Here is a 41,389-nt window from a genome sequence, read left to right on the forward strand (position 1 = left end):
GGCTAGGAGGAAGATTGCTAAAGAATGAGAGCATCTGATCCCGCTTCAACTGTCGCTTGAGGACCGTCTTGCCATGTTGATCAACGCCATGTAATTGGAAGAGATGTTTTGCCAGATCGATGCCGATAGTCGTAGCCTTCATGGTGGTCGCCTCTCTCATCAGTGGGAACTTACATTCGCCACTTTGGCACTCAGATGCCGTTTTGGGGAGGGGCGACCATCCCATTAACGCCCCATCGCGCGCAAGAAGCGGTGACGCCAGAGGAAGGCGGTATTTTTGCTGACCCCACAGCGCCGCGCTGCTTGGCGGACGGTCAGTCCTTCGATGAGGGCTTGCGCGTAGTCTTCCCAGCACTGTGCTTTACGCAATCTGGCTAAGGGCGTCTTGGTGAGGATGGAGCTTGTGCGCAGACACTGTTTGCAACGGTAGCGGCGTAGTCCCCGACTCCATCCCCAAGGTGCCAGCTGGGTGACATCGGCCTGACAATATGGGCAGCCACTGCATGCCGGTAACTGGGTATTGAGCGAGGTAATGGTGTGGGGGGCAGTGAGCTCTTGCTGAGCAACACGGCACTGGCGCAGGGTTAACTGGGGAAATAGTGACAACAGGTGTTGAAAGGCTGGGGTATCCATGATGGTAGACCTCAAGGTGATGGCCTACTTCAAGATTAGCCTTTCAACACGTAATTGGGACAGCGCCTTTTTTTGATATTCCCCACCTAACGGGGCCATCACTGATGGCCCCGTTAGGTTTCTCAGGCTACATGGATTTGCTCTTACACCAGCTCCCCCAGTGCGCCGATCAGGGCGTCGAGCCCCTGATCGACCTTCGAGCGCGGGCAGCCGACGTTGAGGCGGATATAGCCGTTGCCTTCCGGGCCGTAGGTATCGCCGCGCATGATGGCGACCCGGTATTTCTCCACCAGCAAGGTTTGCAACGCATCCATCCGTTCGGTGGTGTCTATGCCAAGGCCATTCAAGTCAATCCAGGCAAGATAGGTTCCCTCGGGCATCCGATAGTCGATGGCGGGGAAGGCGGCGTTGAGTCGCGCCGCCACCTGGGTGAGATTGCCATGCAGATAGGCTTTCAGGGCATCGAGCCAGGCAGCGCCGTTCCGATAGGCGCTGATATGGGCCAGCACCCCGAGAATCGGCGGTGATGAGAGGCCATGGGCCGCCTTGAGCCGCTGCAGATAGGCGGCTCTCGCCTTGGCGTTGGCGATAAAGGCGTAGGCGCCGCCAAGGGCGGGAATATTGAAGGATTTCGAGCCCGAGCTCACCAGCGCCCAGCTATCGTCCGATGCCACCTCGCTCCACGGCAGGTAGCGGGCAAAGCTCACATCCATATGGATGTCGTCCGAGATGACTTTCACTCCGTGGCGCTGGCAGATGGCGGCCATCCGGCCAAGTTCATCCCGCGTCCAGACCCGGCCGGTGGGGTTGTGGGGGCTACAGAGCAGCAAAATCCGGCAATCGGGGCGGGCCGCTTGCTGCTCGAAGCAGACCCAGTCGATCTGGTAGCTCCCCTCTGTTTTTTTGAGCGGACAGGGCAGCAGCACCCTGTCGTTGGCGGCCAGCATATTGCCGAAGGCGTCGTAGGCGGGGGTATGCACCAGCACCCCTTCGCCCGGCGCCGACCAGAGGCTCACCAGCTGGGCAATCACATAGATGACCGAGGGGCCGTAGACCAGCGTCTCGGGGTCGAGGCTTGCCCCGTAGCGGTGGGCAAACCAGTTGCTTACCGCTCCCTTGAAGTCGTCATGATTCCAGCGGCTGTAGCCAAAGACCCCGTGCTCAAGGCGGGTTGCCAGGGTCTGGCGAATGCAGGGGGCGGTCGCGAAATCCATATCGGAGATGGTAAAGGGGAGCAGATCGGCATGGCCAAAACGGTCGGCTACATAGTCCCACTGAGTGCAGTAGGTGCCGTGGCGGTCGACCACTCGGTCGAAGTCATAAATATCGTGCATGAAGTTTCTCCCTCCATAAACAGGAGACATATTGGGAGAGGCAAACAAGGGGGGCTTGCGCCTCCCGTTCGGATCTTATTGGCCGGTTCAGGCCCCCATCAGGCTCTGCAGCTGATTTTTCACCAGATGCACCTGCGGGCCGATCACCACCTGCAGGTTGTGCTCGTCGAGCTTGATCACCCCGATGGCGCCGTTCGCCTTCAGTACCTTGTCATCGACCCGGCTCATGTCCTGCACCGACATCCGCAGGCGGGTGATGCAGTTGTCCAGTGCCAGGATGTTATCAGCCCCGCCCAGGGCGTTGAGGATGATTTCACCGTTGTAACCGCTGTTGCCTACCTTCTTGCCCGCGGGCTGGGCAGCCTCGCTGGTCTCAATCTCGCGACCGGGGGTTTTCAGGTTAAAGCGCACGATGGCGAAGCGGAACACGCTGTAGTAGATGGCAAACCAGATGGCGGCCGCGACCGGCACCAGATACCACTTGGTGGCGGTGCCTTGCAGCACGCCGAACACCAGAAAATCGATCAGGTTGCCGTCGGTGTTGCCGATGGTGACGCCGAGCAGCCCCATGGTCATAAAGCCGAGCCCCGTCAGGATGGCGTGAATGACGTAGAGCACCGGCGCCACGAACAGGAACAGGAACTCCAGCGGCTCGGTGATACCGCCGATGACGCAGGCCACCACACCGGAGACCAGCAGCGCCTTGATCTTGCCGCGATTTTCCGGACGAGCGCAGTGATACATGGCGAGCGCCGCACCCGGCAGGCCGCCGAGGAAGGCAGGCATCTTGCCCTGAGAGAGGAACGAAGTGGCAGAGACCGAGAAGCCGCTGGTGTCGGCGCAGGAGAGTTCGGCGTAGAAGATATTGAGGGCGCCGCTCACCTCGTGACCGCATACCAACTGGGTGCCGCCCGCTTCGGTAAAGCGGATGAGCGCCACCAGAATATGGTGCAGACCGAGCGGCAGCAGCAGACGCTCACCGGTACCGAACAGGAAGGGGCCGAAGGGACCTGCGTGGGAGATCAGCGCCCCGATACCATTGATGCCAGCGGCAAACCAGGGCCAGGCGAACGGCACGACCAAGCCGACCACACCCAGTACCAGCACAGTGATGATCGGCACGAAGCGGGCACCGCCGAAGAAGGCGAGCGCATCGGGCATCTTGTAGGTGTAGAAACGGGCGTGGAGCTTCGCGACGATCACCCCGACGATGATGGCCCCCAGAATCCCGGTGTCGATGGAGCTGATGCCGAGGATCGATTTCACCCCGTAGGCCTTCTCCGCCGCTGCATCACCGATAACGTTGGCCACGGTCAGGTAGAAGTTGATGGAGAGGTTGAGCGCCGCATAGCCGACGAAACCGGCAAAGGCCGCAACCCCCTTCTCTTCTCGCGCCAGCCCCAGCGGAATGGCCACCGCAAACATCACCGGCAGGTAGATAAAGGCCACCAGCCCCACCTTGGTCATCCAGAGGAACAGCAGTTGCAGCACGGTATTGTCGAGGAAGGGCATGCTCTGCTTGACCGCATCGCTGGTGAGCGAGCTGCCGACACCGAGCAGAATGCCCGAGAAGGCCAGCAGGGCGACCGGCAACATAAAGGTCTTGCCGAGGCTCTGCAGGAACTCCCAGATGGTGGATTTGGCTTGAGGCTTGGCCATGAAACGGCTCCTTGTGAATAAACAGCAATGTCTGTGGCTGCCCTCCCCCGCTCGAGACAATCTCGAAGCAGAGGCACGGGTCAGCATCAGGTTTTGTTGGATGATAAATCGTTTTATCAACTTGCAAGTGCCGACAAGATCACAGAATGAGGGGGCTGACTGGCAGCAGGATCCAAATTTGTGAGCCGGATCGGCCCAATGGTGATGTAACGTTTCACTTGAGCATCTGAGCAGGTATGCTGGGGCCTCGCACTCAACCAGCCATCGCACCCCGTTCGCCCTATGCCATCCAAACCGCTCGTCTCGAAAAACGTCAAGATCACCGATGTCGCCCAGCTGGCAGGGGTCTCGGTCACTACCGTCTCCATGGTGCTCAACGGCAAGGGGCGCATCTCCCCGGCCACCGCCGAGCGGGTGCAGCAGGCGATCAAGCAGCTCGACTACGTGCCCAACAGCGCCGCCGCCAACCTGCGCAGCCAGCAATCCAATCTGGTGGGGCTGATCCTGCGCGACATCACCGACCCCTTCTATACCGAAGTGACCGCCGGAGTGAGCGAGGTACTGGAGCAGCAGGGCTACCTGCTGTTTCTGACCCAGTGCGGCCACAGCCCGGAGCGGTTGCAGCAGAGCATCCAGTCCCTGTCACGGCAGGGGGTGGCGGGCATCATCTTCAATCCGGTGCGCGGCGCGGCGGCCAAAACACTGGAGACCCTGCTCGATTCCGAACTGCCGGTGGTGTGCGCCGCCCGCTCCTACTATCGGGATGACGTGGACTTTATCGGCCCCGACAATACCCACGCCGCCAAACAGGCCACCACTTATCTGATCGAACAGGGTCACCGCCATATCGCCTACGTCGGCGGGCGGGCCGACTCCCTCACCCGCGCCGAGCGCATCGGCGGCTACTGCGCCAGCCTGCTGCAATATGGCCTCCCCTTCAAACCGGAGTGGGTACTGGAGTGCGAGCGCACTCAACGCAGCGCCGCCGACACCATCGCCCAGCTGCTGCACCAGCATCCCAAGGTGACCGCTATTCTCTGCCACTACCCCGAGGTGGCGCTCGGTGGCATTTACGGGGTGGAGGCAAGCGGGCGCACCGTGGGCAAGGACAACTACATCGGCCAGCAGGTGGCCCTACTCGGCTTTGACGATGTGGCAGAAGCGGAACTCACTACTCCCGCCCTCACCTTCGTCAGCTCACCGGCGCGGGAGATTGGCCGTCAGGCGGCAAGACGGCTGCTGACCCGGATGCAGCAACCCGAGCTCGCCCCCAACCGCCATATCATCACCCCCAACCTGCAAAAGCGTGCATCGGCCTGAGCTGGCAAGGCTGGCCCGTCTGCAGCAGCCCGAACTTGCCCCCATCCGCCATCACATCACCACTCACCAGCACACCGCAGAAGCGAGAATCGGCCTGAGTCGCTGCGGTTACGGTGCGCTGGCTGACGGCTGTCGAGGTCAAATAACAAAGAGGGCGGCGCAAAACGTGAGCCTGCTCACTGCGCTGGCAAGGAGAGATTGAGAGCCAAGTGGAGAGGGATATGATGGGCGTCCACTCTCTTCACGAGCCCCTTTGTGAGCAACCCGCACGACCAGAACCCGCCAACTGAAATCCATCGCTGTGACAAATGCAGGGAGCGCACCCGCCATATCGTGGTGTTGGTGCCACGGGATCACAGTCAGGATGTGATGCCCAAAGACCCGCGCAAAGCCTTCTGGCAAGCCTTTCGCTCCAGCAGCCTCACCAATGCGGTCTTCGGCCAGACCCTCGCCTATCAGGCCACCCATGTAAAACATCTTATCTGCGAGCGCTGCGGGGAGACGTTTCTGGAGTATTGAGTGGTTGTGCTTCCCAACAAGGGGTGAAGCTCTGCCTGCGGTCACTGTGCCAAGTGGACGGATAGCAGCCGCTTAATAAGTAATTAATTGATCTTTGGCAGGTTTTCGCTCAGCCGCAGTTTTACCCTGCCCCGCTCTCGACTAATCATGGGTGGTCGAAGGGGTATTTGGCGCCCTGGCCGAACAACTGCTTGATGCCGCCGATACCCTGCTCTTTCTCGATCTCGACTGGTCGGTATGCCGTGACTCACTGCTATCGCGCGGATCACAAAGCGCCAGACAACGGGATGCAGTGGCTGCGGAAAAGAACTTTCAACAACTGCTGGTGTGGGCATCGGAATATGGGCAGCGAGCCGGCAAAAGTTCCCGCCAATTTCATCGCGAACTGTTTGATCGATTCCCAAATGACAAGCACCGTTTCACGACTCGGGCTGCGGTAAATAGCTATCTCACTCAACTGACCGTTAACAGCTAACAAGAGACTTGATGGACCAATACAAACAGACGCCAAAACCTGACTATCTGTTTTTCCTGTTTTTCAGAAAATTTATATCCTATCTGGCTATTACCGCGCCCATCGGCCTGATCCCGGAATTTATCCGGCAGGATTTGCATCTGGATTTGCTCTCATGGCAGAAGGGCGGCCGCCTCACTCTGATCATGATCGGCGTCGCGGCGGCTATGGCGAGAATTGACTGGCTCGTGCATCGCTATCGAGCCAAGCGCAGCAGCCGGGGTAGTTGACCAGCCCACAAGCCGTGTAATGGCAAGAGCGGGGCAAAAAAAGGCGGCCCGCAGGCCGCCCGGCATTACTGACCTAACAGCTGGTAGATCGCATGATTGGCAAACTTGGGATCGTTGGCCACCACGCCTTCCACCCGTTTCAGAGTGGGGCCTGCCAGCTTCTCGACCTCGGAGTTTGGCGAGGAGTAGAAGTAGACCTTGGTCTTGGCGGGCAACGGTTTCAGATGCCAGTTGTTATCAACTTTCACCTCGAAACCGGCCGATTTTTTATCGCTCAGATCTTTAACATAGGCAGAGAGCACTTCCCGTGTTTCCATCGGATCTTCGTGTACCAGTGCCTGACCATTGATGCCCGGGAAGCTGCCACCACCGCTGGCGCGGTAGTTGTTGGTGACCACGTAGAAGTTCTGCTTCGGGTCGATCGCTTTGCCATTGTAGGTGAGCTGGCTAATGCGCTGGCTGTCGCTGACCTTCTTGCCATCCTGGTTATAGCGAGCAGGCTGGGTGACATCCACCTCGTAGCTCACCCCTTTGATCGCATCGAGGTTGTAGGGACGGAAATCGTCGACCACCAGCCACTGCGCCTGATCGGTGTTCGGGTCAATCTGACGATACTGGACGGCACTCTTCTCCAGCCACTCTTTCACGGTGGCGCCATCGACTTTCACCACCTGCAAGGTATTGGGGAAGACATAGAGATCCGCGACGTTGCGCCCGGAGATGTCGCCCGCCTGCACCCAGGTGTAGTCGTTGGGACCGTTGCGCCCACCACGGAACGGCGCCGCCGCCGACAGCACGGGCAGGTCTTCCTTGAGGCCGCAATTCAGGCCGTTCTGCTTCAGGCAATCCGCTTTCACCTGTTCGACATGCCACTGCTGGGCATCGCTCACGATCTGGATGGAGGCATCATCCTGCGCGACCGAGAAGAAGCTATGAATAGGGGCGGTCAGCTTGCCGATAGGCAGGCTCAGCCACTCAATGGTCTCGTCGTGGACGGTCTGGATCAGATTCACGACCCCCTGATCCTCTTCACCGCTTGGCAGCGCTTTGACCTTGCGCAGTTCAGAGTGACTATCCGCCACCTGCCAACGCCCATCCTGATAGGTCAACTTGAGATCGATGATGCCAAGATGGTTACCGGTCACGCCGGGCATAACGGCCGGAACGCCAGCAATCTTGCCCGTTTTGTTATCCACTTTTTCGATATCGGGATACTCGCCGGGGAAGGCTTTGTGGGCATGGCCCAGCAGCAGGGCATCCAACCCCTTCACCTGGGCAAGATAGATGGCGGCGTTCTCCATCAGAGGCTCTTGCGGGGTGCCGGTGATACCGGAGTGCGCCGCAATGATCACCAGATCGGCACCCTTGGCACGCATCTCGGGGATGTAGTGCTCGGCAGTCTCGACCATGTCAGCCACGACGACCTTGCCTTCAAGGTTGTGCTTGTCCCACTGGAGGATCTGGGGCGGGTTCATCCCCAGCACACCCACCTTGATGGTCTGCGTCTTGCCGTTGGCATCTTTTACCTGACGATCCAGCAGCACATAGGGCTTGAAGTGTTGCGGCATGGCATCCCAGTCAACCTTGCCGTCACTGCCTCGCTTGAGGGTGTTGCCGTCGAAGACGTTGGCATTCACGACCTGATAGCGGGCCCCGGAGAGGGTTTTCGCCAGGAACTCGAGGCCGTAGTTGAATTCATGGTTGCCGAGGTTGCCCACGTCATATTTCAGTTCGTTGAGCACCTTGATGGCGGGGTGACCTGCCGACTTGGTCAGATAATCGGGATCGCCCTTGTATTGGGCAAAGACATAGTCAGCCAGGGGAGTGCCCTGGATCAGGTCACCGTTGTCGATCAGCAGGTTGTTGCCGTTCTCGTCACGGGCTTGCTTGATCAGCAAGGCCGTGCGGGCAAGACCCAGCGAGTCATCTCGCTTGTTCTGGTAGTAGTCGAAGCTCAGCAGGTTGGAGTGAACGTCGGAGGTCTCCATCAACCGCAGATTGACATCGCCCGGGGTACTGTCGTCACTGCTTTGGCATCCGGAGAGGGCAAGCAGTACCGCCACCGCGCTCAGTTTGAGAGTGAAGTGCATTGTTATTTTTCTCGCTTATTGTTAGTGCCAGTCGGGGCATGCTACCTGCTACGGTAGGGTTTATCTGTGATCTACGTGGGTTTATAACTACAATAACCACATTAATATTCGAAATTTAAGGCATGAACAGTATTTTAAACTGACGTGTGAAGCGTTTATCTTGCCCCCCCTATAAATAGCTGTTCCGAATAGTAGAGCACTGGAGGAAGGGAACTCAGTCCAGCTTATGCGAACTCATTCGTCGCCAAACAAAACAGGCCTCAAGGACTGGATTGATGCCTCTCTTCCCGCCCTGCCACGACCACAACGGCGCCCCATATAAAAATGATCAATACGAACGGACTCAAAAACCTGACTATCTGTTTTTCATCAAACTTATGTCCTCGCTGGCAATTACCGCCCCCATCGGCCTGCTCCCGGAATTTATCCGGCAGGATTTTCATATGGATTTGCTCTCATGGCAGAAGGGTGGCCGCCTCACTCTGATCGTGATCGGCGTCGCAGCGGCAATGGCGGGAATTGACTGGCTCGTGTATCGCTATCGAACCAAACGACAGCAGCCAAAGGACTCGGTTGCGCAGAGCAGGTAAGGGAAGAGCGGGCTGCCACAGGCATGGCAGCCCCACGCCATCAGGAGAGCATGCTTCTTAGCATCCAGGCGGTTTTTTCATGAATATCGATGCGCTGGGTCAGCACATCGGCGGTAGGCTGGTCATTGACGGCATCGACCAGATCGAACAGTTTTCTGGCGGTTCTCGCCGTGGCTTCTTGCGCCAACACCAGATGTTTGAGCATTTCACTGGCACAGGGCACCCCTTCGACCTCCTCAATGGAGGAGAGACGGACAAACTCCTTGTATGTGCCGGGAGCGGGGAAGCCCAATGCGCGGATCCGCTCGGCGATAACATCCAGCGCATTCCACTGCTCGGTGTATTGATCCATAAACATATTGTGCAGGCTGTTGAACTGCGGGCCGGTTACGTTCCAGTGAAAATTGTGGGTCATCAAATAAAGGGTGTAACTATCGGCAAGCAGTGCCGATAATCCATCTGCAATTTTCTTGCGATCGGCGGCTGAAATACCGATATCCATTTCTGGTAAAACCATACTCTCTTTTTTCATCACGCTAACTCCTGTCATTGGCTTTCGGCTTGATAAATTTGGCCGATGCTTTTGCAACAATCATCCCGCCGACCGACGCTACGGCATTCAAGCGATAGATACCGTGACGCTGGTCGACTATTCTGGCCGACAGCGCTACTTTGCTGCCGATATCGATGGGAGCAATAAAACGAACGGTCAGCTCCGCGGTTAATCCTCTTATTCCCCGTTGCAGCAACGCATGTGTCATCACCGCATCGAGCAGGGTGCTGGTCATGCCGCCATGCAAAATATCGCTATAACCCTGATGGCACTCGTTGGCAATAAACAGCCCTTCCGTCGCCCCTTCCTCCCCCTGGTAAAAGCGAATTCCCAGTGAATCCGGGTTATGAGTGCCACACACCATGCAACGGGCGTGGGACATCATGGTCTGTTGATAGCTCTCTGATTGATATTCATCCACTTGATCTATTCACTCGCTATTTGGCCACTCGCATGTTGAGAACAGAGCGCTAGGAGAGCAGCTCTTCGATGGCGGCGTGTGCCTGGGTGCCATAGATGATGGAGGGGCCGCCTCCCATCAATACCGCGACATCCACGGTGGCAATCCGTTCCGCTCGCGAAGCACCGGCCTTCACGGCCCCGGCAACATGGGCGGCAATGCAGCCATCGCAGCGGGAAGCGATACCAATACCGAGGGCGATCATTTCCCGATACTTCAGCGCCAGCGCCTCGTCCTCTTTCATAACGGCTTTGTGCAGCGCAATAAATGCATTCATGGTATCCGGGCTGCTCTTGCGATAAGCAGAACCAAGCTGGTGTTGTTCTTTATTGATCTCTCGATAATTTTTCATCACGTTATTTCTCCGGTGTGAAAATCTCACCTTTGTAGAATGACTGCACTGTCATGCTGATTAACCAGATGATCAATACAATCAGGGCGCACACCACTATTTTGGCCAGATAATATGGAATGAAATTCCCGGTTGCATCGGCAAACATGGCCGAGGCTGCGGAAAATGCCGCCAATGGAAATGAGTATGCCCACGAAGAGAGAAAGAATTTCAGTTTCAAAAAACTGAGAGTGTTGTACATAAGCAAGATAAATACAAACAGCGCAAAATAATAAATGATATGGGCAAACAGATCGCTGGAACTGGCTATTTCGCTATACGAGATAAATCCGATGGAGGGTGGTGCCAACAGAATAAACATGGTGGGCATCAGTTTCTCGGGCAGGTTCTCATGAAAGAACAGCCGATAGAGCACTATGGTCAGCAGAGAGAACCAGAAAATAAGGCCAATGCTGAAGAAGAACAGGCTGATCTCGTGAAAGCCAAGCGGCATGCCACCAAGGGGCACCACGATATTGCCGACAATCGGAATAAACCATGCCGGATTGGTGTGGGTGATAGTGAAATGGTCGCGATGGATCCAGTTGCTCATGATGTAGAGGGTGAAGATCAGCTGCAAACTGGCTCCCACCGACCAGAGGGCCAGCGCCGCATCATGCCAGCTGGCCCAGTAGGCGGATTGCAGCAGCAGGCTGATTGAGATGGTCGGGAAGAAATTGATCCTGACCGGGTGTTTCAGCTCATGCCGGAACTCGTCATTGTGTCTGAGGATTTTCCAGCCATACATCACCAGAAACGTCGCCAGTAGCAGAGATGACAAGACCCCGAACAGGAACCCTGCCGACTGCAGTAACAGCAGATCCGGAAACGCCTTACGGCAGGCAATCGCCGCCCCCGTCAGCCCCATGATGATTGAAAACAGTGTGACAGGCATATGTGCAATCTTGGTTATGGAGGGGATTCGCTTACCCTCTTGATTCAGGTTTTCCATCAACTTTCCCCTCCAGTTCGGCCTAGTGGTTGTGCTTACTCTTCACAACATTTTTTGTGGTTGCGCTGACGGTTACCCTGACAGCCCTGCTGTTGTCCGGAGGCAGACTTGCAGCAACCCCCTTTGCCAAGGCGGCCATGGGGGGCGCATTGATGGCTTCCCTTGCCGTGATGGCCAGCACCCTCGGCGCAGCGCGATGCGCTGCCCTGTTCAGCGGATGTCAGCTCGGTCAGATTGCCCGACTCATTGCTCAGCATGTCGGCCATGGCCAGACGCCCCAGACTGGACTGATAGACGGCAAGCCCGCTGCCGAGCAACTTGCCAAGCATCTTGCTACCGATATGTTTCAGCACGATGCGGCTAGCCCCGTGAGCGCTGAACAGCTCCACCAGCGCGCTTTTGCACTCGTTGCCAGCCACCGGGTTGGCGATCTCTGTCAGGGTGCTCCCCTGTTCGTCTACGAATACAAAGCGTTCTGCCTTGGCAAAATGTCCTGCGATATGGTCGTCATTCATCGGAATGGCTGTGATGATGGTCATTTGACCTCCTGCTATCACTGTTGATATTCCGGCCCTGCCCCTTGGCGCTCTGCGCTCGCCCCCTTGTTCAGGGTCTTCCCGCAGGCTTGCCGGTTGGCATGGCCATGTTCCCAGCCTCTTGCAGCAACCAGATGAAGAGCCGTACGCATCAACTTTTCCTGGTTTAGTCACGCATCATTCGGCTCGATAAGCGTCTGATCATGATGCCGCCGTAATTGGCATATGCCATGTATACGCCCAGTTTATGGCATATGCAATAAACTATTTTTTCCAACGAAGAGGTTTCGGGACTCATGCTCTCCCGCCAGAACATCATTCCAGGGCGCGCCAACCCGCTATCAGCGGGGACAAAAGGCAGGGGAAAAATAGCGCATAAAAATCCTAATCCGCCCGGCGAAACTGCGACTTTTTGTGATAAGAGTCACATCTCGCGGCACCGTTAAACCACATATAAATCCAGACCCCGCAGGTGATTAATTTATTGATATGACGCATAACAAACCTTGTCGCACGCTTGATACCAATTCACTTAATTGTTTTTAAAGAAAAAATTAGCAATGACCTGAAAATGGCGAGTCCTGCCTGAAAACGGGATCTTCATCACATCGCGTTTTACTGCGCACAAAAATCCAGTGATTAGCACATTTGTCCGATAGGGAGGGGGCGAGTGAGCCGCGATAATGATCAGGTCATTTTTATCCAGTACGTCGATACGTACTCACGCATAGCTTCCGTCACCGGAAGCGGGGAGAGCGCCATGATCACCACCTTGATCAATGAACATCTGATCAACCTCGATTTGAAAGCGACGCGTAAGGAAGAGGTCTTCACCGAGATGGCCCGCCTGCTGGCGTCGCAAGGCAAGGTCAGCGACGAGCAGGCCTTTATCAAGGATCTGTGGGCCCGCGAAGAGCTGGGCAACACCGGCTTTGAGGAGGGCGTCGCCCTGCCCCACGCCAAGAGTGCGGCGGTGTGCAACCCGGCGGTCGCCATCGGCATCAGCCGCAACGGCATCGAGTACGGCGCCGAAGATGGCAAGCCGTCCCACATTTTCTTTATGATCGCCTCCCCCGATGGCGGCGCCAATCACCATATCGAGGTGCTGGCCGAGCTCTCCGGCAAGCTGATCGAAGAGGGCTTTATCGCCAAACTGCTGGCGGCCAAAACCCCGGCCGACGCGCTGGCGCTGCTGCTGGCCAAGAAAGAGGAGCAGAGCGCGGCCCCGACCACCAGCAAGGGTTTCATCATAGGTGTCACCGGTTGCCCGGCCGGTATCGCCCACACCTATCTGGCGGCCGAGTCGCTGGAGCGCGCCGCCCGCGAGCTGGGTTATGAGGTGAAGGTGGAGACCAATGGCTCCATCGGCGTCAAGAACAGCCCGACCGCGGACGAGATTGCCCGCGCCACCGCCATCGTGGTCGCCTGTGACAAGCAGGTGGACATGGCCCGCTTCGCTGGCAAGCCGCTGATCAAGACCGGCGTGAAGGCCCCCATCAAGGATGGCAAGGGTCTGATTGAGCAGGCGCTGAAAGCTCCGGCCTATGTGGCTGGCAAAGAAGATAAAAAAGGTGAAGAGAAGAGCGCGGGCGGCAGTTCCGATCTCTATCGCTACCTGATGAACGGCGTATCGCACATGATCCCGTTCGTGGTGACCGGCGGTCTGTTGATTGCGCTGGCACTGGCCATCGGCGGCAACCCGACCCCGAGCGGCATGCAGATCCCGGAAGGGAGCATGTGGAACCAGATCCTCAACGTGGGCGTGGCCGCCTTCACCCTGATGATCCCCATTCTGGCGGGCTATATCGCCTACGCCATCGGTGATCGTCCGGCGCTGGCACCGGGCTTTATCGGCGGCTGGATCGCCAACAACGGCAGCTTCTACGGCGCTGACGCCGGAACCGGCTTTATCGGTGCCATCATTGCGGGCCTCTTGGTCGGCTATCTGGTGCGCTGGATTGCGACCCGTCAGTACCACAAGATGGTGCAACCGCTGGTGCCGATCCTGATCGCCCCCATTGTCGGTTCCCTGTTTATCGCGGCGGTATTCATCTTCATCATCGGCGCCCCGATTGCCGACATGATGACAGGCCTCAACGCCATGCTGCTCTCCATGAGCGGTGGCAGTCTGGTGCTGCTGGGTATCGTGCTGGGGGGTATGGCTGGCTTTGATATGGGTGGTCCGGTCAACAAGGTGGCATTCCTGTTCTCGGTGGGCATGATCGCCTCCGGTCAGACCCAGTTTATGGGTGCCATGGCCTGCGCCATCCCTGCCGCGCCGCTCGGCATGTCGCTAGCTACCGTACTCGGTCGCAAGCTGGGTATCTTCGATGCCTCTGAAATCGAAGCGGGCAAAGCCGCCGGTGCCATGGGTCTGGTGGGTATCTCCGAAGGGGCGATTCCATTCGCCGCTCGTGATCCGCTGGCCGTTATCCCGGCCAACATTCTGGGCAGCATGACCGCTGCGGTAATGGCCTTCCTGTTCGGCATCACCAACAGCGTCGCCCACGGTGGCCCCATCGTGGCCCTGCTGGGCGCGGTCAACAAGCCGCTGCTGGCGCTGCTCTGCATGGTCTGCGGCGCCATAGTCACCGGCGTGGTGGCGGTTGCCCTGAAAAAACTGCGGGTTAAAAAGAGTGACGAGGTGACCCTGGCCAAAGCGGCCTGAGTGCCCACCTCCTGCTGAAACCTGCAATCAACCTGCAATCAACCTGCAATCAAAGAGGGGCCCAGTGGCCCCTCTTTTTCTTTTCCTGCAATCACTTGGCCATGCACAACAACCATTTTCTACAAATTAAGCGCTGTTTAGTGACGGAGCCCCCGCCGTCATCTTCATAGAATCCTCGTCATACATAAGACCGGAGGTTCAATGCAGATCCACGCCCTACAAACACTCGTCAATCAACAGATCAATCAGCTCGGCCATGCCGAGCAGGCAGGCCGCCTGGCTAACCAGGGCGCAGCCAGCGCTGGGGTCGGCGCCTCGTCACAGGAGCGTGCCTTTGCCCACGCCGTCTTCGAGCAGGTTCGCAACATCTCCCTCAATCAGCAGGAGGTCGCCGGGCTGCTGCCGCATATCGCCAGCTTCACCCTGCATCAGGACAAGGGGGGCAACGCCATTCTCGCCGGATTGCGATCCGACCAACTCTCCCTCGCCGATGCCAAGCTGCTGCTTGATGCCGCCGCTCGTCAGCTGCCACCCGCGTTGCCGGAGCGTCCGGCCAAACCGGCGCCGGCCCTCCCGCCCCGCCAGCAGAACAACACAGTTGATCTCTGCCACCACTTCGCCGGGCAGGATGTGCAGGTATTGGCCAGCAAACCGACCCCCGGCAGCAATAGCGCAGCCATTTGGCCCAGTGCCAGCAAGCCGGGACAGTTCGGCGTCTTTATTCCGGGCGAAGGGATGAAACACGCCCCGACTCTGGCCGATGCCAAGCGCCAGCTGGATGCCTACAGTGCTGGCCAACTGACCAGACAGCTGGAAGCCCGCTGGGGCGGCGCCGTCAGTGTGCTGGCAGAAAAGCCGGCTGCCGATTTTGACCGTCCGGCCATCTGGCCAAGCGCCAGCAAACCGGGCAGTTACGGTATCCATATTCCCGGCAAGAGCGCCATGCGGGCCGAAGATCTGGCCAAGGCCGACAGCCTATTTGCCAAAAATGGTATTGCCGCTCGCCTGAGCGATGGCCAGCACATCAAGGTCAATGGCACCAATCTGCCTGAAGCCACGCGAGTTTCGCTTGAGCGGCAACATCAGATTGCCATCACCCCCATCATCATCAATGGCAAGGAGATCGCCTATCTGTTCAGCGGCCAGCAGCAGCTGAACCGGAACGTGCTCTTCTCCTCCCACGGCAGTGGCATCAATGAGGGCACCTTTACCAAGCCGGAGGGGATCGAATTTGATTTCGCCTCGACCCGCAACAATGTGCTGGTCTCCAACACCATGGCTTTCGCCGAGAAGCTCAAGGATGGGTTGGTCGGCTTTCACGACGAGAGCCAGATCTACGGCACCCTGAGCCGGGAGGCGACCAACTACCGGCTCGATGGCGGCATTCGCACCCAACCGGAGCAGGCTGCCGAGCTGATCGGCCGGATGAACCGCAACGGGGCCGAACAGCCTTTTGATTTTGTGCTGCTCAACCGTGAGGCCAAGGGGGTTCACTTCGCAGATCTGCTGCAGGGGTTCCAAGACACGGTAGGGTGGCTGCCCGACCAGTTGGTATGCCACTTCTGCCGTCCGCAGGATGAGAACAAGGGCCGCTTCAACGTCAGCAACAACTATCTGGGATGATCCACACCATGAACCTCTATGTCACTCGTCTGGGCGAACTGGCCGCCCACCTTGGCATCGACACTATCGAACAGGACGAGACGGGCCATGCCTGCCTCACCCTGGACCGGCTCTGGGCCATTCATCTGGCCCCGCTAGGCACAGAGAGCATGGTCATGTTTCTGCGTGCCGGCGCCCTTGGCAGCGACGCGCATGCGCGCGAGCTGCTGCGCGGCAACCTCTTTAGCCCCGAGCCCTCGACCATCCGGGTGGCGCTGGGTCAGGACGATCATCTGCTCCTCTGGTGCCAGCTGCCGCTGGCAAACAGCGAGGCCGCGCAGATCCAGCTTGCCCTGCAGCAACTGGTCGCCCGGGCGGTCGCGTTGAGTTGTGAAGGGGAATCCTCCCCACACAGTGACAATCTCTCCACCTTGAGGGTCTAGACAATACGCAGGAGTGCACCGGGCACTCCTGTCCCCCTCTTTGGCCAGTCCGCCAATCCCTCGGGCTGGCCCTTTTTCTCTCTGCGCCACCTCTCGCGCCACCGCTTGCAAGATGCCCTTCCCCCCGCCAGCTGGCTGAAATGGCAGCAATCCGGCATCAGCGGTGTGATGTTTCTCACGCTTTGTCCGCGAAAGCGCAAAAACTAGGAAAATTTCCTAGCCCCACTAGGGATGGCTCTCAAGCCATTTATTTCACCCCTGATTAGAGTCACCTCACCTGATGTCGTGACCCGCACCACGACGGGCAATGTGCCCCGTCATCCCGTGCCGGGCCCGGGTTTATATGGATGGAGCGTCGAGCGCAGCAACGGCTGGCAGCCCCTGACGTTCCGTTCCCCCTTCCGTGGCGTGACCTCTTACAACCTATCTACAAATGAGGGGCGCGGCGGAAATACCGTCTATCTCGCAGAGGATGAACGAAGATGTTGAAATTTCTCCAACAGGTCCGGGTCCCCACCCTGGACCTGCCGGTTGAAGCCCGGCGCAAGCTCTGGTTCAAGCCGTTTATGCAATCTTATCTGGTTGTATTTATTGGCTATTTGACCATGTATCTGATCCGCAAGAACTTCAACATTGCGCAAAATGACATGATCCAGGAGTACGGTCTCTCCATGACCGAGCTCGGCATGATCGGCCTTGGCTTCTCCATCACCTACGGGGTGGGCAAGACCATCGTCTCCTACTACGCCGATGGCAAGAACACCAAGCAGTTCCTGCCGCTGATGCTGATCCTCTCCGCGCTCTGCATGCTGGGCTTCAGTGCCAGCATGGGCGGCACGGGTTTTAGCCTCTACTTCATGATCTTCTTCTACGCGGCCAGCGGTTTCTTCCAGAGCTGCGGTGGCTCGTGCAGCTACTCCACCATCACCAAGTGGACCCCTCGCAACAAGCGCGGCACCTATCTGGGTATGTGGAACCTCTCCCACAACGTGGGCGGTGCCGGTGCGGCCGGTGTGGCTCTGTTCGGTGCCAACTACCTGTTTGATGGCAACGTGCTCGGCATGTTTATCTTCCCGTCCATCATCGCGCTGGTCGTCGGCTTTATCGGCCTGCGTTTTGGTAGCGATTCACCGGAAGCCTATGGCTTGGGCAAGGTGGAAGAGCTGTTTGACGAAGTGGCCAGTGAAGAGGATATCGCCACCGAAGAGCAGAAGCTGACCAAGGGTCAGATCTTCGTGAAGTACGTGCTGCTGAACAAGGTGATCTGGCTGCTCTGCTTTGCCAACATCTTCCTCTACGTGGTGCGCATCGGTATCGACCAGTGGTCCACCGTCTACGCTCACCAGGTACTGGGCTTCTCCAAAGAGATCGCCATTCAGGGCTTCACCTTCTTCGAAGTGGGCGCACTGGTCGGCACCCTGATGTGGGGTTACCTCTCCGATCTGGCCAACGGCCGTCGTGGTCTGGTGGCTTGCGTGGCGCTGGCACTGATTATCGCGACCCTGGGTCTCTACCAGCATGCGACAACCCAGTTCATGTTCCTGGGCTCCCTGTTCACCCTGGGCTTCCTGGTGTTTGGTCCGCAACTGCTGATCGGCGTGGCCGCCGTGGGCTTCGTACCCAAGCAGGGCATCAGCGTGGCCGATGGCGTCAAGGGCACCTTTGCCTACCTGATTGGTGACAGCTTCGCCAAACTGGGTCTGGGCATGATCGCCGATGGCACTCCCATCTTCGGTCTGACCGGCTGGACCGGCACCTTCGCTGCGCTGGACATCGCCGCAGCCACCTGTCTGGTGCTGATGGCCTGTGTCGCAGTGGCCGAGGAGCGCAAGATCCGCCGCATCAAGCGCGAACTGAAGGCCACCGAGCTGGCTGCCCAGACCGCCTGATAGCCATAACAACAGACGCAGATTGTTCAGGGCCACCCACACGGGTGGCCCTTGTTGTTTTGGGAAACCAGACACCCGACTGGCCCGACATCTGCCTGCACTGCCGCTCAAGGGGCAGGCATATCCCCATCAAGATCCCACTTTTCATATGGACTTTTGGTAAAAGCCCCCCGCTGGCGCTATCTTGTGGCTCCCCCTTGTCAGCATCACAGAGAGCAGATGAAGATCGTCGCCGTCACCGCTTGCCCGACCGGTATTGCCCATACCTATATGGCTGCCGATGCCCTGCAAAAAGCCGCCACTGCGCTGGGGCTCAAGATCAAGGTCGAAACACAGGGCGCCATGGGCATGGAGAACATGCTGACCGCCCGCGATATTGCCAGCGCCGATCTGGTGCTGATTGCCTCCGATATCGAGATTGAGCAGAAAGAGCGCTTCCTCGGCTGCCCCATCCATCAGGTGACACTGGAAACCGTGCTGCTGGATGCCAACGCCGTACTCAAGGCCCTGCCGATCCCGGCCTGATGCTGACCCGCGAGATCACCTTCTACTGCCAGCAGGGGTTGAGCATCACCCAGGCCAAGCAGTTGAACCGGCTGGCGGGGATGTTCAAATCCACCATCCGCTGCGCCAACCTCACCCGGCGCCAGACCGTTGCCGCCAGCAACCAGCTCTCTCTGCTCACCCTCGCCACCCAGCCCGGCGATCTCTGCCAGTTGCAGATCGAAGGGTGCGATGCCGAACTGGCCCATATGGCCTTCACCTGCTGGTGCGGGGAGCTGGGTCAACCGCTGGTGCGCCCGCGCACCGCCGCACTGGCGGAGTTGCGACTGGCCAACGCCCTGCCCGACTACCATTTTGCCCTGCGCCAGCTGGCCCACAGCCCCGAGCCGCTGACCAAAGCCGAGGCCCTCGAGCATCTGGTCGATCTGCTACCCGCCGAGCTGGTCACCGACCGCACCACCCTGACCGCCGCGGTAGAGCGGCGCGAGCAGGTCTCGGCCACCATCATTCGCCCGGGCCTTGCCATGCCCCATGTATTGAGCGAAGGGATTAGCCAGCCTGCGCTGACCCTGCTTAGCTGCAAAGAGCCCATCGAGTGGGGCTCTCAAATCGGGCCGGTGCAGACCATTATTCTGCTGGCGGTGCCGGTCGGCAGCGGACGGGAGACCCTGCGCCCCCTCACCCGACTGGCGCAGGCGATGATCGACGATGTGGTCAGCCACGCCCTGCTGCAGGCGGGCTCGGGCCCCGCCCGTCAGGCTATCGTCATCGAGAGCCTGCTGAGCTAGACGAATTAGCTGTGGGCGCTACTTGTTGTGACGCCAGCCATTCATCCTGCCCTCAGCACCCTGTGGTACACTCGCTGCCATCGTCTGTCTGAAGTGTGTATCCGATGAAATCTCCCCGCTCCCGTCTCTCTGTCAGCCGTACGCCGCGCGATAAAGCCCCACGTACGGCAGCCAAACCAGCCGCGCCACGCCATGCCGCCCCTCGCAAACCGGAGCTGGCCCCCGAGGATCGCAAGCTGTTGCTGTTGAACAAGCCCTACATGGTGCTCTGCCAGTTCACCGATGAGGCGGGCCGGGAGACCCTCAAGGATTACATCAAGGAGCCCGGCATTTATGCCGCGGGGCGGCTCGATCGCGACAGCGAGGGACTGTTGCTGCTCACCAATGACGGCAAGCTGCAGGCGCGCCTCACCCAGCCGGGGGAGAAGACCCCCAAGACCTACTGGGTGCAGGTGGAAGGCATCCCCAGCGAAGAGAAACTGGCCGCCCTGCGCGCCGGCGTCGAGCTAAACGACGGCATGACCCTGCCCGCCGGAGCGCGCATCATGGATGAACCTGCGGTGTGGCCGCGAAATCCGCCCATTCGCGAGCGCAAGGAGATCCCCACCAGCTGGCTGGAGATCACCATCATCGAGGGGCGCAACCGGCAGGTACGGCGGATGACTGCCCATATCGGCCACCCCACCCTGCGCCTTATTCGCTACGCCATCGGCGACTGGACGTTAGATGATCTGGCGCCGGGGACAAGCCGCAGCCTGCCCGCCCCCGAGCTGGCGCCGCTCTCCATCAGCCGCCCGCGTCCATCGTCCTCCCGTGCGGGGGCTCATACCGCCAAACCGGCAGGGGATGCACCACGGCGGGCCAGCCAGCCGGGACGGGACGAGCGTCCCCGCAGCACTCACTCAACCGAGCGTTCAACCTCAAGTCCGACCGGCGGCAAACCCCGCAGCAGCGGGCGCGGTGGCAGTCGCAACACAATGCGCAGACCCGCCCGCGCGGGCAATCCCAATAGCAGCGACAAGGAGTCATGATGAGCAATCAGGCAGAGCAATCGACCACCAGCCATGCCCGCATGGAGGCGCGCCTGACAGTCGCCGCCCTGGTGCAGTGGCAGGGGCGCTTTCTGGTGGTGGAAGAGGAGATAAAAGGCCAGCGCCGTTTCAACCAGCCCGCCGGTCATGTGGAGCCGGGAGAAAACCTGCTGGAAGCGGCCTGCCGCGAACTGCAAGAAGAGACGGGGCTGACCGCCACGCCGACCGCCTGGCTTGGCACCTATCTGTTCAAACCGGCCGACAGCGAGGCCACCTATGTGCGCACCGCCATCATCTTCGACCTTGAAAAAGCGCCTGGTCAGCACCATCCAGAGGATCCTGACGGCGATGTGCTGGCTTGCCACTGGCTCACTCTGGAAGAAATTGCCGAGTGCAAACCGGCCCTGCGCAGCCCGCTGGTATGGCAGTGCATTCAGGACTATCTGGCGGGTACCCGCCTGCCGCTCTCGGCCCTCAAGGCCTTTATTTGAGGCCATTTGACACTATTTTTCGGCAACAAAGACCAACAACAGAAAAACGATTTCCTGCTATCAAGCTCCCGATGGGAACTGCGGCATGGATATGTGACCGGGGGCGCAAAACTCTGGTAGAATACGCCCCGTTTAAACGAACTGGTAACTTCGACTAATGACAGACAACAGCCAAATCAAGGTGATCGTCGGCATGTCCGGCGGCGTGGATTCTTCCGTCTCGGCCTACCTGCTCCAGCAGCAGGGCTATCAGGTCGAAGGCTTGTTCATGAAGAACTGGGAAGAAGACGACACGGACGAGTACTGCTCTGCCGCCCAGGATTTGGCTGATGCCAAGGCCGTCTGCGACAAGCTGGGGATGAAACTCCACACCATCAACTTCGCGGCCGAGTACTGGGACAATGTGTTCGAGCACTTCCTCGAAGAGTACAAGGCAGGCCGCACGCCGAACCCGGATATCCTGTGCAACAAGGAGATCAAGTTCAAGGCGTTCCTCGAATTTGCCGCCGAAGAGCTGGGTGCCACCTATATCGCCACCGGCCACTATGTGCGCCGTGACGACAGCACCGGCCGCCCACGCCTGCTGCGTGGTCTCGATACCAACAAGGATCAGAGCTACTTCCTCTATACCCTGAGCGAAAAGCAAGTGGGTCAGAGCCTGTTCCCGGTTGGCGATCTGGAAAAACCGGAAGTGCGCCGCATCGCCGAGCAGCTGGATCTCATCACCGCCAAGAAGAAAGACTCCACCGGTATCTGCTTTATCGGTGAGCGCAAGTTCAAGGACTTCCTGGCCAAGTTCCTGCCCGCCCAGCCCGGTAAAATCGAGACCGTGGATGGCAAGGTGATCGGCGAGCATCAGGGTCTGATGTATCACACCCTGGGCCAGCGCAAGGGGCTCGGTATCGGTGGTCGCAAAGATGCCACCGAAGAGGCCTGGTATGTGGTCGACAAAGAGGTCGAGCGCAACGTGCTGGTGGTGGCGCAGGGCGAACATCCCCGCCTCTACTCCGATGGCCTGATTGCCAGCCAGCTGCACTGGGTAGATCGCACCCCCATTCGCGAGCCGCGTCGCTGCACCGTCAAGACCCGCTACCGTCAGCAGGATATCCCCTGCCTGATCCAGCCCATCGACGACGAGACCATCCGGGTCATCTTCGACGAGAAACAGGCTGCGGTGACTCCGGGCCAGTCCGCCGTCTTCTACGACGGGGAAGTGTGTCTGGGCGGCGGCATCATCGAACAACGTTTCAGCCATCCGGTTTGAATCCTTAACAGAAGGCAGCAGACGTGAGCGATACATTCCAAGGCCGGATCATGACCTGCTGCGGGCATCTGCCAGTGAATGAACAGAACAGGGCCGTGAAGATATGAGCGACAAATTTCAAGGCCGGATCATGGCCTGCAGCGGGCATCTGCCAGTGAATGAACAAAACAGGGCCGTGAAGATATGAGCGACAAATTCCAAGACAGAACCATGGCCTTTGCCGGCATCTGCCAGGCCGCGTATCTGGTGCAGAAGGTGGCCCGAGACGGCAGCTGTGACGAGGCCGCCCTGCGCGAGAGCCTCTCCAGCATTCTGGTGACCAACCCGAGCCAGCCGCTCGAGGTGTTCAACAACACCCATCTGGCCATTCGCGACGGCTACCGTGCGCTGGTCGAGCAGCTGGGGGCCGATGGCAGCCAGAAGAATGCCGAGCTGACCCGCTACGTGGTTAGCCTGATTGCGCTGGAGCGCAAGCTGGCCAAGCGCAAGGACATTCTCAATATGCTGGGTGAGCGGATCAGCCAGATTGGCCGCCAGCAACAGCACTTCGATCTGCTCGACGAGCAGATCCTGGCCAACATGGCGAGCATCTACAGCGATCTTATCAGCCCCATCGGGCCGCGCATCCAGGTGGCGGGTACCCCGCTGTTCCTGCAGCAACCGCTGGTGCAGCACAAGGTGCGTGCCCTGCTGCTGGCGGGCATTCGTGCCTGCGTGCTGTGGCGTCAGCTCGGTGGCAGCCGGACCCAGATCATCTTCGCTCGCAAGAAGATGGTGGAGCTGGCCAAACGTTACTAATCATCGGCTCGCGCGCGGACAAGCCGAGGTCGACATCAGGGTGAACAGCCGCACAACCGCCTTGATGACGACTCAGCCCCACGCGCGAGTGGATACGGATCCCCCACACAAATCATCAGGAGTTCACCCCATGGAGCTGTCCGCGCTGACTGCTGTTTCCCCGATTGACGGTCGTTATGGCGACAAGGCCGATGCCCTGCGCCCTATCTTCTCCGAATTCGGCCTGCTGCGTTTTCGCGTCGAAGTCGAGGTGCGCTGGTTGCAAAAACTGGCCAGCCACGCCGGGATCCCGGAAGTCCCTGCCCTGAGCGCGGCCGCCAACGCCCTGCTCGACGGCATCGTCAGCAACTTCAACGAGAGTGACGCCGCCCGCATCAAACAGATCGAGCGCACCACCAACCATGATGTGAAAGCGGTGGAGTACTTCCTCAAAGAGAAAGTCGAAGTGAACCCGGAGCTGGCGGCTGTCAGCGAGTTCATCCACTTCGCCTGCACCTCGGAAGACATCAACAACAACTCCCACGGTCTGATGCTGAAAACCGCCCGCGAAGAGGTCATCAAGCCTTATTGCGAGAAGCTGATTTCCGAACTCAAGCGTCTGGCCCACGAATACCGTGACATGCCGCTGCTCTCCCGCACTCACGGTCAACCTGCCACCCCGAGCACCATGGGCAAGGAGATGGCCAACGTCGCCTACCGTCTGGAGCGCCAGTTCAAGCAGATCATGGCAGTGGAGATCCTCGGCAAGATCAACGGTGCGGTCGGCAACTACAACGCCCACATCAGCGCCTATCCGGATGTGGACTGGCACCAGTTCTCCGAGGAGTTTGTGACCTCCTTGGGCCTGACCTGGAACCCCTACACCACCCAGATCGAGCCGCACGACTACATCGCCGAGCTGTTCGATGCCATGGCCCGCTTCAACACCATCCTGATCGACTTCGACCGCGATGTGTGGGGTTACATCTCGCTGGGTCACTTCAAGCAGCGCACCATCGCGGGCGAGATCGGCTCCTCCACCATGCCGCACAAGGTCAACCCCATCGACTTCGAAAACTCCGAAGGCAATCTGGGTCTGGCTAACGCCGTGTTCCAGCATCTGGCGAGCAAGCTGCCTATCTCCCGCTGGCAGCGCGACCTGACCGACTCGACCGTGCTGCGCAACCTGGGTGTGGCGGTGGGTTATTCACTGATCGCCTATCAGGCGACCCTCAAGGGCATCTCCAAGCTGGAAGCCAACAGTGATGCCATGGCCGCTGACCTGAACGCCAACTGGGAAGTGCTGGCCGAGCCGATCCAGACCGTGATGCGCCGCTACGGTATCGAGAAGCCTTACGAGAAGCTCAAAGAGCTGACCCGTGGTCGCCGCGTCGATGCCGAAGGGATGCGCACCTTTATCGACACCCTGGAGTTGCCGGAAGCGGTGAAGGTAGAGCTGAAGAAGCTGACCCCGGCCAATTACATCGGTGACGCCCAGCGTCTGGTTGATCTGCTGAAATAAGCGGATAAATGACACGACCGGGGCCCTGTGCATGATCTGCAACAGGGCCCCGGTTATTTTATGTGGCACCCTATACAGGGTTTGCAAGAGGGCTTGCCCGAGCTTGGCAGCCGCCTCTGGCAAGACATCTCCTGACCTTTGTCGAACCCTTTGACGAGAAGACCTATGTACGAACTCAATCTGGATATCGCTCACTTCCTCGAGCACTACTGGCAGAAGCGCCCGCTCCTTATCAAGGGCGGCTTCACCGACTTTCAGGATCCCATCAGCCCGGACGAGCTAGCGGGTCTGGCCATGGAAGAGGTGGTCGAGTCCCGCCTCGTCACCCGTTTCGACGGCAAGTGGGCTGCGGCCCACGGCCCCTTCGAATCCTACGACCATCTGGGCGAAGAGAACTGGACCATTCTGGTACAGGCTTGCAACCACTGGGCGCCCGAGGTGAACGAGCTGGCCGTGCCGTTCCAGTTTATCCCCGGCTGGCGACTGGACGACGTGATGGTGAGCTTCTCCACCCCCCACGCGGGTGTCGGCCCCCACATCGACCACTACGATGTATTCATCACCCAGGGCCTGGGCAAGCGTCACTGGCGGGTTGGCGATGCGCTGCCGCTCAACGAGTTTGCCGCCCATGCCGCCCTGCTGCACTGCGAGCCGTTCGAGGCGATCATCGACGTCATCATGGAGCCGGGCGATATCCTCTACATTCCGCCCGGATTCCCCCACGAAGGCTACGCCATCGAGCCCTCCATGAACTTCTCGGTGGGCTTCCGCGCACCGGATGCCAAGGCACTTATCTCCTCCTTTGCCGATCACCTGATCGACAATGAGGTGCGTACCGAGCGTTACAGCGATCCGGACCTCAAGCCCCGTGCCCGTCACGGCGAGATCCAGCCCCACGAGCTGCACCGTCTGCGTGAGCTGATGCAGCAGGCGCTCGATGACGAGACCCTGTTCAAGGAGTGGTTCGGCACAATGATCTCCGAGGCCAAGCACGATCTGGATGTCAATCCGGTCGAGCCGGACTATAGCGCCGAAGAGGTTGCCGACCTGCTGACCCAGGGCGAACCCGCCATCAAGGTGCCGGGTCTGCGCAGCGTCTGGTTCAGCGGCGATAGCCAGCAGTGCTATATCGACGGCGAAGCCTGGACCCTGCAGAGTGAAGACGCGGCCGCCATTTCGCTGCTGTGTGACAAGGACATCATCACTCAGGCCGACATGGTGGAGCTGGCCGATCAGGCCGGTTTCCTGCAACTGCTGACCCGTCTGGTCAACCGCGGTTACTGGTTCTTCAACTGATCCTGCTGTAACTGAACGATAAAAAGGCGCCTTATGGCGCCTTTTTAATGGCTCCGCAGCTGCTCGATTAACAATCGATTCGCGAAGCTGAACCCACTCTTGATGAACCGGTAAGTGGTGCTTTCTTGAGCTAACATGGATGAGTATCATGCATCGGTTCCTGTTCAGAAGAGAAGCGCCACCATGCAGATCACCTCCCAGCCCATGCCACTGCCCGATTACGGCAAATACCCCTCCTATCCCGCTGTCACGCCCGAGCAGGTCAATCAGGCCCGTAACGAAGCGCTGGTCAAGAAGGATGAATTGCAGGCGCAAAGCGAGGAGAAGGCAACGGCTCGCAGGACCATGGCGGTCTCTTATACGGCCAACCAGCAGGATAAAGCCGTGGTGGAGCGCTACCTGGAAGCCAGTGGTCAGGAGACCGACAGCAAGTCGGGCCCGAGCACTGCTGAAGTGTATCAGGCGGCGAATCGCTACCAGCGCCAACAGAATCTGAGCGACTACATGCAATTCCAGCAGAGCCCGCTCGCCCAGCAGATGGGTGACATGGTGGGCGAAGATAATCGCAAGGGCACCCAGCTCGACATTATCGCCTGAGTGAACTGCTCGAATAAGCCCGGCAGGGACCGATATAAACTGAAAAAGCCCTCGATGAGGCAATGCTGTTCAGATAAGCACATTTTTGACTAATTATTCATAAATGCGACTTGAGTTGGGGGAGCAAGGCTGTTTCCAGTCGATGTTCCTTCAGCCTTTATCCAGCGTGGCTTGCAATAGAAAGAGGGAGGCATCATGCCTCCCTCATTTTTTAGCCCTGATACTACGTGGACTGGAACTCAAATTCTCTTAAGTGAACAGCATTGCTCGATGAGGGCTTTTTCGTTATGACTTGTCGCTGCGACTGTTCGCTATAGATGGGCCTCTTCTGCCTGCGCATCCGGCAACTCGTCGGGGAGTTCATCAAACAGCGGGTGATAGAGCACCTCACCCCGCACTCCCGCAAAACCGCTTTCCTGCAGCTCCATCGCCATAAAGCAGTCGGCAGGCACCTCATAGATGCAGTGCAGGCCAAACTCGCTGGCCGGGCGGAAACCGAAACGGCTGTAGTAGACCGGATCCCCGAGTACCACCACCCCTTTCCAGTCCATCTCGAGCGCCGTATCAAGCCCTTCACGGATGAGATCAGAGCCAATCCCCTGGCCTTGCCAGTCGGGATGAACCGCGACCGGCGCCAGACCGAGCCAGGGCCCTTCCATGCCGTTAATGGTGATCGGGCTTAGCATCAGGTGCCCCATGAACTCGTACTCTTCCTCTTCGACCATGGTTACCACGGCAGCGCCACATTCGCGCAGGCGGTTGACCAGTTCGGCCTCATCGGAACGACCGAAGGCGGCACTCAGCAGCTCATAAACCGGCAGCATGTCACCGGGGCGCTCGGTTCTCAACATCTGGTATTACTCCTCGTACAGCAGAGCAGGCATTATTCCACATAACGGCTGGTCACTCTGAGTACCTTTGTCCAAAAATGGGAGGGTGCACTCAGGAAAACGAGCTGCAAACTGCTGCTGCAAGGCTGACAGCGTAGCCGGGGTGACCCGGTTTATCACCTCGCAGTAGACCAGCCAGAGGGCGGGAACCTCCTTCGCCAACCGCGCGAAGGTCAATTCGGGCGCTTGATACCAGCAGCCATCCAGCTCGTCGACCAGCTCCGGCAGCTCCACCAGCAGCCGTAACTGCTGATAACGTATCTGCGGCGAGTCACCCTGTTCCTCCAGCGCCTGCGCCATCAATTGGTTGAACCAGTGGAGCCGTGATGCACGATCCTCGCGGCTGAGCAGTTCGGGCCCCTGGCGCTGCAGCGCAGCCAGTTGCAGCAGCCATGCCAGCCCCTGTTCATCCCTGTCTTTCAGCAACACACCACCAAGATGGGACATCTGCTCCGGTTCAGCCTGCTCCAGCAGATCAACAGGGTAACAGCGCAGCGCCAGCGCCCCCTCAAGATGCGGCGAACAGCAGGGCTCCTCCCCCGTTCCGGTCTCATCCACAAAGAGCGAGATGGCCAGCTTGCCGTTGGCTGCCTGCCGATTGCTCGTTGCGGGATCCCACAGGATCACCACGGCGATCCGCTCATCAGCAAGCCAGCGGGCAATTTCCTCGGACAAGGAATTGGGCAAGGAGGGAGCGCGATCCAGCCGCCAGTAGCTCACCTCGCACGGTTGACGACCGCTGAGCTGGCGCCGCCCGCGATAGTGCATCCCCAGTTTGGCCATCACCCGGCCGGAGGCTAAATTGTCCGGCATATGGCGAGCCGTCAGCGCTGGCAGTTGCAGTTGGTCAAAAGCGAACCACTTGACCAAGCGTGCCGCCCGGGTGGCCAGACCGCGATTCTGCCAGGGCACACCCACCCACCAGGCCAGCTCGCCATTCCAGTGCAGGGAGATCACCCCGACCAGCGCCGCACCTTGCTCCTCTGGCAAGGTGATGGCCCAGCTCCAGCCAAGCCCAAGCGCCGCCTTGCGCCAGCTGAGGGCCAGCCAGTCGCGGGCCCCCTCCGGCGGATAGGGATGAGGAATATTGAGGGTGTAGCGGGCCAGCGCCTCGTCGCTGCAGTAGCGTACTATCTCGCGGTCATCGGCCGCCTGCAGTGGTCGCAGCGCGACGCCTGATAGCGGATGATCCTCAACCAGGGTCGGCACCGTCACGCGGCGCGCCAGCAGACGATTGAGCATGGCGCCCAAATCGGCCTCGGGGGTGAGCTGCAGGTCAGCCCCCACCGGGCCAAGGGTCAGCAGCCCCTGCTCCCTGGCGAGGGTCAGCAGCGAGGTAGAGGCACTGATCAGGATCTGGCTGCTGGGATCAATATGAAAATCCGCCAGCAGATCGCCATCGAGCCAGGCGGCCAGCAGGGCACCCGGGCAGAGCACCCCGTCAGGGGGACAACTCGCCCAGGGAGCATCGCTTTGATCGAGGGAGGACGCCGCCTCTTTGCCCAGCAGCAGTTGCCAGCGATGGCCTCGCTGCTGCCAGTGCCGCAACAGCGCAGCCCACTGCGGTTGCCACAGAGTCGCCTCGATCAGCAGTTCCATCAGCTGGCCTGACAGGCCGCAGGCAGTGTCAGGTGGCGGGGATGGGCTTCGATACGGGCGATCCAGTCACGAATGGCCGGCCACCCCTGCAAGGAGAAGATCCCCTCCTCTGCCACGTGGGTGTAGGCATAAAGGGCGATATCGGCGATGGTCGGGGCATCGCCGCACAGGTAGGGACTCTGTTTCAGTTGCTGCTCCATTACTGCCAGCGCCTTCTCGCCACCGGCTTTCAGCCCATCGAGCCGCGCCTCCTGCGACTCGGGGCGGCCGAGATAGTGAACGATAAAGCGGGCCACCGCGATATAGGGCTCATGACTGTACTGCTCGAAAAACATCCATTTGAGCACCTCGGCCTGCTGGCGCGGATCGGTGGGCCACAAGGCGCTGCCTTGCGCCAGATAGAAGAGGATGGCATTGGATTCCGCCAACGCATCGCCCTGGTCCATCTCCAGCACCGGGATCTTGCCGTTGGGGTTCATGGCCAAAAACGCGGGGGTACGGGTATCCCCCGCCTGAATATCGACCTCTACCCACTCAAGGGGCAGATCCAGCCAGCGGGCCAGCAGCCACACCTTGTAGCAGTTGCCGGAACGCAGATCACCATACAGACGCATACACACTCCTTGTGAAAACGGATTTGAACAGCGCGATCAGGGGGCCAGACGCTCGATATGCCAGCCATCCCCTTCGCGGGTGTAGTAGAAACGGTCGTGCAGCCGGTGTTCGCCACCCTGCCAGAATTCCACCGTTTCGATCACCACCCGGAATCCCCCCCAGAAGCTCGGCAGCGGCACTTCGCCATTGGCAAACTTCTGCTTGAGCTCGAGGAACTTGGCCTCCAGCACGCCGCGGGCCGAGATGCGGGTCGACTGCTTGGAGACCCAGGCAGCGATCTGGCTATCCTTGGGACGGCTGTGGAAATACTTCATCACCTCGAAGGTGCTCATCTTCTCCACCCGGCCAGTCACATGAACCTGTCTGTCCAGCGTGTGCCAGGGGAAAAGCAGGCTGATACGGGGGTTGCCTTCCAGCTGCTGCGCTTTGCGGCTGCCCATGTTGGTGTAAAAGACCATCCCCTGGGCGTCGTAGTGCTTGAGCAACACGGTGCGCTGCCAGGGCTGACCCTCGGCATCCACGGTCGCCACCACCATGGCAGTGGGATCGGTCAGTTTGGCCTCACAAGCCTGCGCCAACCACTTCTCGAACAGCGCCAATGGCTCGGCCGGCAGATCGGCCCGGTGCAGCCCGCCACGGGAGTATTCACGGCGCAGATCAGCAACATCCATCATCTTGATTTTCCTTCAAATAAATAATGGTTCCACGACCATCAAGAGAGTGACGCAGGCATTGTGCTCCGCCCGTCTGCCAGTGACAAGCCATAACGCAGCGGGGAGGCTACTGCCTCCCCGCTGTTGATTCACGACATGGTCATCACTGGTTAGAAACTGTTGATTTCAGTGGGCAGTGCGTCACCATGAGCAGGTTATACTCGCTGGCATAACCGCTCAGCCTGGCATGTACCTCTTTCTGCTCGGGTCTGATCACATCACCCAACCCATCCAGATAACGCACGCCGCAGCGAGCCTTGGCCTCTGCCTGCTGCTCGGCTGCAATACCGGGGGCGAACTCTCCCCGCCCGGCTATCACTATCAGGCGATAATCCTGCCTGGCGAGGTTTGCACTCAGCTCCTGTTCCAGCGTGCTGGCATCGGCCTGACAGCCACCTAGCATCGCAAGCAGCAACAGGGGGACTCCCCTCATGTGCGCCTCCGTTGCCAGCCGAGCAGCGCCAGTGCCAGCGTCCACAATCCGAGCGACCCACCACCGCCACCTGAATTAGAGCCACCTTGCACCAAAGGCAGTTTGAGGGGGCTGATGGCAAAGAAGATGTTGTCGCTGCAAGCCACTTTCAGCCTGACGCTGCTGGTGAGATTGGCGGGCAGCGTCACCGTTACAGCGCCATTGTTGGGCTGACCGGCCGCCAGGGTTGTCCAGCTCGCACCCTCATCCTGGGTCACCGAGATGTCCACCTTGCTGCAACTGATGGGTGCCACCGTGGTGCCAGCCACATCCCATGCAATGGACTGACTGCCCCCCGGCGTGAGGGTGACCCCGGAAAGTGGGCTGGTGATGCGAAATGCCGCGCCGGTATTGATCACCTGCACTTTCATGTCATCGCTGGCAACGCCACCATGACCATCGCGCACCGTCAGTCTGAAATTGAGATCCCGATTGGTGGTCGGCCAAGCTTCACCTTTGGCTAAAGTACCGGAGAGCAACGATGGCAAGCTTGGCAGGATCCGCTCCGGCGATTTCGTTGGAGAAACAAAACGGAAGATCGGCCTGAAACCATCATCAACCATGGTTGCGACACTGCTCGATTCGTTGCCCAGATCGATCTGCTCCCAGTTGTAGAGCAAAGTATCGCCGTCCAGATCTGCACCCGACCCCTTCAGGGCAAATGGCGTATTGGCCGGGATCACATAATCGCTACCGGCGGCAGCCTGCGGGGCATTATTGCTCAACGGGAGTGTGGTTCCGCAAGTCGATACGGTCGCCATGTGCGCACGCATCTGCTTGATGGATTTGCTGTGAAAATAGGGATCGCTGTGCGGCTGGATATTCTCCTCACCGCAGATGCCGGCATAGGCCATGATGGAGCTGCCACTGCCCGGCTCCCAAGCTTGCTCCTCAGCACGGTTACCCGCACCACAATTGCCGGTCGTACCGTTGAAGGTATGTTCGGCACCAAACTGGTGGCCAATTTCATGGGCCACATAGTCAATAAAGAAAGCATCACCTACAGGTTCTTTTGAACCCGTCATACCAGATGACTTGGCGCCATAGGCGTAATAGGGTGGCATGGCATCAACACATAACACCCCCAACCCCGCCAAGCCTCCGCCACCGGTGTTGAGCACATGGCCGATATCAAATGCCCCCAAATCCCCATCAGCAAAGGCCTGCGCCTGTACATCGACGTTGTGATCCGCATCCGCATCGGTGTTATCAAAGGGATCACTGGCAGGATCGCTAAAAATCACACTGTCATTACCGCTGGCCAGCACGAACTCGGCCCCCACGTCGCGCTGATAGACTTCGTTCACCCGGTTGAGCAGGGTAGTGATGGCCGCCAGGGCCAGCACCTTGGAGCCACCGTGATATCGGGTGTACTCACCGGCTGCCGAGATAGCGATGGTGTAACGCTTGCGCGCATTACCATCAACCTGCACTTTGCGCACCAGTTTGCTGACACCCGGCCCGATTACCTTGTCAGCATCCTCTTCCAGACGACTATGGGCATCCTTCTGGTAATAGACGGCATACCCTTCGGCATTGCGCAGCGGATCAACAAACACCATCTGGCCCTGATGGCTGAACATGGCGTGGAAACCCTGCGGCCCCAGATCGAAGCGCCCGGTATCGACCGGATGTGCCGGGTTGTAACCCTTGAAGGTACGGATCTGCGGATACTTGACTGCAAGGTCTGCGGGCAGCACGTCGTAGGCTTCCAGCGCAAAGGTGACCTCCCCCCCATCGGGCAGCGGCAGGGTCAGCTCACTCGCCCCGGCTTGCAGTCCGGCAAAATAGTCGAGCGGCACCTTGGCAACCCGAAACTGATGGGCCCGCACCTCATAACCTTCGTCTGCTGTTGCTCTGGCGGCCACCGTGCCCCATTCGCTGGCCATCAGGCTGGTGGAGCCCAGCATGCTGGCCATCAGCAAGGCCACCGTAGAGTATTTCGTCACATGCATTGTTTTTAGTCCTTGTATTAATGCAATCGCCTGAATTGCGGCCTGTACTTTATTTTTATTCGGCCACATCAATACAAAGCTGAAGCAACCCTTTCCACCATTCCCGAGTGGGAGTGTTGCGCCAACCCCGTCTAACCCCTATCATTGCGCGGATTTGTCAATTTTAGAACTGCCCCTCTTCACAAAGGTGCGGTTCATCTTTATCTGGCCAAGGTTAATCTCATGCTCAAATCCCCACTGTTGCCCCGTTTCGGGGATCTGGTCGTTGCCATTGTTGACGATGTACTCGGTCAGGGTCTTACCCTCGACCGCGCTTATGCCCGTCACTTCTCCGGCATCGAACTCAAACCGCAAGAACAGGCAAGGATTGCCCTGGTCACCGGCGACCTGCTGCGTCGTCTCAGCCTCTATTGCTTCCTGACCGGCATTCAGGTCCGTCAGGCCGAGAAGAATGTCTGGCCGCTGCTGCACAGCTGGCACGCCTTCCACAAAATCGCCCAGCCCAACAACCCGACCCTGGATCGCTTCAATGAAGAGGCATTCCGTCGTCGCCTGACCGAGGCGAAGAAGAACCCGGTATTGATGGATGGTTGCCCGAGCTGGCTGGAGAAACTGGGCAACGAGCAGCTGGGTGAAGCCTGGCCTGCCGAACGTGCCGCCCTGGCCTGGATGCCCAAGCGCTACCTGCGGGTCAACACCCTCAAGTGCACCCGTGATGAGCTGCAAGCCATTCTGGCCAAAGAGCATGTCACCACCATTCCGGTTGAAGGGGTGGAGACTGCCCTGCAGGTCACCTCGGACGCAGCCCTGTTCCGCACCAAGGCCTTTGCCGATGGCTGCTTCGAACAGCAGGATGCCGGCTCCCAGCTGGTTGCTGCGGCGCTGGAAGTCACCCCGGGCATGCGCGTCATCGACGCCTGCGCTGGTGCCGGTGGCAAGACCCTGCACATCGCCGCCATGATGCAGGGCAAAGGCCGTCTGCTGGCAATGGATGTGGAAGAGTGGAAGCTGGAGAACCTCAAGCAGCGCGCCCGTCGCGCCGGCGCCCACAACGTGGAAACCCGGGTCATCACCAGCAGCAAGACCGTCAAGCGCCTCAAAGAGAGCGCAGACCGCGTACTGCTGGACGTGCCCTGCTCCGGTCTGGGCGTACTCAAGCGCAATCCGGATGCCAAGTGGCGTGATACCGCCGAGCGTCTGCCGGTGCTGGTCGCACTGCAAGAAGAGATCCTGCAGCGTTACAGCCAGATGGTGAAGGTGGGCGGTCTGCTGGTCTATGCAACCTGCTCCATCCTGCCGCAGGAGAACCGCCAGCAGGTGGACAAGTTCCTCGCGGCCAACGAGAACTTCCGTCTGCGTGACGATCACACCGTGAGCCCGTCCGAGACCGGCTTCGACGGCTTCTACATGGCTCGTATCGAACGGATCGCCTGATCTGCCCGATGACCAGATAGAAAAAGCGGCTGCCATTGGCAGCCGCTTTGTTTTGACTTGCTGACACACTCCCGATGGGGTTACAGCGCAGCAATCGCCTCAATCTCGATCTTCACATCCTTCGGCAAGCGGGCTACTTCCACACAGGATCGCGCCGGATACATGGCATCGTGCTCGGTGAAAAAGTCGTTGTAGACCTGATTCACCGCAGCAAAGTCGTTCAGATCCGAGACAAACACCGTGGTCTTGATGATGTTGCGCACCTGACCGCCCGCTGCCTCGACAATTGCCTGAACGTTTTGCAGCGAACGCAAGGTCTGCGCCTCGATGCTCTCCGGGATCTCGTCGCTCACCGGATCCAGCGGGATTTGGCCCGAGGTGTAGATCATGTTGCCGGTCACGCTGCTTAAGGTAACGCCCTGCACATAGGGGCCGATGGCACCCGGTGCCGCTTTGGTACTGATAACCTGTCGCATCTTTAGCTTTCTCCTTGATTTCATATAAGTGGTCAGCCCGGAGCAAACCCGCTCACTCCGGGCACATCAATCAGATCATGTTGGTGAAGGTTCTGGAGATGACATCCTGCTGCTGCTCGCGGGTCAGGGCGTTGAAGCGCACCGCATAACCGGAGACCCGGATGGTCAGACTGGGGTACTTGTCCGGATTCTCGATGGCATCCAGCAGCATCTCGCGGTTCATCACGTTGACGTTGAGGTGCTGACCTCCTTCCACATCCCGCTCGTGATGGAAGTAGCCATCCATCAGCCCCACCAGATTGTTCTCGCGATTGGCGGGCTCCTTGCCGAGCGCCCCCGGCACGATGGAGAAGGTGTAGGAGATCCCGTCCTTGGCATATTTGAACGGCAACTTGGCCACCGAGGCGAGCGAAGCGACCGCCCCTTTGCGATCCCGACCGTGCATAGGATTAGCCCCCGGCGCAAACGGCGCACCGGCGCGGCGGCCATCCGGGGTATTGCCGGTCTTCTGGCCATAGACCACGTTGGAGGTGATGGTCAGGATCGACTGGGTCGGCACCGCATTGCGGTAGGTCGGCAGCGCCTGGATCTTCTTCATAAAACGCTCGACCAGATCGCTGGCGATGGAGTCGGCCCGCTCGTCGTTGTTGCCGTACTGGGGATACTCCCCCTCAATCACGAAATCGACCGCCAACCCGTCCGCATCGCGCACTGGCTTGACCCTGGCGTACTTGATGGCCGCCAGCGAATCGACCGCCACCGACAGACCGGCAATGCCGCAGGCCATGGTGCGATAAACGTCGCGATCGTGCAGCGCCATCAGCGAGGCCTCGTAGCTGTACTTGTCGTGCATATAGTGGATAAGGTTGAGCGCGCTGATGTACTGCACCGCCAGCCAATCCATAAAGCTGTCGAGGCTGGCCATGACGGTCTCGTAATCCAGCACCTCGTCCATGATGGGCGCCACTTTCGGGCCAACCTGGATCTTCAGCTTCTCGTCCACCCCACCGTTGATGCAATAGAGCAGGGTCTTGGCGAGGTTGGCGCGGGCACCGAAGAACTGCATCTGCTTGCCAATCACCATGGGGCTCACGCAGCAGGCGATGGCGTAGTCATCGCTCTCGAAGTCGGTGCGCATCAGGTCATCGTTCTCATACTGCAGGGATGAGGTATCGATGGAGACGCGGGCCGCATAGGTCTTGAAGGCACGTGGCAACCCTTCCGCCCAGAGGATGGTGAGGTTGGGCTCGGGCGCAGGCCCCATGGTCTTGAGGGTATGGAGGTAACGGAAAGAGTTCCTGGTCACCAGCGTGCGACCATCCAGCCCCATGCCACCGATCACCTCGGTGGCCCAAATGGGGTCGCCGGAGAAGAGGGAGTCAAACTCGGGGGTACGCAGGAAGCGCACCATGCGGATCTTCATGATGAAGTGATCGACCAGCTCCTGGGCATCCTGCTCGCTGATGAGCCCCGCCTTCAGATCCCGCTCGATATAGATGTCGAGGAAGGTGGCGGTGCGACCGAGGGACATGGCCCCACCATTTTGCGACTTCACCGCCGCCAGATAGGCAAAGTAGAGCCACTGCACCGCCTGCTGGGCGGTGCGGGCCGGGGCGGAAATATCACAGCCGTAGCTCGCCGCCATCTGCTTGATCTGCACCAGTGCCCGCTTGTGCTCTGCCAGCTCCTCGCGCTGACGGATCACCTGCTCCAGATTCTCGCCACGTTCGAGGGCCGGTTGCAGATCGGCAAACTGCAGCTCCCGCTCACGGATAAGATAATCTATGCCATAGAGTGCAACCCGACGATTATCTCCGATAATGCGACCGCGGCCATAACCGTCCGGCAAACCGGTCAAAATTCCCGATTTTCGGCAGCGCAGCATCTCGGGGGAATAAACATCAAATACACCCTGATTGTGGGTTTTGCGCAATTCGCTGAAGGTATATTCAAATTCGGGATCCATCTCCCGACCATATGCCTCAAAAGAGCTTCTGATCATATTTACACCACCAAACGGGTGCAGCGCTCTTTTTAGTGGCTTGTCGGTTTGCAGACCAACGATCTTTTCCAGCCCCTGTTCGATATAACCGGGTCCGTGGGCAGTAATGGTCGTGGCAATATTGGTATCAAAATCGACCGGCGCATGGGTCGCATTCTCGATGCGGATCCCATCCATCACCTTATTCCACAAGGTAGTGGTCGCCTCGGTGGCATCGGCCAGAAACTGTTCATCGCCTTCATACGGGGTATAGTTTTGCTGAATGAAATCACGAACATTGATTTCATGTTTCCAGTTTTCACCGGCAAAACCTTGCCACGCCTGGATATAACTATCCTGCTCCAATTGCACATCAATTTTCATTCAATAAACCTCGTTCACGATTCATGACATTACAGTTGAAATATTCAGACACACTCGGCCTGACGGATCTCTTGACCCAGGCGAATGGCATCCAGCGCAATCATTTTTTCTTCATTGGTCGGAATGACGGCAGCAAATATTGCCGAAGCGGATGCAGAAATAATCCGGCATCCCATGGCATTCGGTTGTTTATTCAACGCCTCGCTCATGGCGATGCCAAATACCTGCAACCGTTCGCACACTAGTTTTCTGATAAACGTGGAGTTCTCGCCAATACCGCCGGTAAAAATAACGGCATCCAGTCGGCGCAATGAGGTGGCATGACCGCCAATATGGCGGGCAATACGGTGGACAAAGGCGTGGATCGCCAGTTTCGCCCCAGGGTGCCCTTCGTGATAAGCCGCCTCCAGTACGCGCATATCGGAAGAGAGGCCGGAAATACCGAGCAAACCGGAGTGCTTATTCAATATCCGCTCGATATCCTCGATGGATTGCCCGGTCTTGCTGGCGATATAGGCCAGCGCACCAAAGTCGATATCACCGCTGCGACTGCCCATAATCAGCCCCTCCAGCGGCGTCATCCCCATCGAGGTATCGACGCTCTTGCCATCCTGCACCGCGCAAATAGAGGCGCCATTACCGAGATGAGCGATGACCAGACCGGCATCGTTGCCATTCAACCCAAGGAAGGAGACCGCCTGCTCGGCGACATAGCGATGAGAGGTGCCATGGAAGCCATAACGGCGCACACCGTAATCCTGCAAATATTGATAAGGCAGCCCATAGATATAAGCTTCCGGCTTCAAAGTCTGGTGAAAGCCGGTATCAAATACCGCAATTTGGGGTTGTGTCGGAAATAGCTGACGAGCCGCCATCACACCGCTCAGATTGGCGTGATTGTGCAGGGGTGCCAAGGGTGACACCTGCTTTATTTTGGCCAAGACATGTTCATCAATGATCACAGCTTCGCTAAATTCACTGCCACCATGCGCAATCCGATGACCAACCAGCACAATCGCATCCAGCAGATCCCGTTTTTTCAATTCCGTCGCAATGGCAGTCAATGCACAGGTGTGGTTATTTTCAGGTAATGACATCGCGGGCTCTTTACCCACTTGCAATTGGGGATGGGCCGTCTCAATACCATCCGCCATACCGGATATCACCACCTCACAGGATTGACTCTCCAGTACCGAGAATTTGACCGATGAGGAGCCACAATTGATAACCAGAACCAACGAATCAAACTTCATTACATCGCCTCGAGATTAATAGTGTCGAGTCACTGCAGTCAGGGCATTTCGCCATAAACAGAGAGTCAAAAAACGGCAAGCCTTACCCAGGGCCCACATAATTGTGGCCAACGAAGAACCGGTTATTGCTCATGTCTGACTGCACCATCCAGACCCCGCCAAGGGGGCCTGAATGGTTGATGACTTGCAGAAAAGGTTTTCAGAACAGCTTGGAAACAATATTCAGGATGGTCAGCACACCGATGATGGTGACAAACAGGTTGCTGGCCTGACCTTTATATTTTGCCAGTGCCGGTGTCTTGCTCACTGCATACATCGGCAGCAGGCAGAGCAGAGAGGCGATAATGGGCGCACCCATTGCTTCAATCAGGTCAAGGATGTTGGGGTTGACATAGGCGACCAGCCAAGTGGAACCCATGATGAACAACATACTGATCATGTTCAGCTTTTTCAAAGAGACCTTGTTCTTGTCACCTTGATAGCCAAAGCGGAGGATCAGGCCGTTCAGCCCTTCCAGCGTCCCCAGATAGTGGCCGAAGAAGGATTTGAAGATGGCAACCAGCGCAATAATGGACGCCGCATACTCCAGCGTGGTGGCAAACGCAGACTTGCTGCCAGTCATCGAGGAGAAGTGGTTCGCCAGATAGGAGAGCACCGGAATATTCTGGGCTTTGGCCTCTGCCATATTTTGCGGCGACAGGGTAAACAGGCAGCTGAAGGCGAAGAACATCACCACGGCAACCATCAACATGCTGGCACCGGAGATGATTTTGGAGCAGCGCTTCTCGGTAAAATCGCGACCGAACTCGTGCTCATACTCTTCCCGTTTGGAAACAATGAAAGAGGAGACAATCGGCGAGAAGTTGAAGGAGAATACCATGATAGAGATGCCAAGCCAGACGGTAACCAGAATACCATCGTGACCAAACATGGATATTTCACTCAGATTGACCTGGTCAAATACCGCACTGTTCCAGTAAGGCACCAGCGACAGGGAGATGATGATCAGGCTGGCGATAAAGGGAAACACCAGATAACTCATTACCTTGACCATCAGATCTTTACCGAAGTAGATCACAAAGGCCATCAACAGCAGAAGCCCAAGAGCAACAACACCCCGATTGAGCGGAACCAGTTGCAGTTGATGTTCCCAGAACGCCATAAAGGTATTGGTAATGGTGACCCCATATATCCAGAGCAAGGGGCAGATGGCAAAGAAGTAGAGGAAGGTAATGACCACACCACCCATCTTGCCGAAATGCTCTTCGACAGTTTCGGTGATATTGGCGGAAGGGTTACTGCCGGAGAGGCATAATCTGGCAAGAGCCCGGTGACAATAGAATGCGATAGGATAGGCCAATATCATCATAATCAATATCGGGATCAAACCACCATATCCGGCCCGGATCGGGAAAAATAGTACTCCGGCACCAATTGCCGTACCGAACAGACCCAACCCCCAAGTGGTATCAGATTTACGCCAGGCACGCGTATTCTCTTTACTATTACTGGTCGCAACACTGTCTAATATCATGACTGCATTCCTTACAGGCTAAATTGACGAATATTGTTCTGTTCGATAATTTCAGCAATTCGGGTCAGATCGATGTTGCCACCAGAAATAATGCTGACTGTCTTTTTACCTTCTACATAATGCTTCAGCTTGCCGCTGAGCAGTGCTGCAGAGGCAAGTGCACCCGCTCCTTCCGTAATTATTTTATTACGCTGGATCATGTCGACCATGCTGTGACGAATATCGTCCTCGGTAACCAGCACAATATCGTCCACCAATTGCTTGACGATTTCGAAAGTCAGCGAACCGGGTCTTGCCACATCACAACCATCTGCCAACGTGCTGCTGGTTCTGTGATTGGTCATGGTACCGGCATAGAAAGAGGCCGCCATGCCGTGCACATTTTCGGATTGCACACCGATGACCTTGATGGTCGGATTGATGGACTTGATAGCCATGGCAACGCCAGCAATCAAACCACCGCCACCAATCGGCACTATGATATTATCGACATCATATAAATCTTCGATAATTTCCAGACCAATCGTTCCCTGGCCAGCAATCACTTTTTCGTCATCGAAGGGAGGAATAAATACCCGACCTTCCATTTCAACTATTTCACTGACTTTGGCAATGGTATCGTTGAAGCTATTACCGTGGAGGATAACTTCCGCTGAATAATCACTGGTTGCGGCAATTTTAGATTTGGGGGCGCAGCAGGGCATGACCACCTTGGCATCGATGCCGAGCATGGCACTGGAGAGTGATACACCTTGGGCATGGTTGCCGGCCGAGCAGGCGACAACACCTTTTTGTCGGTCTTCAAGACTTAATGAACTGAGTTTGTTAAAGGCACCACGGATTTTAAACGATCCGGTACGTTGCATGTTTTCCAGCTTGAGGTAAACCTCGCCATGACAACGTTCGCTGATGTAATTTGAGGGTAGTTGCGCGGTCTTGTATATATGATTGGTCAGTCTTTTTTTGGCTTCAGTAATATCATGAAGACCAATGGGCAGATTGCTATACATCTTCATCGCAAATCTCTTTTTATTTATTAATTTGTAGTGTTTTATTTCACTAAGCGCAGCGATACTAGGTTTTATCATCAGCAATTAATGTGAGCATCAACACAAAAAAACATGTAAAGAGACTAGCTCATTGTGAAATTATCAAAAAATGTGACAACGCAACACTCGAATCCCAATGGATTAGAAAATATAATCAAGCACACTGAAATTATATAATTAACAACTACAAAACAAAGCATTAAAAATTAGATTTATTAATGCAAAAACTGCTCTATCCTTCCGCTCCCTATGAGCACAGATCTCCTGCTCGCGATGTTTGCACCGCTCGGGTAGTTGGCAAATAAAAAAGGGAGCCGTGATGGCTAATGCCAGTCAGTTAGGCCTGACTGGCATTGTTTTTATTGGCTTTTTTCACACTAT

General features: G+C 58.0%; 38 protein-coding genes and 3 pseudogenes. 19 read left to right on the top strand and 22 right to left on the bottom strand.

Translation table 11 applies throughout. The features are described 5' to 3' along the window. The 4 genes and pseudogenes from BN1115_RS22135 to malX form a co-directional block, all read right to left on the bottom strand. Positions 1-142, bottom strand: a pseudogene (locus BN1115_RS22135) (IS110 family transposase); the annotation flags it as partial. A gap of 92 nt (positions 143-234) precedes the next feature. Beyond that, positions 235-633, bottom strand: a pseudogene (locus BN1115_RS21535) (transposase); the annotation flags it as partial. A gap of 143 nt (positions 634-776) precedes the next feature. Then, positions 777-1,967: a MalY/PatB family protein gene (locus tag BN1115_RS04110; RefSeq protein WP_042656181.1), complete on the bottom strand. Its 1,191-nt coding sequence runs from the start codon at positions 1,965-1,967 to the stop codon at positions 777-779. Between the two features lie 87 nt (positions 1,968-2,054). Beyond that, positions 2,055-3,626, bottom strand: a complete 1,572-nt coding sequence (gene malX, locus BN1115_RS04115) for a maltose/glucose-specific PTS transporter subunit IIBC (protein WP_042656182.1) — start codon at positions 3,624-3,626, stop codon at positions 2,055-2,057. Positions 3,627-3,908: 282 nt separating this feature from the next. Between malX and BN1115_RS04125 the strand changes: the two genes are divergently transcribed. From BN1115_RS04125 to BN1115_RS04135, 4 genes and pseudogenes are all read left to right on the top strand, one after another. Then, a complete protein-coding gene (locus tag BN1115_RS04125; protein WP_042656184.1) occupies positions 3,909-4,946 on the top strand; it encodes a Mal regulon transcriptional regulator MalI in 1,038 nt (345 codons plus the stop codon). A gap of 255 nt (positions 4,947-5,201) precedes the next feature. After that, positions 5,202-5,465: a hypothetical protein gene (locus BN1115_RS04130; RefSeq protein WP_042656185.1), complete on the top strand. Its 264-nt coding sequence runs from the start codon at positions 5,202-5,204 to the stop codon at positions 5,463-5,465. 145 nt (positions 5,466-5,610) lie between these two features. After that, a pseudogene (locus BN1115_RS21540) lies at positions 5,611-5,940 on the top strand (P-loop NTPase family protein); the annotation flags it as partial. Positions 5,941-5,951: 11 nt separating this feature from the next. Continuing rightward, positions 5,952-6,209, top strand: coding sequence for a hypothetical protein (locus BN1115_RS04135; protein WP_042656186.1), 258 nt, complete (start codon positions 5,952-5,954; stop codon positions 6,207-6,209). A gap of 65 nt (positions 6,210-6,274) precedes the next feature. Here BN1115_RS04135 and BN1115_RS04140 read toward each other — a convergent pair whose 3' ends face one another. After that, the gene (locus BN1115_RS04140) at positions 6,275-8,299 is read right to left on the bottom strand and encodes a bifunctional 2',3'-cyclic-nucleotide 2'-phosphodiesterase/3'-nucleotidase (protein ID WP_042656187.1); all 2,025 of its coding nucleotides are present in this window, start codon (positions 8,297-8,299) and stop codon (positions 6,275-6,277) included. A 275-nt stretch (positions 8,300-8,574) separates the two neighbouring features. Between BN1115_RS04140 and BN1115_RS04145 the strand changes: the two genes are divergently transcribed. Next, the gene (locus BN1115_RS04145; protein WP_042656188.1) at positions 8,575-8,889 is read left to right on the top strand and encodes a hypothetical protein; all 315 of its coding nucleotides are present in this window, start codon (positions 8,575-8,577) and stop codon (positions 8,887-8,889) included. A gap of 40 nt (positions 8,890-8,929) precedes the next feature. Here the strand turns inward: BN1115_RS04145 and BN1115_RS04150 are convergent, their stop codons facing one another. Genes BN1115_RS04150 through BN1115_RS22870 form a run of 6 tightly spaced genes read right to left on the bottom strand, consistent with a single transcriptional unit; the run spans position 8,930 to position 11,933 of the window. Beyond that, entirely contained in the window at positions 8,930-9,421 is a 492-nt protein-coding gene (locus BN1115_RS04150; protein ID WP_042656189.1) for a Dps family protein, read from the bottom strand. A gap of 4 nt (positions 9,422-9,425) precedes the next feature. Continuing rightward, a complete protein-coding gene (locus BN1115_RS04155) occupies positions 9,426-9,863 on the bottom strand; it encodes a PaaI family thioesterase (protein ID WP_244152214.1) in 438 nt (145 codons plus the stop codon). 49 nt (positions 9,864-9,912) lie between these two features. Beyond that, on the bottom strand, positions 9,913-10,254 hold the full coding sequence (locus BN1115_RS04160; protein ID WP_042656215.1) for a carboxymuconolactone decarboxylase family protein: 342 nt from the start codon (positions 10,252-10,254) through the stop codon (positions 9,913-9,915). A 4-nt stretch (positions 10,255-10,258) separates the two neighbouring features. Beyond that, entirely contained in the window at positions 10,259-11,245 is a 987-nt protein-coding gene (locus BN1115_RS04165) for an SLAC1 anion channel family protein (RefSeq protein WP_042656191.1), read from the bottom strand. 35 nt (positions 11,246-11,280) lie between these two features. Next, entirely contained in the window at positions 11,281-11,784 is a 504-nt protein-coding gene (locus BN1115_RS04170; RefSeq protein WP_042656192.1) for a NifB/NifX family molybdenum-iron cluster-binding protein, read from the bottom strand. 14 nt (positions 11,785-11,798) lie between these two features. Further along, positions 11,799-11,933, bottom strand: a complete 135-nt coding sequence (locus tag BN1115_RS22870) for a hypothetical protein (RefSeq protein ID WP_279615281.1) — start codon at positions 11,931-11,933, stop codon at positions 11,799-11,801. Positions 11,934-12,541: 608 nt separating this feature from the next. Between BN1115_RS22870 and BN1115_RS04175 the strand changes: the two genes are divergently transcribed. The 13 genes from BN1115_RS04175 (at position 12,542) to BN1115_RS04235 (ending at position 26,653) form a co-directional block, all read left to right on the top strand. Further along, positions 12,542-14,449 (top strand): PTS fructose transporter subunit IIABC, encoded by a 1,908-nt coding sequence (locus BN1115_RS04175; protein WP_042656193.1) that lies wholly within the window; start codon positions 12,542-12,544, stop codon positions 14,447-14,449. 201 nt (positions 14,450-14,650) lie between these two features. Then, on the top strand, positions 14,651-16,072 hold the full coding sequence (locus tag BN1115_RS21235; RefSeq protein WP_050070485.1) for a hypothetical protein: 1,422 nt from the start codon (positions 14,651-14,653) through the stop codon (positions 16,070-16,072). An 8-nt stretch (positions 16,073-16,080) separates the two neighbouring features. Continuing rightward, on the top strand, positions 16,081-16,494 hold the full coding sequence (locus tag BN1115_RS04185; RefSeq protein WP_042656194.1) for a CesT family type III secretion system chaperone: 414 nt from the start codon (positions 16,081-16,083) through the stop codon (positions 16,492-16,494). Positions 16,495-16,976: 482 nt separating this feature from the next. After that, the gene (gene uhpT / locus BN1115_RS04190) at positions 16,977-18,383 is read left to right on the top strand and encodes a hexose-6-phosphate:phosphate antiporter (protein ID WP_042656195.1); all 1,407 of its coding nucleotides are present in this window, start codon (positions 16,977-16,979) and stop codon (positions 18,381-18,383) included. Positions 18,384-18,602: 219 nt separating this feature from the next. Next, positions 18,603-18,908, top strand: a complete 306-nt coding sequence (locus tag BN1115_RS04195) for a PTS fructose transporter subunit IIB (protein WP_042656196.1) — start codon at positions 18,603-18,605, stop codon at positions 18,906-18,908. Further along, positions 18,908-19,675 carry a PTS sugar transporter subunit IIA gene (locus BN1115_RS04200; RefSeq protein ID WP_042656197.1) on the top strand — a complete coding sequence of 256 codons (768 nt, stop codon included), beginning with the start codon at positions 18,908-18,910 and terminating at the stop codon, positions 19,673-19,675. Before BN1115_RS04195 ends, BN1115_RS04200 begins: the two co-directional genes overlap by 1 nt. 104 nt (positions 19,676-19,779) lie before the next feature. Further along, complete coding sequence (gene rluE / locus BN1115_RS04205; protein ID WP_042656198.1) at positions 19,780-20,706, top strand: 23S rRNA pseudouridine(2457) synthase RluE; 927 nt, start codon at positions 19,780-19,782, stop codon at positions 20,704-20,706. Next, positions 20,706-21,197, top strand: a complete 492-nt coding sequence (locus BN1115_RS04210) for an NUDIX hydrolase (RefSeq protein WP_042656199.1) — start codon at positions 20,706-20,708, stop codon at positions 21,195-21,197. Before rluE ends, BN1115_RS04210 begins: the two co-directional genes overlap by 1 nt. Positions 21,198-21,354: 157 nt before the next feature. Then, entirely contained in the window at positions 21,355-22,461 is a 1,107-nt protein-coding gene (gene mnmA / locus BN1115_RS04215; protein WP_005353619.1) for a tRNA 2-thiouridine(34) synthase MnmA, read from the top strand. Positions 22,462-22,644: 183 nt separating this feature from the next. Beyond that, complete coding sequence (gene hflD / locus BN1115_RS04220; protein WP_005334622.1) at positions 22,645-23,259, top strand: high frequency lysogenization protein HflD; 615 nt, start codon at positions 22,645-22,647, stop codon at positions 23,257-23,259. Between the two features lie 130 nt (positions 23,260-23,389). Then, positions 23,390-24,760, top strand: coding sequence for an adenylosuccinate lyase (gene purB / locus BN1115_RS04225; RefSeq protein WP_042656200.1), 1,371 nt, complete (start codon positions 23,390-23,392; stop codon positions 24,758-24,760). Between the two features lie 165 nt (positions 24,761-24,925). Then, positions 24,926-26,056 carry a ribosomal protein uL16 3-hydroxylase gene (locus tag BN1115_RS04230; RefSeq protein WP_042656201.1) on the top strand — a complete coding sequence of 377 codons (1,131 nt, stop codon included), beginning with the start codon at positions 24,926-24,928 and terminating at the stop codon, positions 26,054-26,056. A gap of 183 nt (positions 26,057-26,239) precedes the next feature. Further along, positions 26,240-26,653, top strand: a complete 414-nt coding sequence (locus tag BN1115_RS04235) for a hypothetical protein (RefSeq protein WP_042656202.1) — start codon at positions 26,240-26,242, stop codon at positions 26,651-26,653. A 311-nt stretch (positions 26,654-26,964) separates the two neighbouring features. Here the strand turns inward: BN1115_RS04235 and BN1115_RS04240 are convergent, their stop codons facing one another. From BN1115_RS04240 to BN1115_RS04265, 6 genes are all read right to left on the bottom strand, one after another. Further along, positions 26,965-27,504, bottom strand: coding sequence for a GNAT family N-acetyltransferase (locus tag BN1115_RS04240; protein WP_042656203.1), 540 nt, complete (start codon positions 27,502-27,504; stop codon positions 26,965-26,967). Between the two features lie 6 nt (positions 27,505-27,510). After that, a complete protein-coding gene (locus BN1115_RS04245) occupies positions 27,511-29,142 on the bottom strand; it encodes a GNAT family N-acetyltransferase (RefSeq protein ID WP_042656204.1) in 1,632 nt (543 codons plus the stop codon). Beyond that, positions 29,142-29,756, bottom strand: coding sequence for a glutathione S-transferase family protein (locus tag BN1115_RS04250; protein WP_042656205.1), 615 nt, complete (start codon positions 29,754-29,756; stop codon positions 29,142-29,144). Before BN1115_RS04250 ends, BN1115_RS04245 begins: the two co-directional genes overlap by 1 nt. A gap of 36 nt (positions 29,757-29,792) precedes the next feature. Beyond that, complete coding sequence (gene pdxH / locus BN1115_RS04255; protein WP_042656206.1) at positions 29,793-30,431, bottom strand: pyridoxamine 5'-phosphate oxidase; 639 nt, start codon at positions 30,429-30,431, stop codon at positions 29,793-29,795. Positions 30,432-30,573: 142 nt separating this feature from the next. Then, positions 30,574-30,903: a hypothetical protein gene (locus BN1115_RS04260; RefSeq protein ID WP_042656207.1), complete on the bottom strand. Its 330-nt coding sequence runs from the start codon at positions 30,901-30,903 to the stop codon at positions 30,574-30,576. Beyond that, positions 30,900-32,897, bottom strand: a complete 1,998-nt coding sequence (locus BN1115_RS04265; protein ID WP_042656208.1) for a reprolysin-like metallopeptidase — start codon at positions 32,895-32,897, stop codon at positions 30,900-30,902. Before BN1115_RS04265 ends, BN1115_RS04260 begins: the two co-directional genes overlap by 4 nt. Positions 32,898-33,119: 222 nt before the next feature. On the opposite strand from BN1115_RS04265, the gene BN1115_RS04270 reads away from it, so the two are divergent. Continuing rightward, positions 33,120-34,331, top strand: a complete 1,212-nt coding sequence (locus BN1115_RS04270) for an RsmB/NOP family class I SAM-dependent RNA methyltransferase (protein ID WP_042656209.1) — start codon at positions 33,120-33,122, stop codon at positions 34,329-34,331. Positions 34,332-34,411: 80 nt separating this feature from the next. On the opposite strand, the gene BN1115_RS04275 is transcribed toward BN1115_RS04270, so the two are convergent. The 5 genes from BN1115_RS04275 to tdcB all read right to left on the bottom strand — a co-directional run bounded on the left by BN1115_RS04275 (position 34,412) and on the right by tdcB (position 40,975). Beyond that, positions 34,412-34,807, bottom strand: a complete 396-nt coding sequence (locus BN1115_RS04275) for a RidA family protein (protein ID WP_042656210.1) — start codon at positions 34,805-34,807, stop codon at positions 34,412-34,414. A 70-nt stretch (positions 34,808-34,877) separates the two neighbouring features. Next, a complete protein-coding gene (gene pflB, locus BN1115_RS04280; protein WP_042656211.1) occupies positions 34,878-37,172 on the bottom strand; it encodes a formate C-acetyltransferase in 2,295 nt (764 codons plus the stop codon). Positions 37,173-37,216: 44 nt separating this feature from the next. Next, positions 37,217-38,425, bottom strand: a complete 1,209-nt coding sequence (tdcD, locus tag BN1115_RS04285; RefSeq protein WP_042656212.1) for a propionate kinase — start codon at positions 38,423-38,425, stop codon at positions 37,217-37,219. 199 nt (positions 38,426-38,624) lie between these two features. Beyond that, positions 38,625-39,959, bottom strand: coding sequence for a threonine/serine transporter TdcC (gene tdcC, locus BN1115_RS04290; protein WP_042656213.1), 1,335 nt, complete (start codon positions 39,957-39,959; stop codon positions 38,625-38,627). A gap of 11 nt (positions 39,960-39,970) precedes the next feature. Next, positions 39,971-40,975 carry a bifunctional threonine ammonia-lyase/L-serine ammonia-lyase TdcB gene (gene tdcB, locus BN1115_RS04295; RefSeq protein ID WP_042656214.1) on the bottom strand — a complete coding sequence of 335 codons (1,005 nt, stop codon included), beginning with the start codon at positions 40,973-40,975 and terminating at the stop codon, positions 39,971-39,973. Between the last annotated feature and the right edge of the window lie 414 nt (positions 40,976-41,389).

This window comes from Aeromonas allosaccharophila (assembly GCF_000819685.1).
Taxonomy (GTDB): Bacteria; Pseudomonadota; Gammaproteobacteria; order Enterobacterales; family Aeromonadaceae; genus Aeromonas; species Aeromonas allosaccharophila.

Bases quoted from the DNA above. Each gene is read 5' to 3' on its own strand.
- BN1115_RS04110 (WP_042656181.1), bottom strand. From the start codon at position 1,967: ATGCACGATATTTATGACTTCGACCGAGTGGTCGACCGCCACGGCACC.
- malX (WP_042656182.1), bottom strand. From the start codon at position 3,626: ATGGCCAAGCCTCAAGCCAAATCCACCATCTGGGAGTTCCTGCAGAGC.
- BN1115_RS04125 (WP_042656184.1), top strand. From the start codon at position 3,909: ATGCCATCCAAACCGCTCGTCTCGAAAAACGTCAAGATCACCGATGTC.
- BN1115_RS04135 (WP_042656186.1), top strand. From the start codon at position 5,952: ATGGACCAATACAAACAGACGCCAAAACCTGACTATCTGTTTTTCCTG.
- BN1115_RS04140 (WP_042656187.1), bottom strand. From the start codon at position 8,299: ATGCACTTCACTCTCAAACTGAGCGCGGTGGCGGTACTGCTTGCCCTC.
- BN1115_RS04145 (WP_042656188.1), top strand. From the start codon at position 8,575: ATGCCTCTCTTCCCGCCCTGCCACGACCACAACGGCGCCCCATATAAA.
- BN1115_RS04150 (WP_042656189.1), bottom strand. From the start codon at position 9,421: ATGAAAAAAGAGAGTATGGTTTTACCAGAAATGGATATCGGTATTTCA.
- BN1115_RS04160 (WP_042656215.1), bottom strand. From the start codon at position 10,254: ATGAAAAATTATCGAGAGATCAATAAAGAACAACACCAGCTTGGTTCT.
- BN1115_RS04165 (WP_042656191.1), bottom strand. From the start codon at position 11,245: ATGGAAAACCTGAATCAAGAGGGTAAGCGAATCCCCTCCATAACCAAG.
- BN1115_RS04170 (WP_042656192.1), bottom strand. From the start codon at position 11,784: ATGACCATCATCACAGCCATTCCGATGAATGACGACCATATCGCAGGA.
- BN1115_RS22870 (WP_279615281.1), bottom strand. From the start codon at position 11,933: ATGCGTACGGCTCTTCATCTGGTTGCTGCAAGAGGCTGGGAACATGGC.
- BN1115_RS04175 (WP_042656193.1), top strand. From the start codon at position 12,542: ATGATCACCACCTTGATCAATGAACATCTGATCAACCTCGATTTGAAA.
- BN1115_RS21235 (WP_050070485.1), top strand. From the start codon at position 14,651: ATGCAGATCCACGCCCTACAAACACTCGTCAATCAACAGATCAATCAG.
- BN1115_RS04185 (WP_042656194.1), top strand. From the start codon at position 16,081: ATGAACCTCTATGTCACTCGTCTGGGCGAACTGGCCGCCCACCTTGGC.
- uhpT (WP_042656195.1), top strand. From the start codon at position 16,977: ATGTTGAAATTTCTCCAACAGGTCCGGGTCCCCACCCTGGACCTGCCG.
- BN1115_RS04195 (WP_042656196.1), top strand. From the start codon at position 18,603: ATGAAGATCGTCGCCGTCACCGCTTGCCCGACCGGTATTGCCCATACC.
- BN1115_RS04200 (WP_042656197.1), top strand. From the start codon at position 18,908: ATGCTGACCCGCGAGATCACCTTCTACTGCCAGCAGGGGTTGAGCATC.
- rluE (WP_042656198.1), top strand. From the start codon at position 19,780: ATGAAATCTCCCCGCTCCCGTCTCTCTGTCAGCCGTACGCCGCGCGAT.
- BN1115_RS04210 (WP_042656199.1), top strand. From the start codon at position 20,706: ATGAGCAATCAGGCAGAGCAATCGACCACCAGCCATGCCCGCATGGAG.
- mnmA (WP_005353619.1), top strand. From the start codon at position 21,355: ATGACAGACAACAGCCAAATCAAGGTGATCGTCGGCATGTCCGGCGGC.
- hflD (WP_005334622.1), top strand. From the start codon at position 22,645: ATGAGCGACAAATTCCAAGACAGAACCATGGCCTTTGCCGGCATCTGC.
- purB (WP_042656200.1), top strand. From the start codon at position 23,390: ATGGAGCTGTCCGCGCTGACTGCTGTTTCCCCGATTGACGGTCGTTAT.
- BN1115_RS04230 (WP_042656201.1), top strand. From the start codon at position 24,926: ATGTACGAACTCAATCTGGATATCGCTCACTTCCTCGAGCACTACTGG.
- BN1115_RS04235 (WP_042656202.1), top strand. From the start codon at position 26,240: ATGCAGATCACCTCCCAGCCCATGCCACTGCCCGATTACGGCAAATAC.
- BN1115_RS04240 (WP_042656203.1), bottom strand. From the start codon at position 27,504: ATGTTGAGAACCGAGCGCCCCGGTGACATGCTGCCGGTTTATGAGCTG.
- BN1115_RS04245 (WP_042656204.1), bottom strand. From the start codon at position 29,142: ATGGAACTGCTGATCGAGGCGACTCTGTGGCAACCGCAGTGGGCTGCG.
- BN1115_RS04250 (WP_042656205.1), bottom strand. From the start codon at position 29,756: ATGCGTCTGTATGGTGATCTGCGTTCCGGCAACTGCTACAAGGTGTGG.
- pdxH (WP_042656206.1), bottom strand. From the start codon at position 30,431: ATGATGGATGTTGCTGATCTGCGCCGTGAATACTCCCGTGGCGGGCTG.
- BN1115_RS04260 (WP_042656207.1), bottom strand. From the start codon at position 30,903: ATGAGGGGAGTCCCCCTGTTGCTGCTTGCGATGCTAGGTGGCTGTCAG.
- BN1115_RS04265 (WP_042656208.1), bottom strand. From the start codon at position 32,897: ATGCATGTGACGAAATACTCTACGGTGGCCTTGCTGATGGCCAGCATG.
- BN1115_RS04270 (WP_042656209.1), top strand. From the start codon at position 33,120: ATGCTCAAATCCCCACTGTTGCCCCGTTTCGGGGATCTGGTCGTTGCC.
- BN1115_RS04275 (WP_042656210.1), bottom strand. From the start codon at position 34,807: ATGCGACAGGTTATCAGTACCAAAGCGGCACCGGGTGCCATCGGCCCC.
- pflB (WP_042656211.1), bottom strand. From the start codon at position 37,172: ATGAAAATTGATGTGCAATTGGAGCAGGATAGTTATATCCAGGCGTGG.
- tdcD (WP_042656212.1), bottom strand. From the start codon at position 38,425: ATGAAGTTTGATTCGTTGGTTCTGGTTATCAATTGTGGCTCCTCATCG.
- tdcC (WP_042656213.1), bottom strand. From the start codon at position 39,959: ATGATATTAGACAGTGTTGCGACCAGTAATAGTAAAGAGAATACGCGT.
- tdcB (WP_042656214.1), bottom strand. From the start codon at position 40,975: ATGAAGATGTATAGCAATCTGCCCATTGGTCTTCATGATATTACTGAA.